The organism is Mesorhizobium sp. M0848, assembly GCF_040319805.1.
In the GTDB taxonomy this organism is placed as follows: domain Bacteria; phylum Pseudomonadota; class Alphaproteobacteria; order Rhizobiales; family Rhizobiaceae; genus Mesorhizobium.
The window spans coordinates 54,088-109,042 of sequence record NZ_JAMYOM010000023.1 but is presented as its reverse complement, the minus strand read 5'-3'; the positions used below and the strand labels follow the sequence as shown (position 1 = coordinate 109,042).

General features: G+C 62.8%; 58 protein-coding genes (2 of these 58 running past the window's edge). 33 read left to right on the top strand and 25 right to left on the bottom strand.

The window, feature by feature from the left end; translation table 11 throughout:
* A protein-coding gene (locus NKH95_RS24635) for a LysR family transcriptional regulator (RefSeq protein ID WP_023809750.1) crosses the window boundary here: on the bottom strand, positions 1-19 show its 5' portion. 896 nt of this gene lie to the left of the window's left edge; 19 of the gene's 915 nt are visible here — the first part of the coding sequence; its start codon is at positions 17-19; its stop codon lies beyond the left edge, outside the window.
* Positions 20-145: 126 nt separating this feature from the next.
* Between NKH95_RS24635 and NKH95_RS24630 the strand changes: the two genes are divergently transcribed.
* The gene (locus tag NKH95_RS24630) at positions 146-1,168 is read left to right on the top strand and encodes a zinc-dependent alcohol dehydrogenase family protein (RefSeq protein ID WP_352440404.1); all 1,023 of its coding nucleotides are present in this window, start codon (positions 146-148) and stop codon (positions 1,166-1,168) included.
* Between the two features lie 13 nt (positions 1,169-1,181).
* On the opposite strand, the gene NKH95_RS24625 is transcribed toward NKH95_RS24630, so the two are convergent.
* Positions 1,182-1,889 (bottom strand): LssY C-terminal domain-containing protein, encoded by a 708-nt coding sequence (locus tag NKH95_RS24625; RefSeq protein ID WP_352796008.1) that lies wholly within the window; start codon positions 1,887-1,889, stop codon positions 1,182-1,184.
* A gap of 110 nt (positions 1,890-1,999) precedes the next feature.
* Between NKH95_RS24625 and NKH95_RS24620 the strand changes: the two genes are divergently transcribed.
* A complete protein-coding gene (locus NKH95_RS24620) occupies positions 2,000-2,713 on the top strand; it encodes a gamma-glutamylcyclotransferase (RefSeq protein WP_352893485.1) in 714 nt (237 codons plus the stop codon).
* 12 nt (positions 2,714-2,725) lie between these two features.
* Here the strand turns inward: NKH95_RS24620 and NKH95_RS24615 are convergent, their stop codons facing one another.
* From NKH95_RS24615 to NKH95_RS24605, 3 genes are all read right to left on the bottom strand, one after another.
* Positions 2,726-3,532: an extensin-like domain-containing protein gene (locus NKH95_RS24615; RefSeq protein ID WP_352440407.1), complete on the bottom strand. Its 807-nt coding sequence runs from the start codon at positions 3,530-3,532 to the stop codon at positions 2,726-2,728.
* A gap of 477 nt (positions 3,533-4,009) precedes the next feature.
* Positions 4,010-5,047: an extensin-like domain-containing protein gene (locus tag NKH95_RS24610; RefSeq protein ID WP_031212699.1), complete on the bottom strand. Its 1,038-nt coding sequence runs from the start codon at positions 5,045-5,047 to the stop codon at positions 4,010-4,012.
* A gap of 187 nt (positions 5,048-5,234) precedes the next feature.
* Positions 5,235-5,660 (bottom strand): DUF3775 domain-containing protein, encoded by a 426-nt coding sequence (locus tag NKH95_RS24605; protein WP_013530064.1) that lies wholly within the window; start codon positions 5,658-5,660, stop codon positions 5,235-5,237.
* 143 nt (positions 5,661-5,803) lie between these two features.
* On the opposite strand from NKH95_RS24605, the gene NKH95_RS24600 reads away from it, so the two are divergent.
* Positions 5,804-6,343 carry a tetratricopeptide repeat protein gene (locus NKH95_RS24600; RefSeq protein ID WP_023809744.1) on the top strand — a complete coding sequence of 180 codons (540 nt, stop codon included), beginning with the start codon at positions 5,804-5,806 and terminating at the stop codon, positions 6,341-6,343.
* A 270-nt stretch (positions 6,344-6,613) separates the two neighbouring features.
* Entirely contained in the window at positions 6,614-7,087 is a 474-nt protein-coding gene (greA, locus tag NKH95_RS24595; protein WP_013530066.1) for a transcription elongation factor GreA, read from the top strand.
* A gap of 241 nt (positions 7,088-7,328) precedes the next feature.
* Here greA and waaC read toward each other — a convergent pair whose 3' ends face one another.
* The 3 genes from waaC to rfaD are packed head-to-tail and all read right to left on the bottom strand — an operon-like array spanning position 7,329 to position 10,263.
* Positions 7,329-8,318, bottom strand: coding sequence for a lipopolysaccharide heptosyltransferase I (gene waaC, locus NKH95_RS24590; protein WP_352893483.1), 990 nt, complete (start codon positions 8,316-8,318; stop codon positions 7,329-7,331).
* Positions 8,315-9,322: a lipopolysaccharide heptosyltransferase II gene (gene waaF, locus NKH95_RS24585; protein ID WP_352893481.1), complete on the bottom strand. Its 1,008-nt coding sequence runs from the start codon at positions 9,320-9,322 to the stop codon at positions 8,315-8,317. Before waaF ends, waaC begins: the two co-directional genes overlap by 4 nt.
* The gene (rfaD, locus tag NKH95_RS24580) at positions 9,295-10,263 is read right to left on the bottom strand and encodes an ADP-glyceromanno-heptose 6-epimerase (protein ID WP_352893479.1); all 969 of its coding nucleotides are present in this window, start codon (positions 10,261-10,263) and stop codon (positions 9,295-9,297) included. Before rfaD ends, waaF begins: the two co-directional genes overlap by 28 nt.
* Before the next feature lie 147 nt (positions 10,264-10,410).
* Between rfaD and NKH95_RS24575 the strand changes: the two genes are divergently transcribed.
* The 5 genes from NKH95_RS24575 to NKH95_RS24550 all read left to right on the top strand — a co-directional run bounded on the left by NKH95_RS24575 (position 10,411) and on the right by NKH95_RS24550 (position 14,588).
* The gene (locus NKH95_RS24575) at positions 10,411-10,647 is read left to right on the top strand and encodes a type II toxin-antitoxin system Phd/YefM family antitoxin (protein WP_023809741.1); all 237 of its coding nucleotides are present in this window, start codon (positions 10,411-10,413) and stop codon (positions 10,645-10,647) included.
* A 440-nt stretch (positions 10,648-11,087) separates the two neighbouring features.
* The gene (locus NKH95_RS24565; RefSeq protein ID WP_352555052.1) at positions 11,088-11,720 is read left to right on the top strand and encodes a LysE family translocator; all 633 of its coding nucleotides are present in this window, start codon (positions 11,088-11,090) and stop codon (positions 11,718-11,720) included.
* A 142-nt stretch (positions 11,721-11,862) separates the two neighbouring features.
* Positions 11,863-13,356: a D-glycero-beta-D-manno-heptose-7-phosphate kinase gene (gene rfaE1, locus NKH95_RS24560; protein ID WP_352893477.1), complete on the top strand. Its 1,494-nt coding sequence runs from the start codon at positions 11,863-11,865 to the stop codon at positions 13,354-13,356.
* Between the two features lie 7 nt (positions 13,357-13,363).
* A complete protein-coding gene (locus NKH95_RS24555) occupies positions 13,364-13,936 on the top strand; it encodes a D-sedoheptulose-7-phosphate isomerase (RefSeq protein WP_023809738.1) in 573 nt (190 codons plus the stop codon).
* On the top strand, positions 13,929-14,588 hold the full coding sequence (locus NKH95_RS24550) for an HAD family hydrolase (RefSeq protein ID WP_352893474.1): 660 nt from the start codon (positions 13,929-13,931) through the stop codon (positions 14,586-14,588). The genes NKH95_RS24555 and NKH95_RS24550 overlap by 8 nt, the downstream gene beginning before the upstream one ends.
* Positions 14,589-14,592: 4 nt before the next feature.
* Here the strand turns inward: NKH95_RS24550 and NKH95_RS24545 are convergent, their stop codons facing one another.
* Both NKH95_RS24545 and NKH95_RS24540 read right to left on the bottom strand, forming a co-directional pair.
* Positions 14,593-15,387 (bottom strand): glycosyltransferase family 2 protein, encoded by a 795-nt coding sequence (locus NKH95_RS24545; protein ID WP_127318541.1) that lies wholly within the window; start codon positions 15,385-15,387, stop codon positions 14,593-14,595.
* 250 nt (positions 15,388-15,637) lie between these two features.
* A complete protein-coding gene (locus NKH95_RS24540; RefSeq protein ID WP_023809735.1) occupies positions 15,638-16,117 on the bottom strand; it encodes an Lrp/AsnC family transcriptional regulator in 480 nt (159 codons plus the stop codon).
* 248 nt (positions 16,118-16,365) lie between these two features.
* Here NKH95_RS24540 and trxB point away from each other — a divergent pair, with 248 nt between their 5' ends.
* Both trxB and NKH95_RS24530 read left to right on the top strand, forming a co-directional pair.
* Positions 16,366-17,340 carry a thioredoxin-disulfide reductase gene (gene trxB / locus NKH95_RS24535; protein WP_023809734.1) on the top strand — a complete coding sequence of 325 codons (975 nt, stop codon included), beginning with the start codon at positions 16,366-16,368 and terminating at the stop codon, positions 17,338-17,340.
* Between the two features lie 79 nt (positions 17,341-17,419).
* Positions 17,420-18,316 (top strand): LysR family transcriptional regulator, encoded by an 897-nt coding sequence (locus NKH95_RS24530; protein WP_023809733.1) that lies wholly within the window; start codon positions 17,420-17,422, stop codon positions 18,314-18,316.
* Between the two features lie 175 nt (positions 18,317-18,491).
* Here the strand turns inward: NKH95_RS24530 and NKH95_RS24525 are convergent, their stop codons facing one another.
* The gene (locus NKH95_RS24525) at positions 18,492-18,989 is read right to left on the bottom strand and encodes a methyltransferase family protein (RefSeq protein ID WP_023809732.1); all 498 of its coding nucleotides are present in this window, start codon (positions 18,987-18,989) and stop codon (positions 18,492-18,494) included.
* Positions 18,990-19,708: 719 nt separating this feature from the next.
* On the bottom strand, positions 19,709-21,760 hold the full coding sequence (locus NKH95_RS24520; RefSeq protein WP_352893470.1) for an elongation factor G: 2,052 nt from the start codon (positions 21,758-21,760) through the stop codon (positions 19,709-19,711).
* A 290-nt stretch (positions 21,761-22,050) separates the two neighbouring features.
* Here NKH95_RS24520 and NKH95_RS24515 point away from each other — a divergent pair, with 290 nt between their 5' ends.
* Both NKH95_RS24515 and NKH95_RS24510 read left to right on the top strand, forming a co-directional pair.
* Positions 22,051-22,446: a (R)-mandelonitrile lyase gene (locus NKH95_RS24515; RefSeq protein WP_023809730.1), complete on the top strand. Its 396-nt coding sequence runs from the start codon at positions 22,051-22,053 to the stop codon at positions 22,444-22,446.
* 182 nt (positions 22,447-22,628) lie between these two features.
* Positions 22,629-24,146 carry an MFS transporter gene (locus NKH95_RS24510; RefSeq protein WP_023809729.1) on the top strand — a complete coding sequence of 506 codons (1,518 nt, stop codon included), beginning with the start codon at positions 22,629-22,631 and terminating at the stop codon, positions 24,144-24,146.
* 92 nt (positions 24,147-24,238) lie between these two features.
* On the opposite strand, the gene NKH95_RS24505 is transcribed toward NKH95_RS24510, so the two are convergent.
* The gene (locus NKH95_RS24505; RefSeq protein WP_023809728.1) at positions 24,239-25,441 is read right to left on the bottom strand and encodes a pyridoxal phosphate-dependent aminotransferase; all 1,203 of its coding nucleotides are present in this window, start codon (positions 25,439-25,441) and stop codon (positions 24,239-24,241) included.
* 207 nt (positions 25,442-25,648) lie between these two features.
* Here NKH95_RS24505 and NKH95_RS24500 point away from each other — a divergent pair, with 207 nt between their 5' ends.
* The 3 genes from NKH95_RS24500 to NKH95_RS24490 all read left to right on the top strand — a co-directional run bounded on the left by NKH95_RS24500 (position 25,649) and on the right by NKH95_RS24490 (position 28,131).
* The gene (locus tag NKH95_RS24500; protein WP_352440418.1) at positions 25,649-26,539 is read left to right on the top strand and encodes an EAL domain-containing protein; all 891 of its coding nucleotides are present in this window, start codon (positions 25,649-25,651) and stop codon (positions 26,537-26,539) included.
* Positions 26,536-27,384, top strand: a complete 849-nt coding sequence (locus NKH95_RS24495; protein WP_128303817.1) for an EAL domain-containing protein — start codon at positions 26,536-26,538, stop codon at positions 27,382-27,384. Before NKH95_RS24500 ends, NKH95_RS24495 begins: the two co-directional genes overlap by 4 nt.
* Positions 27,385-27,522: 138 nt before the next feature.
* Positions 27,523-28,131 (top strand): glutathione S-transferase family protein, encoded by a 609-nt coding sequence (locus NKH95_RS24490; RefSeq protein ID WP_128303818.1) that lies wholly within the window; start codon positions 27,523-27,525, stop codon positions 28,129-28,131.
* A gap of 236 nt (positions 28,132-28,367) precedes the next feature.
* Here the strand turns inward: NKH95_RS24490 and NKH95_RS24485 are convergent, their stop codons facing one another.
* A complete protein-coding gene (locus NKH95_RS24485) occupies positions 28,368-28,580 on the bottom strand; it encodes a cold-shock protein (RefSeq protein ID WP_010910991.1) in 213 nt (70 codons plus the stop codon).
* Between the two features lie 276 nt (positions 28,581-28,856).
* On the opposite strand from NKH95_RS24485, the gene NKH95_RS24480 reads away from it, so the two are divergent.
* The gene (locus NKH95_RS24480; RefSeq protein WP_023809723.1) at positions 28,857-29,186 is read left to right on the top strand and encodes a hypothetical protein; all 330 of its coding nucleotides are present in this window, start codon (positions 28,857-28,859) and stop codon (positions 29,184-29,186) included.
* Positions 29,187-29,212: 26 nt separating this feature from the next.
* Here the strand turns inward: NKH95_RS24480 and NKH95_RS24475 are convergent, their stop codons facing one another.
* The gene (locus NKH95_RS24475) at positions 29,213-30,103 is read right to left on the bottom strand and encodes a LysR family transcriptional regulator (protein WP_164892914.1); all 891 of its coding nucleotides are present in this window, start codon (positions 30,101-30,103) and stop codon (positions 29,213-29,215) included.
* 156 nt (positions 30,104-30,259) lie between these two features.
* Here NKH95_RS24475 and NKH95_RS24470 point away from each other — a divergent pair, with 156 nt between their 5' ends.
* A complete protein-coding gene (locus tag NKH95_RS24470) occupies positions 30,260-31,162 on the top strand; it encodes an MBL fold metallo-hydrolase (protein WP_023809722.1) in 903 nt (300 codons plus the stop codon).
* Between the two features lies 1 nt (position 31,163).
* A complete protein-coding gene (locus NKH95_RS24465; protein WP_352629968.1) occupies positions 31,164-31,565 on the top strand; it encodes a nuclear transport factor 2 family protein in 402 nt (133 codons plus the stop codon).
* 304 nt (positions 31,566-31,869) lie between these two features.
* Here the strand turns inward: NKH95_RS24465 and NKH95_RS24460 are convergent, their stop codons facing one another.
* Positions 31,870-32,439, bottom strand: a complete 570-nt coding sequence (locus NKH95_RS24460) for a methylated-DNA--[protein]-cysteine S-methyltransferase (protein WP_023809720.1) — start codon at positions 32,437-32,439, stop codon at positions 31,870-31,872.
* Positions 32,440-32,620: 181 nt separating this feature from the next.
* Between NKH95_RS24460 and NKH95_RS24455 the strand changes: the two genes are divergently transcribed.
* The 5 genes from NKH95_RS24455 (at position 32,621) to NKH95_RS24435 (ending at position 37,375) form a co-directional block, all read left to right on the top strand.
* A complete protein-coding gene (locus NKH95_RS24455) occupies positions 32,621-33,526 on the top strand; it encodes a lytic transglycosylase domain-containing protein (RefSeq protein ID WP_023809719.1) in 906 nt (301 codons plus the stop codon).
* A 5-nt stretch (positions 33,527-33,531) separates the two neighbouring features.
* On the top strand, positions 33,532-34,020 hold the full coding sequence (locus tag NKH95_RS24450) for a GNAT family N-acetyltransferase (protein WP_023809718.1): 489 nt from the start codon (positions 33,532-33,534) through the stop codon (positions 34,018-34,020).
* Positions 34,021-34,271: 251 nt separating this feature from the next.
* Positions 34,272-35,540, top strand: coding sequence for an ABC transporter substrate-binding protein (locus tag NKH95_RS24445; RefSeq protein ID WP_352893464.1), 1,269 nt, complete (start codon positions 34,272-34,274; stop codon positions 35,538-35,540).
* A 46-nt stretch (positions 35,541-35,586) separates the two neighbouring features.
* Positions 35,587-36,549: a carbohydrate ABC transporter permease gene (locus tag NKH95_RS24440; protein WP_023809716.1), complete on the top strand. Its 963-nt coding sequence runs from the start codon at positions 35,587-35,589 to the stop codon at positions 36,547-36,549.
* 1 nt (position 36,550) lies between these two features.
* The gene (locus tag NKH95_RS24435; protein ID WP_352893462.1) at positions 36,551-37,375 is read left to right on the top strand and encodes a carbohydrate ABC transporter permease; all 825 of its coding nucleotides are present in this window, start codon (positions 36,551-36,553) and stop codon (positions 37,373-37,375) included.
* Positions 37,376-37,388: 13 nt separating this feature from the next.
* On the opposite strand, the gene NKH95_RS24430 is transcribed toward NKH95_RS24435, so the two are convergent.
* Entirely contained in the window at positions 37,389-37,724 is a 336-nt protein-coding gene (locus NKH95_RS24430; protein WP_023809714.1) for a hypothetical protein, read from the bottom strand.
* A 145-nt stretch (positions 37,725-37,869) separates the two neighbouring features.
* Between NKH95_RS24430 and NKH95_RS24425 the strand changes: the two genes are divergently transcribed.
* On the top strand, positions 37,870-38,613 hold the full coding sequence (locus NKH95_RS24425) for a DUF899 family protein (RefSeq protein ID WP_352893460.1): 744 nt from the start codon (positions 37,870-37,872) through the stop codon (positions 38,611-38,613).
* Positions 38,614-38,822: 209 nt separating this feature from the next.
* Complete coding sequence (locus NKH95_RS24420; protein WP_352440425.1) at positions 38,823-39,377, top strand: DUF4142 domain-containing protein; 555 nt, start codon at positions 38,823-38,825, stop codon at positions 39,375-39,377.
* A gap of 168 nt (positions 39,378-39,545) precedes the next feature.
* Here the strand turns inward: NKH95_RS24420 and NKH95_RS24415 are convergent, their stop codons facing one another.
* Positions 39,546-39,866: a DUF1476 domain-containing protein gene (locus NKH95_RS24415; RefSeq protein WP_127295081.1), complete on the bottom strand. Its 321-nt coding sequence runs from the start codon at positions 39,864-39,866 to the stop codon at positions 39,546-39,548.
* A gap of 204 nt (positions 39,867-40,070) precedes the next feature.
* Here NKH95_RS24415 and NKH95_RS24410 point away from each other — a divergent pair, with 204 nt between their 5' ends.
* The 4 genes from NKH95_RS24410 (at position 40,071) to NKH95_RS24395 (ending at position 43,679) form a co-directional block, all read left to right on the top strand.
* Positions 40,071-40,454 (top strand): DUF6152 family protein, encoded by a 384-nt coding sequence (locus NKH95_RS24410; RefSeq protein ID WP_352440426.1) that lies wholly within the window; start codon positions 40,071-40,073, stop codon positions 40,452-40,454.
* The gene (locus tag NKH95_RS24405) at positions 40,455-40,916 is read left to right on the top strand and encodes a DUF6644 family protein (RefSeq protein WP_352893458.1); all 462 of its coding nucleotides are present in this window, start codon (positions 40,455-40,457) and stop codon (positions 40,914-40,916) included.
* A gap of 350 nt (positions 40,917-41,266) precedes the next feature.
* The gene (locus NKH95_RS24400) at positions 41,267-41,659 is read left to right on the top strand and encodes a Rid family hydrolase (protein ID WP_352795980.1); all 393 of its coding nucleotides are present in this window, start codon (positions 41,267-41,269) and stop codon (positions 41,657-41,659) included.
* 178 nt (positions 41,660-41,837) lie between these two features.
* Complete coding sequence (locus tag NKH95_RS24395; RefSeq protein WP_352893456.1) at positions 41,838-43,679, top strand: ATP-dependent nuclease; 1,842 nt, start codon at positions 41,838-41,840, stop codon at positions 43,677-43,679.
* A 20-nt stretch (positions 43,680-43,699) separates the two neighbouring features.
* Here NKH95_RS24395 and carB read toward each other — a convergent pair whose 3' ends face one another.
* The 4 genes from carB to NKH95_RS24375 all read right to left on the bottom strand — a co-directional run bounded on the left by carB (position 43,700) and on the right by NKH95_RS24375 (position 49,940).
* A complete protein-coding gene (gene carB, locus NKH95_RS24390; RefSeq protein WP_352893454.1) occupies positions 43,700-47,197 on the bottom strand; it encodes a carbamoyl-phosphate synthase large subunit in 3,498 nt (1,165 codons plus the stop codon).
* Between the two features lie 272 nt (positions 47,198-47,469).
* Positions 47,470-48,369 (bottom strand): SH3 domain-containing protein, encoded by a 900-nt coding sequence (locus NKH95_RS24385; RefSeq protein WP_352792997.1) that lies wholly within the window; start codon positions 48,367-48,369, stop codon positions 47,470-47,472.
* A 178-nt stretch (positions 48,370-48,547) separates the two neighbouring features.
* Complete coding sequence (locus NKH95_RS24380; RefSeq protein ID WP_128305504.1) at positions 48,548-49,312, bottom strand: metallophosphoesterase family protein; 765 nt, start codon at positions 49,310-49,312, stop codon at positions 48,548-48,550.
* A gap of 271 nt (positions 49,313-49,583) precedes the next feature.
* Positions 49,584-49,940 (bottom strand): ArsR/SmtB family transcription factor, encoded by a 357-nt coding sequence (locus NKH95_RS24375; protein ID WP_128305503.1) that lies wholly within the window; start codon positions 49,938-49,940, stop codon positions 49,584-49,586.
* A 199-nt stretch (positions 49,941-50,139) separates the two neighbouring features.
* Between NKH95_RS24375 and NKH95_RS24370 the strand changes: the two genes are divergently transcribed.
* Complete coding sequence (locus NKH95_RS24370; protein WP_128305502.1) at positions 50,140-51,318, top strand: MFS transporter; 1,179 nt, start codon at positions 50,140-50,142, stop codon at positions 51,316-51,318.
* Between the two features lie 24 nt (positions 51,319-51,342).
* Here NKH95_RS24370 and NKH95_RS24365 read toward each other — a convergent pair whose 3' ends face one another.
* On the bottom strand, positions 51,343-51,798 hold the full coding sequence (locus NKH95_RS24365; protein WP_352440436.1) for a MarR family winged helix-turn-helix transcriptional regulator: 456 nt from the start codon (positions 51,796-51,798) through the stop codon (positions 51,343-51,345).
* Positions 51,799-52,006: 208 nt separating this feature from the next.
* On the opposite strand from NKH95_RS24365, the gene NKH95_RS24360 reads away from it, so the two are divergent.
* Positions 52,007-52,801, top strand: a complete 795-nt coding sequence (locus NKH95_RS24360) for an SDR family NAD(P)-dependent oxidoreductase (protein ID WP_128305500.1) — start codon at positions 52,007-52,009, stop codon at positions 52,799-52,801.
* Between the two features lie 214 nt (positions 52,802-53,015).
* Here the strand turns inward: NKH95_RS24360 and NKH95_RS24355 are convergent, their stop codons facing one another.
* Complete coding sequence (locus NKH95_RS24355; RefSeq protein WP_023809698.1) at positions 53,016-53,615, bottom strand: LysE family translocator; 600 nt, start codon at positions 53,613-53,615, stop codon at positions 53,016-53,018.
* Between the two features lie 96 nt (positions 53,616-53,711).
* On the opposite strand from NKH95_RS24355, the gene NKH95_RS24350 reads away from it, so the two are divergent.
* A complete protein-coding gene (locus NKH95_RS24350) occupies positions 53,712-54,581 on the top strand; it encodes a LysR family transcriptional regulator (protein WP_352775852.1) in 870 nt (289 codons plus the stop codon).
* A gap of 71 nt (positions 54,582-54,652) precedes the next feature.
* Here NKH95_RS24350 and NKH95_RS24345 read toward each other — a convergent pair whose 3' ends face one another.
* Positions 54,653-54,955: the 3' end of a dihydrofolate reductase family protein gene (locus tag NKH95_RS24345; protein WP_352775848.1), read on the bottom strand. It continues 348 nt past the right edge of the window; the window shows 303 of its 651 coding nt (coding positions 349-651); its start codon lies off the right edge, out of view; its stop codon occupies positions 54,653-54,655.

Sequence of the window (54,955 nt, the reverse complement as noted above, 5' to 3'; positions counted from 1 at the left end):
GCAGGTCGGCCGTTTCCATGGCGATTTCCTATTGTCGACTTTTAGTCCGCAATCAGTGTCAAATTATACCGCACGAAAGCACTATTTTCCATAGTCGAAAGGCATAAATGTCTCGCCTGCATCAACGCACGGAGCGCGACGCGACATGAGCACCCCAATCAACAGATCCTGGCAGATGAGCGGTTTTGGCCTGTCGAGGCTAAGCCAGGTGGAAGGCAAGGTACCCGAGCCAGGGCCGCACGATTTGCTGGTGCGGACCAAGGCCGTGTCACTCAACTACAAGGACAAGATGATCGTAGACGGCGTGCTGATCCCCGATCTTGCCTTTCCCTTCGTGCCGACATCCGACGCGGTGGGTGAAGTGGTGGCCGTCGGCAGTGCGGTCAGCCGCTTTCATGTCGGCCAGCGCGTGCTCGGCCAGGTGATCGCCGATTGGCCGGATGGCGACGCACCGCCAGTGCTGCATAAGCACACGCTGGGGTCGTCGCTGTCGGGCATGCTTTCCGATCATGTCATCTTCGGCGAGGACGCCGCGGTGCTGGCGCCGCCATCGCTCGGCGACATCGAGGCCGCGACATTGCCGATCGCGGCGCTGACGGCCTGGTTCGCCATGGCCGAAGCGACCAGACCGGTGCCGGGCCAGACCATTCTGATCCAGGGCACCGGCGGCGTGTCGCTGTTTGCGCTGCAGTTCGCCACCGCGTTCGGCCTGCGCGCCATCGTCACCTCAAGCAGCGACGAAAAGCTTGAGCGGGCAAGAAAGCTCGGCGCCTGGCAAGGGATCAACTACCGCACGCAACCGGCCTGGGACGAGGCCGCGCGTGAGCTGACGAATGGGCTGGGCGTCAACCACGTGCTGGAAATGGTCGGCGGCGACAATGCACGGCGATCGCTGAACGCGCTGGCCGCCGACGGCCGGCTGTCGATCATCGGCCTGCTGGGCGCGATGGAGCTCAGCTTCCCTATCGTGCCCTTCATGCGCAACCGCATCACCGTGCAGGGCCTGTCGGTCGGCCATCGCCGCGCCTTCGAACGTATGAATCAGGCGATCGAGGCGCTGGCGATCAAGCCGGTCATCGACAAGGTCTTTGGCTTCGACGAGGTGCCACAGGCCTTGCAGCATCTGGAGAAAGGGCCGTTCGGCAAGATCGTGATCACCACGAACTGACTTTTGCGATGGGTCATGGCAGCTGCTTCAACATGCCGACAATCGCCTCGCCGTCCGTGAAATAGGGATCGCCGCCGCCATTGCGGCCCGTACTGGTGGCGCCGACGCCCGATATGTCGCTGGTCGAGATCAGCGTGCCGGCGGTGGCCAGGTCGCGCATCAGGAAATCGCGCTCGGCGTCGATGTCGGGGCCGATATGGTGGGTGACGGCGCCGGTGTCGTGGCTGAGGCCGACGCCGCGATCGAAGCTGGCCGAGCCCAGCCACAGCGGCCGGCCATCGTCGCCGCTTGCCTCGGTCTGCCAGAAGCGCACATGATGCCGGCGGTCGGCGCTGAGGCCCTCCGGCTTTTCGAAGGCGAGATCCTGGGCGCGGCCATCGAACAGCAGCCTGCTGACCGGCGCATCGGGGTAGGGGTGGTCGAACAGCACACTTTCACCGATCTCGATCGCGGTCTTCAGGGTCACGGCGTCGGCGGTGTCCCAGCCGGCGACGGCGAAGGCGTGGATTACTTCCTTTCGCGTACCGACAAGACCGACATTGATGGGATCGCCCGGAATGCCTTGCGGCGTGTGCGTCACCATCTCGAAGCTGTGCTTGCGAAAGCCGCGATCGTGAAACGTCCAGAATTCCGGTGCGGCGAAATAGGCGAGCGCCAGATAGGCGGCCAGCAAGGTCGCCACCCAGATTGCAACGCGTCGCCGAAAACTTCGCTGGCTCATGAACGCCGCCCGATCCGTGCGGTATCTTTTGCCCGACGGACCCTGGAAATCAATGGCCAGCAGCGCGCCGCCGCTCTATCGTGGGCCATCGTTTCTTCGCGGGGGCAGCAATGGAGCGGAAGCTGGCAGGCCGCAAGCCAATGGCGTTGACCGCCGAGCTTGTCGCGCAAGTTGAGCGTGTCGAGCCTGATCCCGGGCCAGAGCCCGGAACCAGCGAGCACACCGATGCGGAGTTCGATGGCCTGGTCGAAAAGCTGCTTTCGCAGCATCGTCCCGACACGCTTTGGGTCTTTGCCTACGGGTCGTTGATCTGGAACCCCGAATTCGCCCATGTCGAGCAGCGCCCGGCCACGGCGCCGGGATGGCACCGCTCGTTTTGCCTGAAGCTGACCCGCTGGCGCGGAACCCGTGATTTGCCGGCCCTGATGCTGGCGCTCGATCGAGGCGGCAGTTGCAACGGCATCGTCTATCGGCTGCCCGCGGAAGACCATTTCGGGCAACTCGGCCAGTTGATGCGCCGCGAGATCGATGCCAACCCGCCAACCAACGTGCCATGCTGGATCAAGGTCAAGACCAAGGACGGGCCGCTGCATGCCTTGGCCTTCGTCGCGGCGCCGGATGGCAGGGCCTATGCCGGCCGGTTGCCATTGGAGCAGGTTGCCGACACTCTGGCACGGGCTGCCGGTCATTGGGGCTCTTCGGCGCAGTATTTGTTCAGGACCGTGAGCAAGCTTGAAGAGAGCGGCATCCGCGACCGGAATCTCTGGCGCATCCAGGACTTGGTCGCACGGCAAATCGCCGCTTCAACCGATGGCGCCGACTAGGCTGATCTCTTTCTAACGGCAGGCGCGATAACCGTTCTTGCGGTTCTTGATGTCGAAATGGAAATGGTTGCGGTGGTCGTAATTGTAGCCGGGGCCGAGCACGGTGGTGAAATACTGGCAGCCGTCGGCGCGTACATTGTTGAGGAAGCCCCGGGTGCGGAAGGCGAACAGGCCGGGCTTGCGCACGTCGATGTCGTCGCCATTGTTGAGTTCGATGCTCATGACGTCGAGCGCATTGCCCTTGCCGTGCTCGGACAGTACACCTTCGCCGGCAATCCTGCGGCAGGAATAGCTGGAGCCCTGGTGGATGGTCTTGACACCGGAGAAATAACGCCAGCGGGCGGAGGGGACGAGCTCGTTCTTCGTCCAGCCGGCAAAGGTGGCGGCCATGTCGCAGGTGAGGGTCGCGGCGGGTTTCATCTGGATGTTGCCGATGGCCGAAACCTTGACCGGATAATCGATGCCGCACTGGCCTTCATGGATCGGCGCCAGGTCGGTGTAGGCGACATCGAGGCGCTTCAATTGCTGCCGGCAGTCGGTTTCGCTGGCCGGCATCTGCTCGACGGGCGACATCGGCTCGTCCATGCGCGGATAAGCGGCCTGCGTCATGTATGGATTGGAAGGAACAAGCTTCTGCATGCCGGCATATTGCGGCACGGCAGCCGTCTGCGCGCCGACGTCGACGGCCGGCTGCAGCGACAGCACACTGCCGGTGTTGCAGGCGGAAAGCGCCGCCAGCGCCAGGCCGGCGGTCAGCCTTGCTGCATATTTTGACTGGCGCGCGGCGGCGAAAAACACGGCCCGAAATTTGCCGGCCATTGGCGGAATCCCGTTGATGGATATCCGGCATTTTAACGATCAAGGGTAAAGGAAAACTCAGCGTCCGCGTTCATGCCTGCGGCCGAATTGCGGCACGCGGATCATTGCGGAAGGCAATTTATCTTCGACAGGGTCGCTTGCCTAACCTATACCAATTGCTGTTGGAGGGGGAGAAATGCCAATGTGGCGTGCGATAAAACGGTTCTTCACCGCCCGTGATCTGCGTGAAGTATATGTAACTCTGCGTAGGAGCCCCTATTCGTTTGCCTTTCTTCTGAAGCTGGACAGGGACCAGCAGAAATATGTTGTGGTTCAATTCCGACATAGAAGTTTGGTCCAAGAGACTTGCAGCATGAGTATCGAAGATTTTGAAGATTTTACACGTGGTGTTTTGATCATGAAGGCCGAGATCGACAAGCCGCTTCCCCCGAGCGCTATGCAATAGATATTAGCCCAACTTCCTGAGTGCGCTTCCGGCTATTGGCAGAACGTTCCGCCATGCCGTCTCGGTTCGAGATCGAGATGGAAATGCAGGGAATGATCCGGATCGGCGCCCGGACCGAGCACCGTCTTGAAGGGTCCGCAGGCGGCCTTGCGCACGGCGTTGAGGAATTTGGCGTCCTTCTCGGGCGGCGCCGGGCCGACCTCGATCTTTTTGCCGTCCGACAGCGTGAAGCTGGCGATGTCGAGTGCGTTGCCGAACGCGTGTTCCGACAGTTTTCGTGTGCCGTTGCGTGGCCGGCAGACAAAAGCCGACGCCTGGCCGATCGATTTCAGGTCCGCACCGAATTCGGCTTTCGCAGCCGGCTGGATGACATCGGCGGCAAAACGCGCCATTGCCTCGGCCATCTTGCAGTTGAGCTCGGTGGCGGGGCCGATGGCGACGGACTTTCCAAGGGTCTTCAGCACGATGGGATAGGGGATCGAACAGCCGATTTCGGCCTGGCTTTCCGCCTTGTGTTCTTCGAATTCGACGCCGAGCATCTTCAGCCGTTCGCGGCATGCGACTTCCTCGGCCGGCATTTTTTCATCGGGCATGTCGGCCGAGCGCGGGTCTGGCAGCATCTTCTCGTCGTCTGCATCGGCCGGCTTTTGCGACGGCTGCGGGCCAATGTTGGGCGGCTGAGCCTCGGGCTCCGCGATGTCGGGTTTTGGTGTCGGCGTTGGCGCGACCGCGGGCGGCTCCGGTTCGCTTTCCGTATCGGCTGAGGGTTCGGGAGCCGGCGGCTCGGGAAGTGCCTGCTTTTCCTGGCGGGATTTTTCTTCATTGGAACGGTCGGGCGCGCCGGCGGTGTTCGCAGCGTCCGCCGGGCGTGGTTCCGGCACTGGAATGGCGGGTCCGGATCCCGAAATGCCGGGTCTGGGCATCGGCACATCGGCAGGCAAGGGTAGCGGCGGCAGCGTTTTCTGCTGTGCCTGCTTCGGCGTCACCGACCGGTGTCTTCGTGGTTTCAGGCGCTTTCCGCCTCGCGGTTTAAGGGACTGTTCGGCTCTTGGTGTCAACGGCTGCTCTATCCTCGGTGTCAACGGCTCGTGATGCCGATGGCGATGTCTCGCCTCGGCCGGCATCACCAGCAAGACCGTGACGGCCATGACGAACGCGATCCTGCATATTCGGGAAAAGACAATCGACCCCATCGCCGTCAACGGCGCCGACGCGAGGAAAGTTGCCTTGGCCCCATCACGAACGGTAACCGCGTCGTTACGCACCGATCGCTTCCAGCCCTTCCTCCAGCCAGTCGGCGAGCAGCGGCATGCCGAGCAGGTATTTCGCGGTGCGCTTGTTGGCGCGTTCGCGCGCTGCCGCCAGCGCGTCCGCCCATTCTGTGGCGTCGTAGTCGCCGCGACCGACCCAGGCCAGCGCGATCAGCTCGGCTGCTTCATCGACATTGAGGTCGTTTATCAGCTCGCGCAGCTCTTCCTCGGTCAGATTCTCCGAGCTTTCCTCGGCAAGGCCGTCATGGTGATGGTTGACATGGGACTCGCCGTCGAGTTCGACCTCGTGCTCGGCGCCATCGGCATAGTCTTCATTGACGGCCGCACTCAGCGCCTTGGCCTTGAGGATGAACAGGCGCACCGTGTCGGGGCCGATCGAAAGCTCCCAGTCCTTTTCAAGCCGCCGCTGCAAGGGCCGTCTCCCTCAGGTCGTTTGCCGGATGATAGCGGATTCGCAGCATCCGTCACCTGATGTTCTCCCGCACGTAATTTTCCGGGATGAAACGCAAGCCGACCGGCGTTAGTGTTGCATTCTCACCCCTCCAGGAGGTTTCGATGCATAAAAGAGTGCTGATCCAGGCGGCGACTGCCCTTGTCGCGCTGCAGTTCCTTGCCGTTCCGGTGTTCGCCGCCGGCGGTGACAGTGGCGGCAGCGATCAGACCGTCACCCAATGCAAGAAGGGCGAAGTCTGGGACAAGAAGAAGAAAAAGTGCGTCGCACCCCAGGAGGGCATGCTCGACGACGACAGCATCTATGATGCTGGCCATGCGTTGGCGATGGCCGGGCGCTATGACGAGGCGATCGCCGTGCTCAGCCTTGCCGCCAACAAGCAGGATCCGCGCATCCTCAACTATCTCGGCTATTCGCACCGCCATTCCGGCCGCGTCACAGTCGGCCTCGGCTATTACGAGGAAGCGCTGCGCATCGATCCGGACTACACGCTGGTGCGTGAATATCTCGGCGAAGCGCATCTGCAGATCGGCGATCTGGCCGGCGCCCAGCAACAGCTGATGGAAATCGAGAAGCGGACCGGCAAGGGTTCGCGCGAATACGGCATGCTGGCCGAGCAGATCGACCATTTTATGCGAAGCTGAAAAGATTCCAGGGCTCTTTTAAGCGGCCGCGAGCGATCGCGGCCGCTTTTGTTGCCCCCAGTCTCATTCACCGCCCCCGGCTGATGAATGCGGGGATGATTTTTACAAAACCGATTTTTGGGCGTGAAAAACCCGCGAAGATTGCTATGTTCAGGGAAATTGCGGTGAAACGGTTCCGTTAGCCCGAGGCTGCCGGACCCGTTTTCTTTTTGTACCATCGACAAGGCTTTCCCCGGAACGCGGGGGCGGCAGCAGGAAAGGTCAGGCATCATGAACAAGGTCCCGATGACAGGCGAGGGGTTCGCGTCATTGAAGGAAGAACTGCGCTGGCGCCAGCAGGAAGAGCGGCCGCGCATCATCGAGGCGATCTCCGAAGCGCGCTCGCATGGCGACCTGTCCGAAAATGCCGAATATCATGCCGCCAAAGAGGCGCAGAGCCTCAACGAGGGCCGCGTCAACGAGCTTGAAGATTATATCGCGCGGGCCGAGGTGATCGACGTCAGCAAGCTCAGCGGTGACAAGATCAAGTTCGGCGCCACCGTGGTGCTGGTCGACGAGGACACCGAGGAAAAGAAGACCTACCGGATCGTCGGCGACCAGGAGGCGGACGTGAAGTCCGGCCGCATCTCGATCTCCTCGCCGATCGCGCGTGCGCTCATCGGCAAGGAAGTCGGCGACGCCATCGAAGTCAATGCGCCCGGCGGTGCCAGGGGGTATGAGATCGTCCAGGTGCAGTTCATCTAGGGAATTCGAGGGGGGAGCGGCTGCGACTTTTAAGCTGAGGTTTGCGCCGCCCCTCATTGCCCTGCCGGGCATTTCTCCCCGTATAGTGACGGGGAGAAAGATGCTCTCATCGACGATTTCGCCAATTTTCAACGTAGCAGAATAGACGCTGGCCTTGCGTTCAGATCCCTTCTCCCCGTCGTTATACGGGGAGAAGGTGCCGGCAGGCGGATGAGGGCAGCGCCAGCCTTTCCGATTGACTTCAGTTCTTGCCAGCGTTGGCCTTGCCAAGGACCTGGAGTCCCGCCAGCCTTTCAGCCTCCGCCACCACCTCCGCCGGCATCACACGCTTCCCGGGCTGAGCCAAAAGCGTCGACGCATATTGCCCGCGAGGCCCCGTCAACCCGGGCTCGGTTGCCAGGAACACCGCAACCGTTGGCAGGCCGAAGGCGCTGGCGAGATGGGTCAGCCCGGTGTCGGCGCCGATGACCAGTTCCGAGCGGCCGATGAACGCAGCGATGTCGGCCAGCGGTGACTTTGGCACCACAACTGTCGATGGCACTGCCTTGGCAATGGCTTCGGCCACGGCCTTCTCGCGCTCGTTCGACCATGTGGTGACCGGCGTCATCCCACGTTCAGCCAGCAGGCGGGCGGTTTCAATCCAGTCTTCGGCCGGCCATTTCTTGTCTTCGCGGCTGGTGCCGTGCAGCAGGAAGGCGGTTTTTCGAGAAGGGCCCACCAGAGTGCCGGCGGGCGGCACGATGCCGGAGTCCAGGGTCGAAAGATCGGGCTGATAGCCGAGCGCCAGCCCGAACAGCCGCCGTGTCCGCTCGATGGCGTGCAGGTCGCGCGGCACGGGATAAGTGGCATCGTAGAACAGCGTCGCAGAAGGTTCGCGCGCGCTCGAACGGTCGAAGCCGGCAATGGGGGAGCCCACCTGTCTTGCCACCAGAGCCGATTTCAGGAGGCCTTGCGCATCGATGACGAGGTCGTACCGGCAATCGCGCAAGGTCCGCCGCAGGGCGGCCGCCTCGCGCCAGGTGGCGCCGTCGAGCAGCGCCTTGCGCCAGCGCCGGATCGCCACTGTATGAATCCGGTCGATCGCCGGGTGAAGCGCGACGATGCCGGCAAATGCCTCTTCGACGCACCAGTCGAAGGTCAGGTCCGGGCGGTTGCGACGGGCATCCTCGACGGCCGGAAAGGTGTGAATGACGTCGCCCATCGATGACGTCTTGACGATCAGCACCTTCATGCCGCTGCCGGGATGTCCAGCAGCCGCTCCGCCGCTGCCGCGACCTGGCCGACTTGCAGCGTCTTCAGGCAGTTGAGGTGGCCGAGCGGGCAGACCTTCTGGTGGCAGGGCGAGCACGACAGGCTAAGCCAGACCAGTTCCCGGTGCTCGGCCAGCGGTGGCGTGTTCTCGGGCGAGGTCGAGCCGTAGACGGCGACGATCGGCGTGCCGACGGCGGCCGCGACATGCATCAGCCCGCTGTCGTTGGACACGGCCAGCCTTGCGGCGGATATCAGGTCGATGGCGTCCTCCAGCCGCGTCTGTCCGGCGAGATCGACGACGCCGGGCGCCAGGGCCGCGATCTCCGCCGTCGCGTCGCGGTCGTTCTTCGAGCCGAACAGAGCGACCTTCAAGCCTTTGCCCATGAAATCGCGGGCAAGCCCGGCATAGCTTTCGCTGGGCCAGCGCTTGGCCGGGCCGAATTCGGCGCCGGGCATCAGGGCCACGAATTTCTGCGGCGCTAGGCCGAACCGGCCGAGCAGGTCGACCTGGTTTTTCGTGTCCACGCTAAGCCGTGGCGCCCGGAAACCACCGCCCTGGGCAAGGCCGAAATAGGCCTGCGCGGTGCGTCGTTTGATGCTGTCGGGCAATGGCACGATGTCGGTCAACAGGCCATAGCGCATCTCGCGCAGGTTGCCGACCCGGCGCGGAATGCGGGCAAAGAACGGGATCAGCGCCGACTTCCAGCTGCCCGGCAGGACATAGGCGATGTCGTAGCGGCCGCGCAGCAGGCGGCCGAAGCGGCGCCGATGGGTGAATTCGAGCGCACCGGGTTTGAGCGGAAAGTCGATCTGCTGGCGGATTTCGGGCATGCGCTTGACCAGGGGTGCTGCCCAGCCTGGCGCCAGCACATCGATGGCGGCGTTGGGATGCAACTCCTTCAGCGCCGAAAACAGGCACTGCGCCATCACCATGTCGCCCACCCAGCGTGGGCCGATCACGAGGATCGTTGGGCTTTCAGCCATTCGACATAGTCTCTGACACCGGTTTCCACTGTCCGGAATTGGCCATTGTAACCGGCCGCGCGCAAACGGGACATATCAGCTTGCGTAAAGCTCTGGTAGCTGCCCTTGAGATGGTCGGGGAAGGTGATGAACTCGATCTGCCCTTGGCCCAGCGTGTCGATCACCGTTTCGGCTATGGCGCGGAAGGGCTGGGCACGGCCGGTGCCGCAATTGAAGATGCCGCTTGAGCCCTGTTTCCACAGCCACAGATTGACGTCGGCGACGTCGCCGACATGGATGAAGTCGCGGCTTTGTTCGCCGGGTCCGAACCCGTCATAGGCGCCGAACAGTTTCGGGTTCTCGCCTCGCTCGACCTGGTTGAACAGATGGAAAGCGACCGAGGCCATGGCGCCCTTGTGCGCTTCGCGCGGGCCATAGACGTTGAAGTAACGCAAACCCACGACCTGCGAATGGTCGGTATCGAAACCAGTGCGCCCGGCGAACACCGTTCGCCTGACGTAGTCGTCGAACAGCTTCTTGGAATAGGCGTATACGTTGAGCGGCCGCTCGAGCGCGGGATCCTCGCGGAACTCCGAGCCGCCGCCATAGACGGAAGCCGAGGAAGCGTAGAGGAAGGGCACGCGCAGCGCCTGGCTTGCATGCAGCAGCCGTTTCGAGAAGGCGTAATTCACCTCCATCATGAATTTGCCGTTCCACTCGGTGGTGGTCGAGCATGCGCCCTGGTGGAACACGGCCTCGATGCGGCCGAGCGAGCCTGCCTCCATGCGGGGCAGAAAGTCGTCCTTGTCGAGATAGTCGGCGATCTTGAGATCGGCAAGATTGGCGATCTTGTGACCGTCGGTAAGGTCGTCGACGACGAGGATGTCGTCATGCCCTTCGGCATTCAGCGCGGCGACGATGTTGGAGCCGATCATGCCGGCGCCGCCCGTGACGATGATCATGAAGGGCCTCTGGTTGCTTGCGATTCCGGCCCTTATAGGGGAGGCTAGGCGGGCTGTCGATAAAGCCAGGCATGTGCCTGTCCTGCCATTTTTATGCGCTTGTCTGTTTTGTCTGTTTTGTCTATTATGGACAAAACGGGACATCCCATGAAAAACTATCCATCGACCGATCTGAAACAGAATCTTGGAGATGTGCTTGCAGCTGCGAGCCAGCAGCCGGTCTCCATCACTCGCCACAACAAGCCGAGATACGTCCTGATGAGCATCGAGGCCTACGAAGCGCGCTTCGGCAACGACAGCCGCCGCGTCTACGCTGCGGAGGATGCCCCGACCGAACATGTCGAGATGCTTGAGGAGTACGCCGCGGAATTGGACCGTGATTAAACCCGCCGCTGCGGACGTCTGGCGATATCCATATCTTTGGCATCGCCAACACGGAGACGGCGAGACCGAAGGCCGGAAGTCACGGCCTGTAGCCTTTGTGGCTGTCCTTCCTGGGAAAGCCGGCGGTACGGCCTCTTCATCCTTGCAATCACTTCCACGCAGCCGGGCCGTGATCGCGTTGCCGTCAGCATCCCGGAAATTGAACGCCACCGTGCGGGCCTCGACCTATGCCCCTTTGGGTCATGGTCGACGAGTACAATCATGATATCCTGGAAGCGTCAGCCTATTTCGAGCCGGGTGCGCGAATCGGCGCGTTCAGCCCGTCATTTCACAAGAAAATTATGTTCGCTTTTACTGCGGTTGTCCGCACGGGTCAGTCCAAAGCCATCCCGCGCGCGGACTGAATCGACAGAACAGAGCACGATCGTGAGGGACCAAAAATGCCATCGACCGAACTGCTCATCGCGTTTTTCGCCACCACGGCGATCTTCGCCTACATTCCAGGCCCGGCCATGCTCTATGCCGCCGCGCAGACGATGGCGCGCGGCCGCTGGTCCGGCCTGACGGCGGCACTTGGCATCCATCTGGGCGGCTACGTGCATGTTTTCGCCGCGGCTGCCGGGCTGTCGGTGCTGTTTCATGCCGTGCCGACCCTCTACCTGGCGGTCAAGCTGGTCGGCGCGCTCTATCTGATCTGGCTTGGCGTCTCGCTGTTTCGCAAGCGCGCAGACGGCGATGCGTCGCTGCCTGCCATCGAGCGCAAATCAGCGCGGCGCGCCTTTTTCGAGAGCATCACCGTCGAGGTGCTCAATCCGAAGACAGCGATCTTCTTCATGGCGTTCCTGCCGCAATTCATCGACGCCTCGGCGGCGTTTCCGGTCTGGCTGCAGTTCGTCGTGCTCGGCACGATCGTTAATCTGATGTTCTCCTCGGCCGATATCGTCTGTGTGTTCCTGGCGGGCGCCGTGATCGGCCGTTTGCGGCGTTCGAGCCGGGCACAGCGGCTGATGCAACGGGCGGGAGGGGCCGTGCTGGTCGGGCTGGGCGTCCATGTCGCCCTGCAGAAGAGCTGACCGCCCGAGCCTGCCGGGATCATGCCTGCCGTTGCGCTGCGTGAATTTGCGGTATATCGGCTTTCGCCATGAGCGATCCGACCAGTCGATTGATGAGCACTTATGAGATTGAAATCGGCCTTTTCCCTGTGTTGCCAGTGACATGATCAAGCACAATCCGCCTTCTCCCGAACCGTTGCACCGCGCCATTGCGCGGTTCGGCCAGGCCACTGTGCTGGTGGTCGGCGACTTCATCCTCGATCGTTTCGTCAACGGCGTCATCGAGCGGATCTCGCCGGAGGCGCCGATCCCGGTGCTGCACGGGCGCGGTGAGACCTCGACCATGGGTGGTGCCGGCAATGTCGTGGCCAACATCGTTTCGCTTGGTGCTGCCGCTGTTCCCGTCTCGGTCATCGGCACCGATGTGGCAGGCGATAGCCTGGTGCGGATGCTCGGCGAGCTTGGCGCCGATACGGCGGGCCTCGCGCAGGAGTGTGGTCGCATGACCTCGTCCAAAAGCCGCTTCAGCGCGCTCAACCAGCAGGTGCTGCGCTTCGACGAGGAGGAAATCAAGCCGTTGGGTGCTGCGGAGCGAGCCGGCCTGATCCGGCATTTCCGCGCCGCGCTGACGCGCGCTGACATCGTCATCCTGTCCGACTACGGCAAGGGCATCCTGCTCGACGGCGTCGCCGGCGACTTGATCGCCATCTGCCGCGAGGCTGGAAAGCCGGTGCTGGTCGACCCGAAGGGCCGCGATTATGCGCGCTATGCCGGGGCGACCGCCATCACCCCCAACCGCAAGGAACTCGGCGAGGCCGTCGGCCATGCGGTGTTCGCCGATGACGAGATCGTGGCTGCCGCACGCGAGCTGATTTCGGCACATGGTTTCGATTTCGTCGTCGCGACGCGCAGCGAAAAGGGCATGAGCGTGGTCGGTCCCGACGAGGCGCGCCACATCGCCACCCAGGCGCGCGAAGTGTTCGACGTTTCGGGCGCCGGCGACACGGTGATCGCGAGCTTCGCGCTGGCGCTGGCCGTGGGCGCCGATACGGTCATGGCCGCTTCGATCGCCAATGCCGCTGGTGGCGTCGTGGTGGGCAAGCGTGGCACCGCGCGGCTGACGGTCGAGGAACTCACCGGCGCGCTGTTCCGTTCACATGGGCCGACCGCCCACAAGGACGCCATCCTCGATGCCACATCGGCCGCCCGCATGGTGGCGGCGTGGAAGGAAGAGGGCCTGAGCGTCGGCTTCACCAATGGCTGCTTCGACATCCTGCATGCCGGCCATGTCAGCTTGCTGCACGCGGCGCGCAGCCAGTGCGACCGGCTGGTGCTTGGCCTCAACAGCGATGCTTCGGTGCGGCGACTGAAGGGCGCCGGGCGCCCGGTCAACGACCAGCACGACCGCGCCTGCGTGCTGGCAGCACTTGCCTCGGTCGATGCGGTCGTGGTGTTCGAGGAAGATACGCCGCTGGCGCTGATCGGAGCGCTGCTGCCCGACATACTGGTCAAGGGGGCCGATTACACGGTCGACACCGTGGTCGGCGCCGATGTGGTGCAGAAGGCCGGCGGACGCGTCGTGCTGGTCGATCTGGTCGCCGGAAAAAGCACCACCAACACCATTGGCAAATTGCGCGCCGGTGGCACCACAAACTGAGGGTTTCATGTCCGAGTTGAACGATTATCTTGTCCGCTCTGCGGCTGCCATATCAGCCATGGTCGAACGGGACCTGACCGGTGAGATGGGGCGGGCAGCGAGCGCCGTGGTGACGGCGCTTTCGTCGGGGAAAGCCTTGCTCATCGCCGGCAATGGCGGCTCGGCCAGCGACGCCATCCACATTGCCGGCGAACTGGTCGGCCGCTTTCTCAAGGAGCGCAAGGCCTACAATGTCATCGCGCTGCCGGCCAATGCAGCGGTGCTGACCGCCTGGGGCAACGACTACGGATTCGACACAGTTTTTTCGCGCCAGGTCGAGGCGCATGGCGCCGCCGGCGGGGTGCTCCTGGCGATCTCGACCAGCGGCAACTCGCCGAGCATCCTTGCCGCCGCCGAACAGGCGCGGAGGATGGACATGACGGTGATCGGCATGACCGGCGACACCGGCGGCAAGCTGAAGCCTCTGTCCGATATCCTGCTCAACGTGCCGTCGACCTCGACGCCGATCATCCAGCAGGGGCATCTGTGCCTTTACCATCATTTGTGCGAGGTGGTCGAAGCGCGCCTCAGCAATGGCTGATCCCCCGACCTCTGGCCGCTATCCGCTGGCGGAGCCTGGCCTATGGGTCGAGCAGGTCGGCTCAAGGGTGTTCGCCGCCGGCTCGCCGGCGCTGTTCCTCGATCGCGACGGCACCATCAATGTCGATACGGGCTATCCGGATGATCCTGCCGAAATGGTGCTGCGCGGGGACATAGCCGCGGTGATAGCCGCCGCCAACCGGGCCGGCATTCCGGTCATCATCGTCACCAACCAGTCGGGCATCGCGCGTGGCTATTTCGGCTGGGGCGATTTCGCTGCCGTCAACGGCCGCGTGCTCGAGCTGCTGCGCGCCGACAATGCGTTCGTCGATATGGTCGTCGCCTGCGCCTATCACGAAGCTGGCACCGGTGTGCTTGCGGTCGCCGATCATCCGATGCGCAAGCCCAATCCGGGCATGTTGCTGGAGGCGGCCGGGCGCCTCGGGCTCGATCTGCGGCGTTCGCTGATCGTCGGCGACAAGGAGGCCGACATGGAGGCGGGACAACGCGCCGGCCTCGCGCAGGGCTGGCTGGTAGACGGGCAAGCAGCTGTCCGATCGGGCTTCACAATTCAGCCTTGGTGCGCCCGCGCGGATTTCGACGGCCTGCTCGCCGCAATAGCTGCGCTTGGCACCGCCTCGGGCGCGCCGTGACGGCTTACATCCGATCTTTGTCTCGCCAGGCTTCATAAAGCTTGGCCTCTGTCGCGAACGAATACAGCATCACCAGCATCGAATAGACGAATCCGTGCCGGCCGCACAGGAAGTAGCGCTTGGCCAGGTAGAACTTCAGGAAGTTGCCGAGAGGCGACAGCACCAGTCTTATCAGGCCGGGCTTCTTGGCTCGTTCGACCAGCGTGGCAACCTTGAGGCTGGAGTAGGTGTTGGCTCTTGCCAGATCCTCGGCAATGGTCATTTCGCGGCGATGCAGCAGCACGCCATTTTCTATCGTGCCGGTTTCGCCTGGCACCTCGAACGACTCATGGACCCGCAGATTAAGGTCCATCGTGGCCTTGTCGCGGCGGAAAAGACGCAGCAGCCTGTTGTGAAGCACCCAGCGGTGCGCATAGCCATAGCCCTTCAGCTTGTCGCGGCGTCTGATGTACCATCCGTCGAAGGCGTCATTCCCAAGCTGGGTCACATTCATGATTGACTGCCTGAGCACGTCGTCGATGGCCTCGTCGGCTTCAATCGAAAGGCACCATGGTTGCGTGGCCTGATCGAGCGCGAATTGCCGCTGACGAGGAAAGCCCGGCCAATCGTTGTGAAACAGCCTTATCGGGTAGCCTTTGGCGATGTACCCATTGACGACGTCCAGAGTGCTGTCCGTCGAGCCCGAATCGACGACGATGATCTCGGCGCAGAAATCGACGCTTTCCAGGCACTCGCCGATCATATCGGCCTCGTTCATGCAGATGACCAGCGCCGAAACCGGGCTAGAAAATCGAGTCATCGTCCCACCCCACGGCACACTGTTCTCGGAATTGGGCTGCCCTGCGCCACCTGTTTACGCAATCCCGAAAGCGCTATGCGCTTTTCCCGGGAAAACCGTTACATACTTTTTCTGGAATTGCTCTAGGAAACCAACAAGACGGCTACGGCAGAAATTCCGGCTTCACAGGAGAGCTATCGAACGCCAAAGCGGCGCTGATATGGCGAGGCGTTCAAGCCGCATCGGCGAAGCCCGCTGCGGTTCAACCGGGTCAAGGCTGTGCGAACGAGACCAGCCCTTCGTCCTTGACCCGGCGGATGGTGAGCGCTGTTCGCACCGTGTCGACATTCGGGGTCGAGGTCAGTTCCTCGATGACGAAGGTCTGGAAGGCGCCAAGGTCGCTCGCCACGCAATGGAGCAGGAAATCGGATTCGCCCGACACCATCCAGGCGTCGCGTACGATCGGCCAGCCGCGGGTGCGCTCGGCAAAGATGCGCAGCTCGGCATCGGCCTGATGATGCAGGCCGACCAGGCAGAAGGCAACGACATCGAGGCCGAGCGCTGGCGCATTGAGCAAGGCGCGGTAGCCACGGATGATGCCCGCTTCCTCCAGGCGCTTGACGCGGCGCAGGCATGGCGGAGCCGAAATGCCGACGCGGTTCGACAGTTCGACATTGGTCATGCGGCCGTCGCCCTGCAATTCGCGCAGGATCTTCCAGTCGATGGCGTCGAGGTCGGCCTTGAGCGGCATGGGGGCTCTCGATCACAAGGGGCAATACGCAAGAATCTTGCGTGATTTTGTAATTAAACGACTTCGCTGTCCATTCCATCCTTCGCCCGGAATATTTCGCGGGATCAGCGGGCGACAGGTGTGACAAAGCTTTCCGGGGACGAACTCCAACTTGCCTTGCTGGCGTCGTGGGCAACACTTACATTACGCGCGACAATGATCGAGTTTTCCATGCCGCAATTGCCGGCAGCCCTCCGCAGAGGCTTTACATGACCACCAAGCACGCGCCCGTTCTCATCATCGGTTCCGGTCCGGCCGGCTATACGGCAGCGGTCTATGCCGCCCGCGCCATGCTGAAGCCGATGCTGGTCGCCGGCCTGCAGCAGGGCGGGCAATTGATGATCACCACCGATGTCGAGAACTATCCCGGCTTCGCCGACCCGATCCAGGGTCCGTGGCTGATGGAGCAGATGCTAAAACAGGCCGAGCATGTCGGCACCGACATCATCAACGACATCATCACCGAGGTCGACCTCAACGTGCGACCGTTCCGTGCCAAGGGCGATTCCGGCACCACCTATACCGCCGACGCGCTGATCATCGCCACCGGCGCGCAAGCGAAATGGCTGGGCATCCCGACCGAGCAGGACTTCATGGGTTTTGGAGTCTCGGCCTGCGCCACCTGCGACGGTTTCTTCTACAGGGGCAAGGATGTCGCGGTGATCGGTGGCGGCAATTCCGCGGTGGAAGAGGCGCTCTATCTGTCCAATCTCGCCAAGAGCGTGACGGTCATCCACAGGCGAAGCGATTTTCGCGCCGAACGTATCCTGCGCGAGCGGCTTCTGAAGAAGGACAATGTCCGCGTCATCTGGGACACGATCGTCGACGAGATCACCGGCCGGCCCGGCAAGACGCCGCTGCCGCCCTCGGTCGAGGGGCTGAAGCTCAAGCATGCGGTGACCGGCGAGGTGTCGCACCTCAAGGTCGACGGCGTGTTCGTGGCCATCGGCCATGCGCCGGCGGTTGAACTGTTCGCCGGCAAGCTCAAGCAGAAGCCGAACGGCTATCTGTGGACGGCGCCGGATTCGACCCGCACCGATGTGCCGGGCGTGTTCGCGGCCGGCGATGTGACCGACGATATCTACCGCCAGGCGGTGACGGCGGCGGGGCTTGGCTGCATGGCCGCACTCGAGGCGGAGAAGTATCTGGCCGGCATCGAAGTGCATCGCGAAGCGGCCGAGTAGAGAGTTCAGAGAGCGGCTTAGAAACGCCGTGTAAAAGCCTGATTTTTCATTCAGACGCCAAAACAGAACGAGGGGAATCATGGCGTTGGACTGGGACAAGCTACGCGTGTTTCACGCTGCGGCGGAGGCGGGGTCGTTTACCCATGCGGCCGAGACATTGCATCTGTCGCAATCGGCGATCTCGCGGCAGGTCAGCGCGCTCGAGCATGATGTCGGCGTGCCGCTGTTCAACCGCCACGCCCGCGGGCTGGTGCTGACCGAGCAGGGTGAGATGCTGTTTCGCACGGCGCATGACGTGCTGATGAAGCTGGAGACCATCAAGTCCCGGCTGACCGAGACCAAGGATCGCCCGTCGGGCGTGCTGCGGGTGACGACGACGGTGGGGCTGGGCGCCGGCTGGCTGACCGAGCGGGTACAGGAATTCATCGAACTTTATCCCGAAATCAGCCTGCAGCTGATCCTCGCCAACGAGGAACTCGATCTCACCATGCGCCAGGCCGATTGCGCCATCCGGCTGCGCCAGCCGCAGCAGCCGGACCTGATCCAGCGCCGCCTGTTCACCGTGCATTTCCACCTCTACGCGGCCCCATCCTATGTCGCCAAGCATGGCAAGCCGTCTTCCGTCGCCGAGCTGAAGGCCCATCGCATCGTCACCTTCGGCGTGCCGGTGCCGTCGCATCTGTCGGAGCTGAACTGGCTGGAAACGGTCGGTGATTTCGAAGGCGGACAAAGGGTGCCGACGCTGCAGATCAACGACATATTGTCGATCAAGCGTGCGGTGCAGGGCGGTGCCGGCATCGCCATGCTGCCCGACTATGTGATCAGCAAGGACTCCGATCTGGTGCAGCTGCTGCCGGAGACCGAGGTGCCGTCTTTCGACACCTATTTCGCCTATCCCGACGCGATGAAGAACCAGGCCAAGCTGCACGTGTTCCGGGACTTCATCATCGCCAAGGCCCGAAGCTGGTCCTTCTGAGGGCATGCCGATATTCAAGTGAGGCCGCCGCGAATGGCCGCTTCCTGCGCTTCCCCGTCTACCGCATCGCGGTAGAACTGTGCTCACGTACTTAAGTACCCTCCGCTCCGGTTCTCGGCAGCCACCATTCTCGACTCGGCCTGACCTGAATCTCAACGCGCCCTGCGATGGTGGCTCAACCACGCCAGGGCGACAGTCGAGGCAGCCAGCCCGGGACGTTGCGGCGGTAGGTGTCGTATTCGGCGCCGTAGCGGTGAGCCAAGGTCGGCTCCTCGTAGAACCGCACGAAAGAGCCCATGACGATCGCGCCGATGACTGCATAGGCGACAAGCGCCCAGCTCGAGAACAGCAGCGCCTGGCCGAGGATGATCGACAGCACGGCGACATACATCGGGTTGCGGACATGGCGGTAGATGCCACCGATCACCAGCCTCTCGGTCGGGGCGACCGGTGCGGGTGTGCCCAGGCCCTCAAGCGCAAAACGGCCGAAGGCATGCAGGAGTGCCGCGACCGCGGCGACGATCAGAAGCCCGCCGACAGGGACAAAGCCCGGCAGACCAGACCACGGCAAGCCCCAGCGATCGGTCAACAGCCAAGGCACCAGCCCGGCAACCACGCAGGGCGCCGCGATGAAGAAGGCCGCACTGCCCGCGATCGCCGAAAACGTCCGCATTGGCTGCTTCCTCCCCGATTGCCTTACAAATGCACGCCTACTGCCCGCTTCCACATCATTGCCCAGTTTTGGCATTTCGAGCCGAAAGCCAGCCGAGATTAGCGATTCTGTAGTTGCAATTGCCCGATTCAGCGCTCCATTTCGACGATTTTGCTGGTCCTATTGGCTTCTGGAATGGGTTAGACCACAGCCTGCGTCTTTTTGCATGTGTGTGTTGCAAAATAGATGCTTGTTTCTTGGGCATGATGAGCACATATATAGATCATCTCCTGGGCGCGTTCTCCTCCCATTAGCGCCCTCGAGTGTTCCCCTCTGGAGGTTAGCCTTAACAGGCACTCCAATCAAACTCAGCCGGATCTTCATTGATCCGGCTTTTTTGTTGCCTGTGCCCTGCTGGGCCGGCCAAAAATTCCATCACAATTGCCACGTAACGGTGACATGTAACCTCTGGTAACATATCCCGGACGCCCGCGACCTGCTATGTAGATCATAGGACGCGGTGTGGTTCGGACGGGAGATGGGGGCATCACTCGTACGGCCCGGGCTCAGGCGGCTACCGCGTCCGAACCGTTTTTCCGCCGAACTCGGCGGTACCAAATGCGGCGGACCTGACGTTTTACCTCCCAAGGAAACGGTCCGCGAACAAAACGACGTCCGGCCCCGCCGGACGTCGTTTTCTCTTGTTCCCCCAAATCAGGTTCGAGAGGAACGCCACGCCATCAGGCAGCCTTGCCGTTGGTGTTCATCGCCTCGTCGGCCAGACGGCCGGTGAGTTCGGCCATGTGGTCGAAGACGGCACGGTAGCTGGCAACGCCCGCGGTCGCGGAGCGCAACTCGATGATCAGGTCGCCGATCTCGGCTTGCGGCATGGTTGCCTCGACGACATCCCATCCCGGCCAGTCGGGCCGCGCGTCGTAGCCGAGGATCTGGCCGCGCCGCTGCGGGATGAGCGCGATGATCTTCGAGGTGGCGTCGGACGGCGTGACGATCTCGACCTTCATCACCGGTTCCAGCAGCACCGGCGAGCAGGCGGCCATGCCTTCTTTCATCGCCAGCCTGGCCGCCATCTGGAAGGCCATGTCGGAGGAATCGACCGCGTGATACGAGCCGTCCGACAGGTTGACGGCGACATCGACCACGGGAAAGCCGAGCGGCCCGGACTTCAGATAGTCGCGCACGCCGGTTTCGACCGACTGGATGTAGGTCTTCGGCACGACGCCGCCGGTGATGGTATCGGTGAACTGGAAGCCGGAGCCGCGCGGCAGCGGCTTGATCTCGATCACCACATCGCCGAACTGGCCATGGCCGCCGGACTGTTTCTTGTGACGGCCGCGCTGCTGCGCCGGTTTGCGGATCGTCTCGCGATAGGGCACCGCCGGCGCATGGCCTTCGACCGGTATCTGGTTCTTGCCCTCCAGCCGTTCGCGCACGACGCGCAAATGCATCTCGCCATGGCCCGACAGCACGGTCTCGGCCGAGTCCTGATTGTGGCGCAGGCTAAGCGAAGGGTCTTCCTCGGCCAACCGCTGGATGGCGGCCGACATCTTCACTTCGTCCTTGCGCTCCTTGGGGCGCAACGCGAAGGCGAAGACCGGCTGCGGCGGCACGAACTCAAGCAGCGGCTTGATGCCGCCCCTGGCCGAACTCAGCGTCTGGCCGGTCTTGACCTCGTCCAGCTTGCCCAGCGCCACCGTGTCGCCGGCCTTGGCGATGGTGAGCTTAACCTGGTCCTTGCCGAGCATTCGGTAAATGCCGGAGACCTTGGCCGTGTCGCCGCCGGGCAGCCAAAGTTCGGAGCCGTCGACGACCTGGCCGGAGAGGATACGTGATACCGACAGTTTGCCGCCATGCGGCGTGTGGATGGTCTTGATTACCTGGACCAAGGTGGCCGCGCCGTCGGGTGCGCCGAGCCGCTTGCGGGTCGCCTCGATGTCGGGCGCGTCGTGGCGGATCGCCTTCAAGAGGCGCAGCACGCCGTTGCCTTTCTCGGCGGTGCCGATCAGCACCGGCGTCACCGCGCCGTCGCGCAGATCGGCGGCAAGGTCGTCGAAGACGGCGTCCTTGGGCGGCTCGATCTCTTCGAGCAGCTGTTCCATCAACTGGTCGTCATGGTCGGCCAGCGTCTCCAGCATGGAGAAGCGTGCCTCCAATTCGCGTGCCTTGTCGTCGCCGGGAATCTGCGCCACCTCGCTTTCGGCATATTCGCGATAGATGTAGGCGCGCTCCAGCGCCAGGTCGATCGAACCAATGACGACGCCGTCCTTGCGCAGCGGAATCTGGCGCAGCAGCAACGGCACGGCACTGGCCGGCTGCAGCAACTTCAGCGTGTCGCGCACACCGATGATTGCCTTGTCGACCTTGTTGAGGAACAGAATGCGCGGCACGCCGAGATCATCGAGCTTGCGCATGATCAGTTGCAGGGCAGGGATCTTCTTTTCGTCGGCCTCGGCTACGACCACCGCGAGGTCGCAGGCGGCCAGCACCGGCTCGGCCTCGAAGGAGAATTCGATGGAACCGGGACAGTCGACGAAGGTGATCTGCTCGCCCATGAATTCGGTTGTGGCGACCGTCGCCTCGACGCTCATGGCGTGGGCGCGCGCCTCGGGCGAATGATCTGAAACGGTGTTACCTGATGAAACGGGATTTTGTCGGGGAATTGAGCCCGTACGGGCCAATATGGCTTCGAGAAGTGTCGTCTTACCGCTTGCGAAGGGACCGACTATGGCAATGCATTTCGGTCCCGTGCGTCGTCCTCCGGCGCGAGTACCCATGACTGACCTCCACTCAGGCGTTTCCCGTAGGACCGACTGGCATGTATGGTTCTGAGCGGCGGCCGGCCTGTTCGACCGTCGCGGGCGGGTTCTTTTCAAGTGCCACCTGCCCAAAGCCATCGTCCCACTTGTTTGCCGGCAGGGCAAGAAAAATAGAAACCCTTTGCTCGGCCGTGGACCGTGCGGATCATATGCTGGGCTGGCAGCCGGAAGCTGTTGCACGTCGATCGATATCGGCCGAAACTGAAAACAGGCGATCCGTCGCCCGCTGTTTGAAGGACCATCGACCCATGAAGATCATTGCCTGCGGCAGCGTGCCGACCGTCATCGCACCGGAAAAATACTTTACCGGCCGGGTGCTGCAGACGCCGATCATCGAGAAAGAGGCGCCGGCGCGGCTGCGGGCCACGCTGGTCAGCTTCGAGCCGGGCGCGCGCACCCACTGGCATACGCATCCGCTTGGCCAGACGCTTTACGTGACGGTGGGCGCCGGGCTTGCCCAGACGTGGGGCGGCCCGGTCCAGGAGATCAGGGCCGGCGACGTCATCTCGTTCGCGCCTGGCGAAAAACACTGGCATGGCGCGGCGCCGAAATCGGCGATGACGCATATCGCGATGCAGGAGGCGCTCGACGATGTCCATGCCGATTGGCTGGAGGGGGTGACATCGGAACAATATGGCGGCTGAATGCTCAGTCCGCAGGAAGCCGGCTTCTCTTCCAGCCGCTACATTTTTAGAAGAGGGCGACTCGCGGCGAGTCCCGTATCGTGGCGCAGGCCATGCTCAATCGCCGGATCGACAGCGCCATGCCGCCCCTTCAACTGACCGTCGGTCAGTGATGATTGCGAAACTCACGTCCGGACGTAGCCATGTCAAAGCACCGTTTGCCCCTGGTCGCCGCTGTCTATCTTGGTTCGTTCGTGGCTCTGCTCGACGTCAGCATCGTCAATGTCGCGCTGCCGACCATCCAGCAGGCGTTGCAAACCGATTTCGGCGGCCTGCAATGGGTGGTCGACGCCTACACGCTGTGCCTGTCCGCCTTCATGCTGTCGTCGGGCCTGATCGGCGACCGCTACGGCCGCAAGCGCTCGTGGCTGGCCGGCGTCGGCATCTTCGTGGCCGGCTCGCTGATCTGCGCCGTCGCGCCCAATCTGCCGGTGCTACTGGCCGGCCGAGTGGTACAGGGCATCGCCGGCTCGCTGCTCATTCCAGGCGCGCTGTCGATCCTGACGCAGGCCTTTCCCGATGCGCGCCAGCGCGCCGGCGTCATTGGCGGCTGGGCGTCGTTCGCTGCCATCTCTCTGCTCGTTGGTCCCGTCCTCGGTGGCATCCTGGTCGAGACCGTCGGCTGGCAAAGCATCTTCCTGATCAACCTGCCGCTGGGCTTGATCACGATCGCGCTCGGTGCTGCTTCGATCAACGAGACGGCGCATCCCGAACATGCCCATCTCGATCTCGTCGGTCTGGCTCTCAGCATCCTGTGGCTGGGGGCGCTGACCTTTGGCCTGATCTCGGCCGGCGAGAATGGCTGGGGCGAGCCAAGGACGGTCGCGGCGCTCATCGCCGGCGTCGTCGGCCTGGCTGCTTTCCTCGGCTTCGAGGCGCGCACGGCACGGCCGATGCTGCCGCTTGGCCTGTTCCGTGACGTTCGCTTCGCCGTCGCCAATGTCGCTTCGTTCGCGCTCGGCTTCACCTCCTATTCCAGCGTCTTCTTCTTCTCGATGTTCCTGCAGCAGGTGCAGGGCTGGTCGCCGACGCAGACCGGCCTGCGCATGGCGCCGGCTTTCATCGTCCAGATCGTGGTGTCGCCATGGATCGGCAGGCTGAGCGCGCGCTATGGTCACTCCGCGCTGATGACCATCGGCTATGTTGCTATCGGTCTGTCCATGCTCGGCATGTGCTGGGCCGTCCCTTCGACATCCTACGCGATGCTGTGTCTTCTGTTCGCCATTGGCGGCCTCGGCAATGCGCTGGCGATTCCAACCGGCAGCGCCGCGGCCATGTCCTATGCGCCGCGCGAACGCTCGGGCATGGTGTCGGCGGTCATCAATGCCACCCGCCAGAGCGGTCTTGCCATCGGCATCGCCTTGCTCGGCGCCTTGATGAGCATGCGGGCGACCAACCTTTTGACCGGGTATCTCGGCGATGCCGGTGTCGCCAACGCGGAAGCGGTGGCCCGTGCTGCAATTTCGCGGCATGATTTCGCAACCGATGCGGCGATGGGCGAAAGCGGCGTGCATGAACTCTATACTGCCGCCTATGCCGGCGGCTTCCACGCCGCGATGCTGACAGCAGCGATCGGCGCGTTCCTCACCGCCGCACTGCTGGTTGCCGTGTTGGCGCCGGCCGAGGCGCGCTCTGCCAAAGAGACCAAGCACGAGGCGTGAGGCTGACGACCCATTAAAAACCCGGCGGTGATGAACTGACCCCCGAAAGTTGGACACAACCTTCGGGGTTTTTCGCGTTCATAGTGCGTCGGTCAGGTCAGCGAAGCCGTAAAACGCTGGATGCGTGTGCAGGCTTCTTCCAGAAGCGTCTCCGAGGTCGCGTAGGAGATGCGGAAGTTGGGCCCGAGGCCGAAGGCCGAGCCGAACACCACCGCGACGCCCTCGGCTTCGAGCAGTTCCGAGCAGAAGGTCTCGTCGGTGTCGATCAGCCTGCCAGCTTTGGTCTTCTTGCCGATCAGCTGGGCGCAGGAGGGATAGACATAGAAGGCGCCTTCCGGCGACGGACAGGTGATGCCGCGTGCCTGGTTGAGCATCGACACGACAAGGTCGCGCCTGCCTTGAAAGATCGCCTTGTTTTTGGCGATGAAATCCTGCGGGCCATTCAGCGCCTCGACGGATGCCCATTGCGCAATGGTGCAGGCGCCCGATGTTTGCTGACCCTGGATCATGTCCATCGCCTTGATCAGTTGAACCGGACCCGCTGCATAACCGATGCGCCAGCCGGTCATGGCATAGGCTTTCGACACGCCGTTCATGGTCAGCGTGCGCTCATAGAGTTTCGGCTCGACCTCGGCGATGGTCTTGAAGACGAAATCGCCATAGGTCAGGTGCTCGTACATGTCGTCGGTCAGCGTCCAGACATGCGGATGCCTCAACAGCACGTCGGCCAGCGCGCGCAGTTCGGCCTCGGTGTAGGCAGCGCCCGAGGGATTCGACGGCGAGTTCATCAGCAGCCACTTCGTGCGCGGCGTGATCGCCTTTTCCAGCACGGAAGCGGTCAGCTTGAAGCCGTTGTCGATCGAGGTGTCGGCAAACACGGAGGTGCCGCCGCAGATCGCCACCATCTCGGGGTAGCTGACCCAGTAGGGGCGAGGAATGATGACCTCGTCGCCGGGGTTCAGCGTCGCCATGAAGGCGTTGAACAGGATCTGCTTGCCGCCGGTGCCGACTATGGTCTGCTCGGGCTTGTAGTCGAGATTGTTCTCGCGCTTGAACTTTTTTGCGATCGCCTCGCGCAGCGGCACGATGCCCGAAACCGGCGGATACTTGGTTTCGCCACGGTGGATTGCCTCAATCGCCGCATTCTTGATGTTGTCTGGCGTGTCGAAATCCGGTTCGCCGGCGCCAAGCCCAATAATGTCACGGCCGGCATTTTTCAGCTCGCGCGCTTTCTGCGTGACCGCGATGGTGGCGGAAGGCTTCACGCGGGAAAGGGTGTCGGCAAGAAAGGCCATGAGCTTGACGTCTCCATGGAAGATCGGCGCGGCCAGGAGCGACCGCGGCGCTTCTCATGTCGCATGATTTCGCGCAACGCAAGCATTGTCGGCTGATCCAGGTCTCAAGGAGCTGTGATCGGAACCGGGGCCGGCAACAATAAATTCATTAACGAGCGGTAGAGGCTTGAGTGGCAGGATCGCAGACCAATTGCGGAGCGAGGAACCGTGTCGCGCAGCGTCGGGCTTGCCCACATCATCCGCCAGGACGACGGCACCTCCACCGGTGTCTGGGGCATCTACACGCTGCAAAGCGCCTTCCAGCCGATCTTCGCTTTCAAGGAAGGCAAGCTGTCGGTGGTCGCGTTCGAAGGGCTGATCCGACCGTTCCGCGACGGCGAGCCACAATCGCCGATGAATTTCTTCTCGACCTGTCCGGCCGCCGACCGGCTGCATATCGAGGCGCTGACCAGGACGCTGCATCTTCTCAACGCCGGTGCCTGCCTGCCGCGGGAAGCGTCGATCTTCGTCAATTTCGACCCGTCGGTGTTCACCGAACGCACTGTTGCCGACGCTGCCTTGCGCGACATGCGGCTCGTGCTGCACGAGGCCGGCATCGACCCGCGTCGCGTCGTCTGCGAGGTGACCGAGCAGCGGTCGGCGTCGCAGGAAGCCTTGCACGGCTTCGTCGCGGCACTGAGGGCCAACGGTTTTCGCATCGCCGTCGACGATTATGGCGCCGACGATTCCGACATCAATCGGGTCAAGGAGTTGAAGCCGGATATCGTCAAGTTCGATGCCTACTGGATCACGCAGCTGATGGAGTCCGGCGCCGGCTTTGCGTTGCTGACCGCCATGGTGAAGAACTTCGAGGAGCAAGGCATCCATACGGTGTTCGAAGGCATCGAGGAGGGCTGGCAACTGGAGCTCGCCGAGAAATCGGGTGCGTCGATGGTGCAGGGTTTCGTGCTGGCGCGGCCCGAATTGGCGCCGACCAGCTTTGGCGTCTTCGACAAGGCCAGGCAGGCGCCTGTCGCTGCTGCCGTCGACACGGTTCCTGCCGTGGCAACGCCTTCGGCGCGGCCGGTCAAGGCCTTCGGGCGCCGTGTGGCGACATGAGAGATGATCGGCGGCGCAATGTCGGCGATGCGATCCAGGTCGACGAAGTCGGCATCGAATACGGCATATATGGCGAGTTCCGGCTGCGCAGCGCCTACCAGCCGATTTTCGCGCCGCGCGGCCGGTTCCTTCACGCGGTCGCGGCCGAAGCCCTGATCGAGCCGCACCGTGCCGGCCGCCCCGGCGCGCCGAAGGTATTCTTTGAAAGCGTTGCCGTCTCGGACCGGCTGTTTGTGGAAACCATGTGCCGGGCGCTGCATCTCAGGAATTTCCGCAACATCGGCGTCGACGGCCTCGACCTGTTCTTCAACTACAACCCGTTGATCAACGACCATGCCGGGCGGGCACTGGCCGAAATTCGCCTGATGACCAGGCATCTCGGCGAGTTCGGCCTGGCGTCGGCCATGCTGGTCTGCGAAATCACCGAACAGGCGGCCGACGATGCGCTTCTCACGCGGCTGGTGCGCGAAATGCGGCGCGACGGCATGCGCATCGCCATCGACGATTTCGGCACCGGGCACTCGACCGAGGAGCGGGTGAGCCTGCTCAAGCCCGACATCGTCAAGATCGACGGCACCTGGTTCGCGGAGTTCTGCCGCCACGCTGCCGCCGAACGGTTCTTCCGCCCGCTGGTTTCCAGCCTGCATGACCGCGGCGCCAAGGTGCTGGTCGAAGGCATCGAGCAGCCCACCCATCTGCGCGTCGCGCTCGAAGGCGGCGTCGACCTGCTGCAGGGTTTTCTCCTCGCCCGTCCCGCGCTTGCCGGCACGGTATTCGAGGAAAAGCCGCTGGTCATCGATGCGCTGCTGGGCCGGGACAGCAAGGTCGTGCCCCTCTTTGGCTAGGGCATGCCGACAATTGGTGCCGTGAGCGTCCTTGGACGCTTTGCATCAGCGGCGCTGATCGTCGTACCAAAACAAATCATTGGTTGAGGCCGCCGCCGCTGCGATAATCGCGCGGAGACAGTGCTCCGGAGAACAGCCATGATACTCTACGGCATGATCGACAGCGGCAATTGCTACAAGCCGCGCCTGCTGATGGCCAAGCTTGGCCTTGCCTTTACCAATGTCGGAGTGAGTTCGCACACAGGCGACACACGCAAAGCCGATTTTGTCGCCAAGAACCCGAACGCCATGGTGCCGCTGCTCGAGTTCGACGATGGCCGGCGGCTGGCCGAATCCAACGCCATCCTGCTCTATCTCGCCGAAGGCACACGCTTCCTGCCGGCGGACAGGTATGAGCGTGGGCTCGCCTATCAATGGCTGTTCTTCGAACAATACAGCCACGAGCCCTACATTGCCGTGCGCAAGGCGCTGCTGACCTTCCCCGAACGTGCCGGGGATGCGACCCCGGAGCGGCTGGCGGTGACGCTGGAGCGCGGCAACAAGGCGCTCGGCGTGATGAACAGGCATCTGGAAAACAATGCTTTCTTTTCCGGCAGCACGCTCAGCGTCGCCGACATCGCGCTGTATGCCTATACGCATACGGCGGAGCAGGGTGGTTTCCAGCTCGACGCCTATCCGGCGGTGGCGGCCTGGCTTGGCCGGGTAGAGGCCGATCCGGGGCATGTGCCGATCGATTGGGTGGAGTAAGTAACGCCGGTGGTCGTATCGCCTGCGGCGCCGATCTCCAGACAGCAAAAAGGCGGGATAAATCCCGCCTTCCATGCTTGGTAGCCTGATCGGGAGCGTCGGGTCCGGGCTGGCAGCTATCTGCTGATCCAGCTTGTCGGGTCTTTCCGCTCCAGCGCGCTTCTCGCGCGACTGTCAGTACATCCGTGACTTGCCGCGCGCCCCGAGCTCTCGCCCGGCGCGCGCACTTCGCAAAATCAGGCTGCCTTGCTCAGAGATCCCGCGGACGACTTGCCAGTGCGGCGGTCCTGCTCGATCTCGAAGTTGATCTTCTGGCCTTCGACCAGGGTCGACAGTCCAGCACGCTCGACAGCGGAGATATGGACGAAAACGTCCGCGCCGCCCGCGTCAGGCTGAATGAAGCCGAAGCCCTTGGTGGCGTTGAACCACTTGACCGTTCCTGTTGCCATTTTAGATAGTCCTTCAACATTTGCTTTAGATTGACCGGACCGAAGTCCAGCCGGTGTGCATCGAGATTTTGGAGATAGACGTCAGCAAACGCGAAGATCGCGAGGCCCGGATCGATCGGCCGAAATATCAATGGAAGGCATATAGGCTGGTTTCGCATAAAATACAAGACTGCGTGAGAAAGCCGTGATCGAGCGCTGCCCAACGGCTGCCCCAATCTGCTGAAAACGTTGCGGCAGATCACGCTGTTCTCGAGCGGCGGATCAGGGGAGACGACCATGAAAATCATTCTGCTTGCCGCCTGCCTCACGCTTGTCGCCGCTCAGGCGCAGGCGATCTCGCGCTACGACCCGACGCGTATGAGCTGCGGCAAGGTTCAGGGGACGATCGCCCGGCAAGGGGCCGTCATCCTGCGCTATCAGTCGAAGCGGGTGCCTGGGCTGCCGCTCTACGACCGCTATGTACAGAGCCAGCGATTCTGCAGCATGGGCGAGGTGAGGACACGGGCCTACGTGCCGAGCGCCGACACAAAGTCCTGCCCGGTCTACAACTGTAAGCGGCCGGACAATGACCGGCATTTCCGCCGGCGGTTCTTCCACAACAACTAGCGCTTATCGACCGGCAGCCATTGCTCTCAATCCCGGATGTGTTCTGTGAGCATGGACACAAATTGCGTCACCTTTTGCGGGCGAAAGCGCGCTGCCGGATAGACCACGTGAATGCCGCCGGAGGGCAGCACCCAGTCGGGGAGCACGTGGACGAGGCGGCCTTGCGATAGGTGGTCGACGACCAGATAGTCCGGCAGAACTGCCAGTCCGCCCCCGGCGAGCGTCGCTTCCAGCACAGCCGGCGTCGAGTTGATGGAGAATGCCTCGCGCAGGGTGATGGTGCGCGGCTCGAAACCGCCTCGGGTGAAGTTCCAGGTGAACGGCTTGCGAAGCACGGCATTGGCAACGAGCGGTAAGGAAGAAAGGTCTTCTGGCTTGTCTACTCTGATCCCGGCGGCGAAATCCCGCGACGCGACCAGGATTTGCCGGAAGGTGCCGATGCGGCGCGCCTGCTGGCTGGAGTCCTCCAGCCAGCCGACCCGGATGGACAGGTCTATCTTGTTGTCGATCAAGTCAATTATGGCATCGGAAATGAGCAGTTCGACGCCGCAGGCAGGAAATTTCTGGCGAAAGCGGGCGGCGATCGGGGCCAGCACGATCGCGCCATAATCATTGGACGCGGAAACACGCAGCACACCGGCCACCTCGGCGTTGGCCTCGCCAACCTCGGCGATCGCTTCTTCGACATCCCGCAGGATCAGAACGCAGCGTGCATGCAGAAGACGGCCTGCTTCCGTCGGCTCGACCCTTCGCGTCGTGCGCACGAGAAGCGTGGTTCGCAGCTCAGCCTCAAGGCGCGCGACCTGTTGGCTGACAACTGTTTTCGTGATGCCGAGCCGCTCGGCCGCGCGGGTGAAGGAACCCGCGTCGACCACCGTGGCAAAATAGGCGAGGCGATTGAGGTTTATCGATTCCACCACGAAGGCTCATTGTAAGCTTTCAACATACAGTTTGTATTATTATAGCCAATTTATTGATTAATCCAAAGAGCCTACCGTGCCGTTCCACCGTCCGTCCTGCGGCCGGCGGGTGCGCAGCCGCATCCGATCCCTTTCATTCAACGGAGATATTCCATGTTCACGAGGAGACAGATCATGAAGACCTCATTGGCCCTCGGCGCAACCGCCGCTTTCGCTCCCATCGACAGCGGCCGAGCCGCCGGCGCCAAGCTTGGCTGGAAACACTTCCCGGCGGGTCCAAACGGCTTCTTCCGTGCGCCGGTGCTGCTGTCGGGGCCGAGCGAAGCCCTGTTGATCGATGGCGGCTTCACCTATCCGGACGGCAAAGCGCTCGCCGATGCCATCAAGGCCAGCGGCAAGAAGCTGACCACCATCTACGTCACTCAGTCCGATCCCGATTACTACTTCGGCCTGAAGCCGGTGCGGGACGCCTTCCCGGAGGCGAAAGTGATCGCCGCCTCCGCCACGCTGGAAGCCATCAAGGGCAATGTGGAGAAGAAGCTCGCCGTCTGGGGTCCGCAATTGAAGGAAAATGGCCCGCAGGCGCTGTCCGACATCGTCTTCCCCGAGGCATTCGACGGCGCAACGCTGACCGTCGATGGCGAGACTGTCGAGATCGTCAATGCGGAAGAAGGATTGGCCAACCGCCGCTATCTGTTCGTGCCGTCGCTCAATGCCGTTTTCGGCGGAGTGATGATCTTCTCGGGCGTTCATGTCTGGACCGCCGACACGCAGACCAGGGAGAGCCGCGCCGCTTGGATCAAGACGCTGGACGCGATTGCCGCCCGCAAGCCCGCTGTCGTGGTGCCTGGCCACATGGCCCCCGATGCCGCGATCGGTCCTTCGGCGGTGGAGTTCACCAAGTCCTATCTCATCACCTTCGAGGAAGAACTGGGCAAGGCGGCAGACAGCGCCGCGTTGAAGGCGGCCATGGAGGCCCGCTTCCCCGGCCTCGGTATGGGCGTCGCCCTCGATGTCGGATCCAAGGTCGCCAAGGGCGAGATGAAGTGGGGCTGAGATGGCGACGAACCTCGATTTGATCCGTAGAACCTACGAGGGAACCTACGAGGGAACGTCCGAGGAGAACGGCCGCAATCTGCTGGCCGTTCTTTCCGCCGACATCGAATGGACCGAGGCGGAAGGGTTTCCCTATGCCGGCACCTATATCGGCGTCGAGGCCCTGATGCAGGGTGTTTTCAAGCGGCTCGGCTCGGAGTGGACCGGATACCACGCCGCCGTGCACAGTTTCATTGCCGATGGCGACCGGGTGGCGGCCTTCGGCGTGTATTCCGGTACATACAAGGCGACGGGAAAATCCATGACGGCCCCCTTCGCTCATCTCTACGAACTGCGGGACGGCAAGATCATCCGCATGCGGCAGTATGTCGATACGGTCCTCGTCGCGCGCGCACTGACCTGACACCGACGCAACCAGGGAGACATCCATGCTGCAACTTAAACCCGACGATGACGGACGGTCGCGACTCGGTCAGGCAGCTTCTGGAAAAGATGGGAGTTGCCCATTGGCCGAAACAGGCGGTCGACTTCAAGCGGGTGATCGCCCAAGGCGATCTTGTCATGCCCCAGGTCGTTCAGCCGAAAACGGCTGACACGCCAGAGACGGTCATCGTGGATATTTTCCGCGTTGGAAGCCGGTGCCCGCCAACCCGGTCAACAGGCGATCGATGTACTGATCCCGGCTTACTGCCAGCACCGGCCGCCGTTCAAAACCCGAACGACACCTGCGCCGGTGGCAGCGGGCCGACGCGCACGCCTTCCATGGCCAGCATCTTCTCCTTGGTGATCGATCCGCCGGGCGCCGAGAAGCCGCCGATCTTGCCGCCGGCGGCAAGGATGCGATGGCAAGGGATGACCAGCGGCACCGGATTGGCGCCAAGGGCGGCCCCGGTTTCGCGGGCGAGCCCGGCATGGCCGGCGGTTTTGGCCAGCTCACCATAGGTGGTGGTTTCGCCGAAGGAGAGTTTTCGCGCCGCGTCGTAAATGGCGAGGCGGAAATCGTCGACGCCGTCGAGATCGACCGGCACGGCGGAGAAATCGATGTCCTCGCCCGCCGCATAGGCCTTGATCGCTGCGATCAGCTCGACCACCCATGGCGGCTGCGCCGTGGAGGTGGAAACGCCGCCATGGCGCAGCAGGCGCCGCTCCACCGCTTCGCGGCTGCGTTCGGGCAGGCAGAGCCGGATCAGGCCCTTTTCGCTCCAGGCAATGCCCATGAAACCGATCACTGTTTCTAACACTGCGTGGCCGGCCGTGATCGAAGCTGTCGTGACCATGATGCGCTCCTTCCCGCAAAGTGGCGAAATCCGGGATTCGTCCCAGTACATATCCGGAACAATATGGCACCACCGCCTGCGTCTCGCCACCCGAAAACCACCTGATCGCCCCGATTGCCCGGCCTGAATCGCTGGTGTAAGGGATTTCTTAACAACCCGACAAACCGGACCCGAGCGCGGCTTGCCAGCAAAACTCAACCTTATCGCGATCGGCGTGATCCTGGCCGCCGCCGGCATCAGCGGCTGCACGTCGACCTCGCAGATGAAGTCCGCGCCTGCTCTCACCGAAACAGCGACCGTCGCCGGCACTGACGCCGGCTTCACCGTGCCTCTGCCGGAGACGGTTTCGGTGCTGCCGGAATCATCGGGAATCGCCCCCGCTCAGACGGCCGAACTGCCGCTCGATCCCGCCGCACAGCCGGCTGCCGCGACCGCCGCTTTTGCCGGATCGACACCGGCGGCACCAGCCGTGCCCGCGGTGATGACCGCCAATGCCTGGCAGGCGCCGCCGCCGGCAAAGGCGAGCGAGCCGGTCAAGGCGGCCGAGACCTATACGACCGCGGGGCTCGTCATACCGGCAACCGCCAAGGGCGATCGCATGCCGGGCGTCCAGCAGGTCGCCTATGTCGTGCCGCAGAACCCGGCGGCCCTGGTCCAGTTCCCGGCAGGGCCCGTGCAAGAAGAACACGCGACGGGCGTGCGTGGCGATGTCGAGCGGCTGATCGAGAAATATGCGGCGATCTATCAGGTGCCGGTGGATCTGGTGCGCCATGTCGTCAACCGCGAGAGCACCTTCAACCCAAAAGCCTACAACAACGGCCATTGGGGACTGATGCAGATCAAACACGCGACGGCGCGCGGCATGGGCTATGACGGGCCGGCCAAGGGCCTGTTCGACGCCGATACCAATCTGAAATACGCGGTGAAATATCTGCGCGGCGCCTGGCTGGTGGCCGGCGGCAACGCCAAGAAGGCCGACTGGCTCTATCAAACCGGCTATTATTACGACGCCAAGCGCAAGGGCCTGCTCGAGGCGACCGGCCTTGGCCGCGACCGCCAGCGCCGCCGCCTGCAGCCCGACGCCTGAGCGCAATGCCTGAACCGCGCCCGCCGGCTCTGAATGACATCCGGCTGTGCAAAATCCTCGACGAGACGCTGGTTCCGCCGCACTGGCCGGAGGGTTTTGTCATGCGCAGCTTCGAGCCCGGTGACGCGCCCGCCCTGCATGCGCTTTTGACCGAAGTGTTCGATGACGACGCCGATGGTCCGTTCGACGAGTGGTGGCCGCGTATCGCGGACGATCCCGAATTCGACCCGGCGCTGTGCTTCCTCGTCATCGACGCCAAGGGCCGGCTGGCGGCGGCGGCGTTGTGCTGGACCCGCGGCTTCGTCAAGGACCTCGCCGTTCATCCCGAGGCGCGCGGCAGGGGTGTTGCCGAAGCGCTGATGTGGCACGCCTTCGCCGTTTTTCGCGAACGCGGCGCCGATCATGTCGACCTCAAGACCAACACGGTCGAGAATCCCGCCGCGGTCCGGCTCTATGAGCGGCTGGGGATGATGCCTGTCGCCTGGGAAGGCTAGGGTGTGCGGATATTCAGGTGATGCCGGCCTGCAAGCGACGGTTCCCTGCGCTTCCGGCCTTCGCCGGCCGAAGCACCCATAGTTGCCTGACCTGAATCTCAACACACCCTGATGCATGTCGCCCACGCAGGAACGGCATGATTTGGGAACCCAAAAGCGCCGCTTCGCATTTAATGGGAGGTGAGGGCCTGACAAGCTGCCGGCGCGTGGGAGGATTTTCCGTCACCGGCTGCGGAGGGACATCCACCACCATGACGTTTTCTCACGCATTCCTTGCGGTCGGCGTCGCTGCCATGCTCGCTGGCACGCCAGCATGGGCCGTCGATCTGTCGATCGTGTCGGGCGATACCGGCGATGGCATCAAGGTGCTGCGCGAGATCCTCGACCGTTACGAGAAAGACAGCGGCAACAAGGTCGGCATCGTCGTCATGCCGGCGTCCGGGACCGACCAGTTCGGCCAGTACCGGCTTTGGCTTGCCGCCGGAAACAGCGACATCGACGTCTACCAGACGGATGTGATCTGGGCGCCGCAACTCGCCAGCCAGCTCGTGGATTTGACCGCAGCGACCAAGGATATCGTGGCTGAGCATTTCCCGTCGATCATCCAGTCGCAGACCGTCGACGGCAAGCTCGTCGCCTTGCCGATCTTTACCGATGCGCCGGCGCTCTACTACCGCAAGGATCTCCTCGACAAATATGGCGCCAAGGTGCCGGCCACCTGGAAGGAACTGGCCGACACCGCCAAGCTGGTCATGGACAAGGAGCGTGCGGCTGGCAATCGGGATATCTGGGGCTTCGTCTTTCAGGGCAATGCCTATGAGGGGCTGACCTGCGACGCGCTCGAATGGGTGATGTCGAATGGCGGCGGCCAGATCATCGAGCCGGACGGCACCATCTCCGTCAACAACAGCCAAGCGGCGGTGGTGCTCGACATGGTCAAGGGCTGGGTCGGGACCATCGCGCCACCCGGCGTGCTCGCCTACCAGGAAGAGGAATCGCGCGGTGTCTGGCAGACAGGCAATGCGGTGTTCATGCGCAACTGGCCCTATGCCTACGCGCTCGGCAACGGCGAGGGCTCGCCGATCAAGGGCAAATTCGACGTGGCGCCGCTGCCGGCCGGCACGGGCGAGGGCGCCCGACCGGTCGGGGCCCTGGGCGGCTGGAATCTCGCCGTCTCCAAATATTCGAAGCATCCGGATGCCGCGATCGAGCTGATCAAGTTCATCGCCTCGCCCGCGATGCAGAAATACCGCACGCTGAAGACGTCCAACCTGCCGACCATCCAGGCGCTGTATGACGATGCCGACATCGCCAGGCAACAGCCGATCGTTCCGCGCTGGAAGCAGATCTTTCTCGATGCGGTGCCGCGCCCCTCGGCCGCGACCAGGATCAAATACAACGAGGCGTCGAGCCAGTTCTGGAACGCCGTGCACAACACGCTCTCGGGCGACGGCACTGCCGCCGACAATCTGGCCGATCTCGAAGCGATGCTGACCAAGTTGAAGGGCCGAGGCTGGTGACGATACTGGGACAGCCACCCGGCGGGACCGCAACGAGCGGAGCGAGATGACAGGGACGGAACCGGAAACAGCCAGGGCCGCGCACTCGCAGTTGACGGCGCAGCGCGTTCGCTCGGCGTGGCTTTTCCTGGCGCCAATGCTGCTGGTGCTCGCCGCGGCGGCCGGCTGGCCGCTTGCCCGCACGGTCTATTTCAGCTTCACCGATGCCTCGCTGGCCGATCTCGATGCGCGCCAATGGGTCGGCTTCGCCAATTATTTCTCGGTGTTCAGCATGCCGAGCGGCAGGACCCTCTATGACGGGTTGCTCGTCGATCCGGTCTGGTGGCGTGCCGTCTGGAACACGGTTCGTTTCACAGTGATTTCGGTGACCTGCGAGACCATCCTCGGCACCATCGTTGCCCTGGTTCTCAACGCGGAATTCGCCGGCCGCGGCATCGTCAGGGCAGCGATCCTGATCCCCTGGGCGATCCCGACGATCGTCTCGGCGAAGATGTGGCAATGGATGCTCAACGACCAGTTCGGCATCATCAATGTCGTGTTGCTCAACCTCGGCCTGATCAGCGCCAAGATCGCCTGGACGGCCAACGCCGACACGGCGATGGCGGCGGTCCTCATCGTCGATATCTGGAAGGCGACACCATTCATGACGCTGCTCATCCTGGCCGCGCTGCAGATGCTGCCGAGGGAGATCATCGAGGTCGCCAGGCTCGACGGCGCCAACCCCTGGCAGATCTTCTGGCGGGTGACCTTGCCGCTCATCCGCCCCGCGCTGATGGTGGCCGTGATCTTCCGCGCGCTCGATGCACTGCGCATCTTCGACCTGATCTATGTGCTGACGCCCAACAATGTGCATACCAAGTCGATGTCGGTGTTCGCCCGCGAGAACCTGTTCGAGTTCGACAAGTTCGCCTATGGCTCCGCCGCCTCGACCTTGCTCTTCCTGATCCTCGCTTTGCTCACCATCGTCACCATCCGGATCGGCCGGATAAGCCTGGACGGAGGCCGCTGACATGTGGATCCTGAAGCGCACGGCCTTTTACCTGCTGGTCGCGGTCATCGTCTTCGTCGCCGTGTTCCCGTTCTACTACGCCATCGTCACCAGCCTGAAATCGGGGACCGACCTGTTCCGAGCCGATCTGTGGCCGACGACGATCCGTCTTGCCAATTACCGGAATGTGCTGACCGAGGGCAGCTTCGTGCGCAACTTGCTGAACTCGCTGTTCGTCTCCGGCGCGGTGGTTGCGCTTTCGCTGTTGCTCGGCGTCACATCAGCCTATGCGCTGGCACGTATCCGCTTTCGCGGCCGCTCGGCCCTGCTGTTCATCATCCTGTCGGTGTCGATGTTCCCGCAGGTGGCGCTGCTGGCCGGGCTGTTCGAACTGGTCCGCCTGTTCGGCCTCTACAATTCGCTGTTCGCGCTGATCTTCTCCTACATGATCTTCACCTTGCCGTTCACCGTCTGGGTGCTCACCACCTTCGTCCGCGACCTGCCGGTCGAGGTCGAGGAGGCGGCGATCCTAGACGGCGCGACGCCGTGCATCATCATCACGCGGGTCTTCCTGCCGCTGATGTGGCCGGCGCTGGCGACCACCGGCCTGCTGGCTTTCATCGGCGCGTGGAACGAGTTCCTGTTTGCCCTGACCTTCACCTCCAACAACGCACAGCGGACCGTGCCGGTAGCGATCGCGCTGCTCTCCGGCAACTCGCAGTTCGAGATCCCTTGGGGCAACATCATGGCGGCCTCGGTGATCGTCACGGTGCCGCTGGTGGTGCTGGTGCTGATCTTCCAGCGCGAGATCGTTTCCGGCCTCACCGCCGGCGGGGTCAAGGGGTGAGGGGGCGAAACGCTCAGATGTCCGGTGCGTTGCCGATCTTCTTCTTGAGCTCCAGCGCCCAGGCGCGGCCTTCGTCGCCGCCCCACAGCAGCCAGGCAATGTAGCCGGCCGAAGGGTTTTGCTCATTGCCGTAGTTCCTGCCGCGCTTGTCGATCTCGTGGCGGGCGAAATAGCTGACCATGCGGCGAATGGTGGAGGGCGCGAGCTTTTCCCGGTTCTTCAGCTCGGTGGCGCGGGCCACGCCGATCTCGGTGCCGCCGCGGCCGAATTCGCCGCGTAGCCTGAGGCCCTTGGCGGCATTGTCGGCCACCACTTGCGGGCAGCGCAGATCGATCTCGTCGTCGTGCATCTTGTCCCCCGGATCACGCTGCCCGAACAGGTATTACGACATCTCGCCAGGCGCAATGAATGTCGGGACCGATCGCCGCCAAACGTCCTTGGGTCGCAGAGCAACCGCGCCGGGACGCCGGCGCCGCGACTTGAAGGAGCCGATCATGATCACCTTTCCTAACGAATCCGCGAAATACCGCACCGCGCGCGAAAAACTGCTGCGCAAGGAAATCGAGCTGCGCCGCGTCATGGAAGAGGTCGCCGAGGCCCGGCGCGCGCTGCCGCCGGGCGGGCTGATCCGTCAGGACTATGAGTTCGACGGGCTGGATACCGATCGAAGGCCGGCCAAGATTAAGCTTTCGGAGCTGTTCGCGCCGGGCAAGGATACGCTGATCCTCTACAACATGATGTTCCCGCGTCACCCGCAGGAGAAGCGCGATGTGGCGACCAGCGGCGGCACGGCGAAGCTTGCCCGACCGGACCAGCCATGTCCGTCCTGCACGGCATTGCTCGATCAGTTCGACGGCGCCGTCGGGCATCTCCAGGCCGCCGGCTTCAATTTCGCGGTGGTGGGCAAGACCGCGCTCGAAAACCTGGTCACGCTCGGCCGCGACCGGGGCTGGCGCAACATGCGGCTGGTGTCTTCGGCTTCCAACAGCTTCAAGCGCGACTACAATGCGGAGGCGGCCGACGGCTCACAGATCCCGCTGCTGTCGGTGTTCCACCGCGACGGCGACGGCATACGCCATTTCTGGAGCTCGGAACTGGATTTCGCACCGACGGAGCCGGGCAAGGACCCACGCGGCCTTGGTACCTGCGAAACGCTGTGGAACCTGATGGATTTCACGCCTGAAGGCCGCCCGAACTGGAACGAGCAGTTGCAATATGGCGAGGCGTGTTGCCACTGAAAGGCAGCTCTGGTCAGCCGCCGCGTTTTAGTTTTCGGAACATGAGTCCATGGCTGGCTCGAACGAGGGCATCGGCGAGCGTTCGAGTCAGGCACGGATACGGTGGGGCGATTGAGGCGACATGCGCAGGCTTCTTCCTCATGAGCTGCAACCGGAGTGCCCAAGCGACGTTGGATTGTCCGAGGGACAATTCCAACCGGAGACATGCCATGAAAACGCTTACCATCCTGACCGCAGCAGCGTTGCTTGCCGGCGCGCCGGCCTTTGCCCAGTCGAACACGACCGCCACGACCACGCCGCTCGCCACGACGACGAAGGTCGACACTTCGACCTTCATCAAGACGGTGCCGAGCGCCAATGAGTTCGAGATCGAGTCCAGCAAGCTCGCCGAGCAGAAGGCGACCGATGCCGACGTCAAGGCGTTCGCCAAACAGATGATCGCCGATCACACCAAAGCCGGCGAGGAATTCAAGGCGGCGCTTGCCCAGGGCCAGACAACCTCGGCCACAGCGCCGTCCGGTCCGGCCCTGCAGCCCAAGGAGCAGAAGATGCTCGATGAGCTGAAGAGCGCCAGCGGCGATCAGTTCCAGGCGAAATACATCGAAATGCAGACCAACGCGCACAAGGAAGCCGTCGCGCTGTTCAGCGGCTATGCGCAATCCGGCGACGACCCTGCGATGAAGGAATTCGCCAAGAAGACGCTGCCGACGCTGCAGATGCACGAAAAACACGTGAAGGAACTGGCGGCCGCGCATCAGGGGTGAGGGCGGTTCAAGGTCGACGCTCTATGGCGCCCCCCACAGTCCGGCAGGACAGAGGGGGGCGCCGTAGAGCGCTACCATGGAAGCCAGCCCGCTTGGCAAACCAACACCACAATGTGGCCCTGTGCCTCAAGGACGGCACGCCCTATACCGATCAAGGCTGAGCGCTGCTCAGGTCGACCTGATCTGCTCGACCGCGGTCACCAGCAGTTCTTCCATGGCGGTGCGTATCTGGGCATCCGACTGGGCGATGCCTGCCGCGTCGAAATCGGCGCGGACCTTGCGGAACACATCGTTGTCGCCGGCCTCTTCGAAGTCGGCGTGCACCACATCCTTCGCATAGGCGTCGGCGTCCGCACCGGATTTGCCGAGCTGTTCGGCGGCCCACAGGCCGAGCAGCTTGTTGCGGCGCGCCATGGCCCGGAACTTCGTTTCCTCGTCCATCGCGAACTTCTTTTCGAAGCCTTCCTGACGGTCTCTCATGCTGCTCATGGTTTGCCTCGTTTGGATGTGAGTCCGATCTTCAGCCCAGGGGAAGAACGGCCAGGAAGGAGAGAGTGGCGCGCATGGATGTCATTAGCAAGGCAAGGTCGCCGGTGATCGAGCGGCGCCTGGCGGCTTCGCCCGATGTGATTTGACGTTGCCGTGCCGCGTCCTACTCTTCAATCCCTGCGGAACGAACCGAGGAGACGAGCGATGCAGTTCAACGGAATTCGCGGCGTCGCGCTGACGGCGGCCGTGATCCTTGCCGCCGGCACCGCGGCCTATGCCCATCATGGCTGGTCGTGGACGCAGGACGGGTTTTTCGAACTCAGGGGCAAGATCACGGCCATCTATATCGGCAATCCGCACGCCACGCTGGATGTCGATGCCGAGGGCGAGGCCTGGCGGGTGGAGATGGCGCCGCCATCCCGCACGATCGCCGCCGGCTTCACCGAGGAGGTGGCCAAGGTCGGCGACGAGGTGACTGCGATCGGCAACCGCTCGCTCGAGGCGACCGAAAAGCGCATGAAGGCGGTGCGCCTCATCGTCAATGGGAAGACGTATGATGTCTATCCCGACCGTGTGCCGCCCGCCTAGATGACGGAGTTTTTCACCGGCATCGAGCACCTTGCGTTGGCGCGGTGGCTGAAGGGCTCCTTCATTGCCTACCCCATCGTCAATGCGCTCCACATCATATCGATCGGCGCGTTGCTGACCAGCGTCGTTCTCATGGACCTCAGGATCTGCGGCGCTTTCCGCTCGCTGCCGCAAGCGGCGTTCGTGGGGCTGCTGCGCCACATTGCGTTGGCGGCGTTCGCGGGCGCGCTTGTCACAGGCTCGCTGTTGTTTTCGGTCAAAGCGAGCACCTATGCGGCGATGCCGATCTTCCTCGCCAAGATGGCACTCATCCTTGTCGCCGGCGTGAACTTCCTCGTCTTCACCCGCGTTCGCCGCGCCACAGGCCGCGGCGAGCCGGCGGGTGGGACCGCTTTGGCCGTGCTCTCGATTCTGCTGTGGACTTCCGTGCTTTTCGCCGGACGGTTCATCGGTTTTCTCTGATTAGAGCGAGCGCCGGCACTGGCGTTCCGCCAGTGCAGGGATAAGCTCCCTGAAGCACCTGGGTTGTCACCTACAGTTTTTTTGCGAAGAGGACCCCCACCCCTAACCCCTCCCCACAAGGGGGAGGGAGACTTCCGTTGGCGCTGACCTAGGCAAATCGTCTGTCTTTCGGCGCCAAAGAAGAATTTAAAGGCACGCGGCAGCGTTCCCTCCCCCTTGTGGGGAGGGTTAGGGTGGGGGTCCTTCTTCGCAAGAATCCACATGCGATAGCCCTGCCCTTGGGGGGAAGGTTAGGGGGCTCTTCATTAGCGCTAACGCGGCAGCCTGCTGCATACTCAGGGAGAACCACCATGAAGAAAGAAATCATCGAAGTGCCGGTCATGTCGGACAAGGTGCGGGCGCTCGGCCTTCCCTGCTCGACAGCGGTGAGGGCCAACGGCTTCGTGTTCATCTCGGCGACGCCGCCGGTGGACATGGTGACCGGCGAGATGGTGCGCGGCGACATCCAGGTGCAGACCGAGGCGTCGCTGAAGGCGCTGAAACATTGCCTGGAAGCGGCGGGCACCTCGCTGGACAATGTGGTGATGGTGCGCATCTACGCCGTCAATTCCGGCTTCTACAACGCCATCAACGGGGTTTATGCGCGGTATTTCAGCGTGAACCCGCCGGCGCGGAGCTTTGTGCCGGTGGCGTCATGGCCGATGGAGTTTGATATCGAGATCGAGTGCGTGGCGGTGGCGTGAGGGGCAACCCTTAAGCTGATAGCTCTAGAAGCCAAAGTCGATGCCTGGGATCGCAGCCATACGAGTATTCTTGAATAAACCTGGGCAAATGATGTGGTGCCGCCCAATACCTCGCCCCTACGCACTGTTTGACGGCTAAAATGTGTAGTAGCTTCCTCCGTCTACCTGGGGGATGGCTGTGAACCTTATTCAAGAAATTGAAATCGCGTATTTTCGTAGCTTTTATAAAGTTACGTTGTATAGATGCAATCATTTGAATATAATATTTGGGAAGAACGACGTTGGCAAGTCGAATATAGTTCGCGCTTTGAACCTCTTTTTTAACAACAAAACAGATCATATTAATGACTACGATTTTGGCATTGATTTCTCGGATAAGCGCTTAACTGAATCTCAGAATTCGGACGATGTTAGGAAGTTTATACATGTTAAAATTACGTTTGCAACTCCGAAGAATTATCAAAGGTCTCTCGGCGAGCGATTTTATGTGAAGAGGCAGTGGACAGTATCTCGTGGGGATGATTACCACGAAGAGGTTTCGTCGCATATTCGGGAGAATCAAAGACATATCGTTACGAGGTTTATAAACTTATTTAGATTTATTTATATCCCAGCGATAAAAGATCCCACGATATTCCGAAGTCTTCTTTTTAATATATATGAGACATTGTCTGAGTCGGACGAGTTTTTATCGACAGTTGGTGATTTTGCAAGTAGAGTTCAGGGCCTAACGAGCAGTCTTTTTTCGGATCTTCCAAAAGAGATAGCTCATGAAACCAAAATATCTTCCCCCAGTAAAATGGATGAGCTTTTCCAAACCTTAGATTTCGAGACAATCAGTAATGCGGGGGGCATTTCAAAATCGCTCACGACGCAAAGGGGCGATGGCATCAAGGCTCGACATATTCCCGAACTGCTCAACTTTATATCAAAGAGAGATCGATTCCAGTTTCATATATGGGGGTTCGAGGAGCCCGAAAATTCGTTGGATTTCGTAGCTGCTGAGGCAGAAGCTGTTCGGCTCTTGAAGATTTCAGCCGGCGATGGAGTCCAGATATTTACCACCACACATAGCCCATCTTTCTATAACCTAACCTCTGACAAGATAACTAGATTCTACGTCACCAGAGACGGAGAGGGTGGCGATGCAACTATCGTTCAGGGCAAGAATCTCGAACGATTTGATGCTGTGACTGCAATTGGAGAAGGTTTTTATCTGCCGGCTGTGGCTAAAGCTCTCGAATCTTATTCCATACAGCAGCTAGAAATAAATAAGTTCAAGGAGGAAATAGGAAGTATTAGAGATGAATTATTTGAGATAAAGTCTCCTATACTTTTAACAGAAGGCAAAACCGACGAGTTAATTCTTTGTGAGGCTTGGAAGCGCCTAAGAAAATCGAAACAAATATTTCGTATTAAGAGCTGTGATACAAGCGATGGTAGTGGCGGAGGTGCTGCTGGTTCATCTAAGCTGTCGTTGTGTCTGAAGGCAGTCGCCGCTGACAATCCGCATGTTGTCATCGGCTTATTTGATCGCGATGAGAGCGGGGTGAAAGAGTGGAGATTAGATAATAATTTTGTCGCAAACGATCTTTTTTCGGATGTAAAATCTTCGAAGAACGGACGCTCATTCGGAATTCTTATGCCTGTTCCAGATTTTAGAGCTTTATGCGCGACGAATGAAAATCTCCCGATTGAATTCTTGTTTCCCGATCAATACTTATCAGTTGTGGTCGATGGTCGTCGATTAGTACTTACTCCTTTAACAGCCAACAGAAAGTTGGGAAATGAAGTGTTCCGGGTGCCGCTGGCGGGAGGAACAGAAGTGCAGGCAATTGATGAGAGTTCCAAAATGGCCTTTGCGAAGGCCGTTGTACCTCAGCTGCCGGATGAAGCTTTTTCTGCGTTCGATGCGGTGTTCAAAGCCGTCGAGGCCGTTATTTCAGCTACCGAAAGTTCATCGTCAGCGGCACAGCCGCAGATGCGGATGCGCAGAAGTATCAGGGATGTGGCTGGTTGAGCGGATAGCCCTACAGGACCTCACGCAAAATACTCCTGCAGCGGCCTCACCTCGAGGCTCCCCGCCTTCAGCGCCGCGATCGCCTCGGCCACTGCCGCCGCGCCCGACAGCGTCGTGTAATACGGCACCTTCTGCATCAGCGTCGCGCGGCGCAGCGATTTTGAGTCCGACACCGCCTTCTGGCCGTCAGTCGTGTTGAAGACGATCTGGACCTGGCGGTTGCGGATGGCGTCTTCGATGTGGGGGCGGCCTTCCAGGACCTTGTTGATCTTCTCGGCGACGACGCCGTTTTCGGCGAGGAAGCGGGCGGTGCCTGAGGTGGCCAGCACCTTGAAGCCGAGGCCGGCCAGGCGCTTGACCGCCGGCAGGATGCCTTTCTTGTCCTCGTCCCGCACCGAGACGAACAGGGTGCCGGAGCGGGGGAGATCAACACCTGCGCCGAGCTGGCTCTTGGCGAAGGCGAGCGCGAAGTCGCGGTCGAGGCCCATGACCTCGCCGGTCGAGCGCATTTCCGGGCCGAGCAGGATGTCGACACCGGGGAAGCGAGCGAAGGGGAAGACGGCTTCCTTGACCGCGATGTGGCCGGGGTTCCTGGGGTCGGGCATGGCGCCGTAATGGGCGAAGGCGTCTTCCAGCGTCTCGCCGGCCATGATGCGGGCAGCAATTTTCGCAATAGGCCGCCCGATGGTCTTGGCGACGAAGGGCACGGTGCGCGACGCGCGCGGGTTGACCTCCAGCACATAGACGGTGCCGTCCTTGATCGCATACTGCACGTTCATCAGGCCGCCGACATTGAGCGCGCGGGCAAGGGCTGCCGTCTGGCGCTCCAGCTCGTCGACCAGCTCCGAAGGCAGCGAGTGCACCGGCAGCGAGCAGGCACTGTCGCCCGAATGGATGCCGGCCTCCTCGATGTGCTCCAATATGCCGGAGACGAAGGTCGACTTGCCGTCGCAGAGGCAGTCGACATCGACCTCGATGGCGCCAGAGAGATAGGTGTCGAACAGCAGCGGGTTCTTGCCCAGCAGCGTGTTGATCTGGCCGGTCTTGTCGTTGGGGTACTTCTGCTTGATGTCCTCCGGCACCAGGCCGGGCACGGTGTCGAGCAGATAGGTCTGCAGCATGCCCTCGTCATGGATGATCTGCATGGCGCGGCCACCCAGCACATAGGACGGGCGCACCACCAGCGGGAAGCCGAGCTCGCCGGCGACGAGGCGGGCCTGCTCGACCGAATAGGCGATGCCGTTCTTCGGCTGGGTGAGGCCGAGCTTGTGCAGCAGCTTCTGGAAACGGTCGCGGTCTTCGGCGAGATCGATCATGTCGGGCGAGGTGCCGAGGATGGGGATGCCGGCCTTTTCCAGCGCATCGGCCAGCTTCAGCGGCGTCTGGCCGCCGAACTGGACGATGACGCCGACCAGTTCGCCAGAGGCCTGCTCGGCGCGCAGGATCTCCAGCACGTCTTCCGCCGTCAGCGGCTCGAAATAGAGCCGGTCCGACGTGTCGTAGTCGGTCGACACGGTCTCCGGGTTGCAGTTGATCATGATCGCTTCATAGCCGGCGTCGCGTAGCGCGAAGGCCGCATGGCAGCAGCAATAGTCGAACTCGATGCCCTGGCCGATGCGGTTCGGCCCGCCACCAAGGATGACGACTTTCTTGCGCGACGAGACCTGCGCCTCGTTGGCCAGCGCGCCGGCAAACGGCACTTCATAGGTCGAGTACATGTAGGCGGTCGGCGAGGCGAACTCGGCCGCACAGGTGTCGATGCGCTTATAAACTGGATGAACGTCGAGCTTTTCGCGAATCTTCGCAATCACTTCGACGTCTGTTCTCGTCAATGACGCGAGGCGGGCGTCCGAGAAACCCATCGCTTTCAGCATGCGCAGATTGACGGCGTCCTCGGGGATGCCGTGCTCGCGGATGCGGGCTTCCATGGCGACGATGCCGGCGATCTGTTCGAGGAACCACGGGTCGATCTTGCACATGGCGTGCACGTCTTCCAGCGAGGTGCCCATACGGATCGCCTGCGCCACCATGCGCAGCCGGTCGGGCGTCGGCGTGCCGAGGGCTGCACGGATGGCGTTGCGATCGTCGGCATGGCTGGCGGCGCCGTAGCCGAGGCCGGGGATCTCGATTTCGTCGAGGCCGGTGAGGCCGGTCTCCAGTCCGCGCAGCGCCTTCTGCAGCGATTCCTGGAAGGTGCGGCCGATGGCCATGACTTCGCCGACCGACTTCATGGCGGTGGTCAGCACCGGCTCGGCGCCGGGGAATTTCTCGAAGGCAAAGCGCGGGATCTTGGTGACGACGTAATCGATCGACGGCTCGAAGGAGGCGGGCGTGGCGCCGCCGGTGATGTCGTTCTCCAACTCGTCCAGCGTGTAGCCGACAGCGAGTTTTGCGGCGATCTTGGCGATCGGGAAACCGGTCGCCTTGGAGGCAAGGGCGGACGAGCGCGAGACGCGCGGGTTCATCTCGATGACCACCAGGCGGCCGTCGGCCGGGTTGACGGCGAACTGCACGTTGGAGCCGCCGGTCTCGACGCCGATCTCGCGCAGCACCGCGATCGAGGCGTTGCGCATCATCTGGTATTCCTTGTCGGTCAAGGTCAGGGCCGGAGCGACGGTGATCGAGTCGCCCGTGTGCACCCCCATCGGGTCGATGTTCTCGATCGAGCAGACGATGATGCAATTGTCCGCCTTGTCGCGGACGACCTCCATCTCATACTCCTTCCAGCCGAGCACACTCTCCTCGATCAGCACTTCGGTGGTCGGCGAGGCGTCGAGGCCGGACTGGACGATCTCGTAGAATTCGGCGCGGTTGTAGGCGATGCCGCCGCCGGTGCCGCCCATGGTGAAGGACGGGCGGATGATGGCGGGCAGGCCGACATGGTCGAGCGCCTGCGCGGCGATCGCCATGCCATGGCTGATGTAGCGCTGCTTGCGGTCGCCTTCGCCGAGGTTCCAGCGGGTTTCCAGCGCGTCGAGCGCGGCGTCGAGATCGGCCGGGGCCTCGGCCTTGACGGCGGCGCGCTCGGCTTCATGCGTCTTGCGGTCGGTGTTCTTGACGTCGGTGGCGTTGGCCAGCATCGACTTCGGCGTTTCCAGCCCGATCTTCTTCATCGCCTCGCGAAACAGAGCGCGGTCCTCGGCCTTGTCGATGGCCGTGGCGTCGGCGCCGATCATCTCGACATTGTAGCGCTCGAGCACACCCATGCGGCGCAGCGACAAAGCGGTGTTGAGCGCGGTCTGGCCACCCATGGTCGGCAGCAGCGCGTCGGGCCGCTCCTTGGCGATGATCTTGGCGACCACTTCAGGCGTGATCGGCTCGATATAGGTGGCGTCGGCCAGTTCCGGATCGGTCATGATGGTGGCCGGGTTGGAATTGACCAGGATGACGCGGAAGCCTTCCTCCTTCAGCGCCTTGCACGCCTGGGTGCCGGAATAGTCGAACTCGCAGGCCTGGCCGATGACGATGGGGCCGGCCCCGATGATCAGGATCGACTTGATGTCAGTGCGTCTTGGCATGTCAAAGGTCCGTTCGGCGGGCGGCTTGCACAAAAAACCGGGACGGGAAGACCCGGCCGGTTGTGCTCGCGATTCTGGTATCAGGCTAGGAGGGCCTTATAGGGAAGAGTTTTGACTGATGTAACCCCGAAAATGCGAGGTAGGGGAGTAGGGGAATAGGGGAATAGGGGAATAGGGGAATAGGGGAATAGGGGAATAGGGGAATAGGGGAATAGGGTGTGGGTTCGAGGGAATTCCAAACATACTCCCTTATTCCCCTACTCCCCTAAATTCTAATTCCCCAGCGCCAGCTGATCCGTAATCTCAAACCGCTCGGCCTCGCCGATGCGTATCATGTTGAGGCTGCCCTCCCGAGTGAAGCGGAAATTGCCGTCCGCGTCGGAACCGGCCGGCTGGCCGGCACGGAAGGAGATGATGCGCGTGCCGCCATCGGGCCAGGTCACAGTGATGTTCGCCTTGTCGGCGGTGTGCACCACGCTGACCTTGCAGCGCTCCATTGGTTGGCCGACATAGCGGGCGCAGGGAATCTCGGGGCCAGAAGCCGGCGTCGGAACGGAATCAAGCGGGACGTCAGGCGCCGCCAGCGCCAGTACATACGCATCCTGCATCGCGGCGCGGCCGATTTCCGCGGCCGATTTCGGCGTGCTTTCGGCAGCCGGACCGGCGCCGCCAAGCCGCGCTGTCAGGTCGGGCGGTGCGACCGGCGCGCTATTGGTGGCCTGCGATTGATCCGGCGCCGAGGCCTGCCCGGCCTCATTGGCGCTGCCGGTGGAGGCAACCACCGGCGCATCGGCCGGTCTTGTCTCGCCTTCGACATAAGGGGCCGGATTGAGGGGAATGAGATAGCGCGCCGGCGCCCAGCCGCTCAGCTTCTCCTTGCCCGTGCTCTCGATCTTGCACCATTTGTAGCCGTTGATGTCGTTGCAGCCGAGATTGGTGACCATGTCGCCGCTGCTCAGCCGCGCCTCGACCGTGGCGACCGGCGATGCGGTGGTGCGGACCTTGAGAAGGTCGTCCGGCGCCAGGCCGGTGACGACGGAGATGACGAGGTCCGGCGCCTCTTGGGCCATCTCTTCAGCCATAGCGGGGGCAATCACCGGCCACGCCGTCATCAACAGCGGAGCAGCAATCAGCGCATGCAGGGTTGTTCGGAGCGTGACTGTGCGCCTCATCGTTTGGCCGTGCGCTGACATCATGCCGCGGCGGATCGAGCCCGCCGCAAGCCCGGCCGGTTTTATAAGGGACGCCGCGGCGCCATGTAAGCCCGAAAATTCGGCTCGCCGTTCCGCCGGTCCCAACCCGGCCCGCCAGGCCGTGAGCCTACTCAGCCGGGCATGAACGCAAGAGCGTTCAGCCGGGCAGGGGCATGAACCCTGTTCTGAGCGCGTGAGCCCATTCCGGCCGGCCCGCCTGTTCGGCTTGCCTGGCGGCCGCCTCGTGGTCGTAGTCGACGGCGATGGCCTCGAAGCGGTCGGACTGGCCGTTGCTGCCCAAGGTGACGATGCCGTAGCGCGCATGCGGCGAGCCCTGCTCGGAGACATGCGCCGGCGGTGTGGAATCGTCATAGGCGGGGCAGCCGATGCTGCCCGGGTTGAAAATGACGGGACCATCGGGGACGCGGATCAGTTCCGCGCGGTGGCTGTGGCCGCACAGCGCGATGCGGCAAGCCGGGTCGAGCGCCTTCAGCCGCCGCCGGATCGCCGTCAGCGGCGCACGCACCAGCTGGCCATTGACGATGGTATCGGCGAGATATTTCTCGTCATGGTCGGGACGGGCGTGGAAAGCGATGATTCCGGGTGCGATCTCCAGCGTCAGCGGCTGGGCGAAAAGCATCTGGCGCTGCGTCTCGGTCAGCCGCTCCTGCGCATAGGCGTCGGAGGGCCACATGGTGTCATCAGCGGGGTCGGCGGCGACACGGCGGTCGTGGTTGCCGCGCACTGTCGGCAGGTTCAGCGCCTCCAACCGCGCAAACGTCTCGCGCGGCCAGAGCGGGCCGGAAACGCTGTCACCCAGGTTGACGGTCAGGTCGGCGCCGCCGCGCCGGCGCAGATCATCGAGCACAGCGTCGAGTGCCAGGACGTTGCCGTGGATATCGGCCAGTACGGCAATGCGCATAGGGGGAGGCTCCGTGGGTTGGCGGCCCCGTTTTACGGCAGGGCTATCGCATATGGGAAGCCGAGGCTTCTGCTCTACGATGTACCCCACCTGACTCGCGCCTTTCCTCTCCCCCGTCGCTCTCCCCCCTCCGGAGGGAGAGGAAGGGAGCCAAGGTTGGCGAAGTCGCGCCTTCCCTCTCCTCCGTCGACGATAGAAGCTCGACGGAGTGGGGGCCATCTTCGTAAGAATTCATATGCGAGCTCTGCGTTTCATCGTGCGAGGAAACAGCCTACGCGTGCACTTCGATGTCGTGGCCGCCGACCGCCGGCACTGCCGGATCGTCGCCGGCGGCGGCGATGACGCTGTCGAGCAGGCCGGGGAAGCGGGCGTCGAGATCGGCGCGGCGCAGTGTGATCATGCGGTTGGTGCCGACCACCTCGGCACGGGTGACGCCGGCCTCGCGCAGTTTGGCGAGGTGGTAGCTCAGATTGGTCTTCGAGCCGAAATCCAGGAACTGGCTGCAGTTCAGCGGCACGCCTTGCTTGCTGGCGAGATAGCGCACGATGGCGAGCCGGGTCGGATCGCCGAGCACGCCAAGCACGATCGGCAGGCTGATCTGGTCCGTATTGGGGTGTGGCAAGGTCATGGCTCGAAACTAAGCACAGTCGGGTCCGATTTCAACGCATCCATCATTGTTGGCCCGCACGCGGCCTTTCTCCGTCTCGCGCCGACCTGTGCTGACACAGGGCTGTCAGGAAGGTTCAGCTATTTTTCCCTGGCTTCATTGACATGATGCCCTATTATGTCCAATTGTTCAATAACTTTTGAACTAAGGACATCCCGCCATGGACAAGCGCCTTTTCTGGCTAGCGCTCGGATCGTTTACGATCTCGACCGAAGGCTTCGTCATCTCCAGCCTTCTGCCCGACATCGCGGCGGATGCCGGCATCTCCATTCCGCTGGCCGGCACGCTGATCACCGCCTTTGCGCTCGCCTATGCGATCGGCACGCCGATCCTGGCGACGCTGACAGGCGAATGGGACCGGCGCCGCGTCATCCTGTGGACGCTGGTGTTCTTCGTGCTCGGCAACATCGCCGCTGCCTTGAGTTCCTCCTTCGAACTGCTGCTGATCGCGCGCATCGTCATGGCGCTGTCGTCGGGCCTGTTCGCCGCAACCGCGCAAGGCACCGCGGTGGCGCTGGTCGATGACCATCACCGGGCGCGTGCCATCGCCGTCGTCGTCGGCGGAACCACGGTGGCCGTTGCACTGGGTGCGCCACTGGGCGCGCTCGTTGCCACCGTTGCCGGCTGGCGCGGCACCTTTTTTGCCATCGCCGGCCTTGGCGCGCTTGCAGGCGCGATCCTGTGGTACCGGCTGCCGCGGGGCATCGTTGGCACCAGGCTGCCCTTGAAGCGCAGGCTGGCGGCAGCGCTGCGTCCCGGCGTGATGCCGATCCTGTTGACGACGGTGCTGGCGCTGATCGGCGCCTTCACCGTCTTTGCCTATGTCGCGCCGCTTGCCATCGAGGGCGGCGGTCTCAGCCAGATCGCGCTGCCCGGCATGCTGCTCGCCTTCGGCGTCGGCGCCGTCATCGGCAACATTGGCGGCGGCCAGGCCGCCGACCGGTTCGGCGCGACCCGCACCGTCGGCTGGTCGTTGGCGCTGAGCGCCGGCATGCTGGTCCTGCTGTCGGTCATCCCGACCTTTCTGCCGCCGCATATTGCCGGACCGGCGCTGATGGCGATGATGGTGCCGTGGGGCATCGTCGGCTGGGCCTTCCCGCCGGCGCAGGCCAGCCGCATCATCAAGCTGGCGCCCGATGCCGCCCCGATCGTGCTGTCGCTCAATGCCTCGGCGCTCTATCTGGGCGTCGCACTCGGCGCGGTGGTGGGCGGTGCCGTGCTGCGCTACGGCGCGCCGGCCGATCTCGGCCTGATCGCCGCGATCTTCCCGATCGTCGGGCTTGGCATCGTGGTGGCCGGCCGCCGGGCGGCTCGGCCTGTAGAGATGCCTGCCGAGTAATCTCTTTGAAAGCCGTCGGCCGGCTCAGCTGGCCGGGGGCAGATCAAAATCCAGCGCGGCGATGTCATCCAGCGCCGCGCGCAGCTTTTCAGCCTTGTCCCTGCCGACGACATCCTCGAAACGCTGCTGGGCGATTTGCCACAGCTTCATCGCTGCCTCGAGCTTGGCCAACCCTTGCGGCGTCAGCCGCACACGCTTGACGCGGCGGTCCTCCGGATCGGCGAAAGTCTCGACATAGCCGTCGCGGATCAGTGGTTTCAGCGTATGGCCGAGCGCCGACAGGTCCATGATCAGCGACGTGGCGATAGCCCCCATCGCCGGCTCGGCGCCGATATGGATCTGGTAGAGCAGGCCCTGCTGCGTCGCCTTGAGGCCTGACGGCTCCACCACATCATCATAAAACTTGCCGAGCTTGCGCGCCGCACGGCGCAGCGCGGCGTTGTTGCAGAGCGTGAGGCCGGGCAAGCTGTCCTTTGACATGATGGTCCTTGGCGCCGGCGAATGAGGCCCGGCTGCTACCCTCAAATAATCCTCGTCCGTATCATTGACAAGATAGTGGCATATGCCTACTTCACGATTAGTGGCATATGCCACTAATTCAAATCAAGCGGCTTTCCGGCAGCGCGGCAGATGCCACGGCGCCGGATCAGTCGAAGCGAACCAGATCAGTCGAAGAAGGAACAGGACAATGAGTGGACAGGGCAACAAGGGCACGGCGGTCGTCACCGGTGCTTCGTCGGGCATCGGCGCGGTCTATGCCGACCGGCTGGCGGGGCAGGGCTACGATCTGGTGCTGGTGGCGCGGCGCGCCGACCGGCTGGAGGAACTGGCCGGGAAGCTGCGCCAGACCTATAGCCGCAAGGTCAGCGTGATCAGCGCCGACCTCTCCAACGACGACGACGTCCGCCGCGTCGAGCAGGCGATCGCCAGCGACGACAGCGTGACGCTGCTGGTCAACAATGCCGGCCTTGGCGGCCAGTCCGTGGTGGCAACCGCCGATGCGGACGCTGCCGAACGCATGATCAAGGTCAATGTCATCGCCCTGACGCGGCTGACCCGTGCCGTGCTGCCGGGGTTTTTGGCGCGCAACCGAGGTGCGGTCGTCAACATCGCCTCGGTGCTCGCCTATGAGACCTCGTTCGGCGGCATCTACAGCGGCACCAAGGCCTATGTCGTCAACTTCACCGAGGCTCTGCACCGCGAGGTCGCGGGTACGGAGGTGAAGGTGCAGGTGGTGCTGCCGGGCGCGACACGGACCGATTTCTGGGAGCTTGCCGGCAGCGATATCGACCAGCTTCCGAAGGAAATCATCATGACGGCCGACGATATGGTCGATGCGGCCCTTGTCGGCCTTGCCAGGGGTGAAGCCGTCACCGTGCCGGCGCTCGCCGAGCCGGCCAAGCTGGACATTTTCCTCGGTGCCCGGCAGGCCTTCTACGGCAGCCTGCACGCCGACAAGCCGGCGGCCCGCTACGCGGCTTGAGGGTTTCGAGGCCGATAGCAGAAACTGGGTTCCTCGCCCCCACGAATGTGGGGGAGAGGTGGCTCGGCGAAGCCGAGACGGAGAGGGGGACTGGCTCGACGGAGATCAAGTTTCAAGAAGTATCCGCCCTACGAAGCCCCCTCTCCGACCGCTTCGCGGCCACCTCTCCCCCGCGTTGCGGGGGCGAGGAACCCAGGTTCTGCAAGGCCGCGCTTTACGCCGTCCGCCACATCGGAATGATCGAGGCGGCCAGCACCAGCGCCAGCACGATGTTGAGCGCGCGCCATTGCCATTCGGTCTTGAGCAGCCGCGCCAGCACCATTCCGGCCACGCACCACAGCGACAGCGAGGCGGCCGCCGCGAGGCCGAAAGTGGCGCCGAGCAGCAGCGCGAGCTGCATCGGCCCGCTGGCCAGCGCCGCGAACGAGGCCGCGGCGCCCAGCCCCATCGCCCAGCCCTTCGGGTTCATCCATTGAATGCCGGCGCCGCCGAGAAAGCTGTTCGGCCTGGCCATGCTCACATCCAGATTGGGCGGTCCGCTGCGGCCGATCTTGATCGCCAGCCAGAGGAGATAGAGCGAGCCGATGACCTTCATGGCCAGTTGCAGCGAAGGCATGGCAAGCAGCAGACCGGCGAGCCCGGCGGCGGCGGCACCCGTCACCGTGGCGAGGCCGGCGGCGCTGCCGACCAGCAGAGGCACGGAACGGCGAAACCCGAACTGGGCGCCGGACGCCGTAGACAGGGTTGTGGCGATGCCGGGCGTGGTGGTGGCGACGATGGCAAACAGGATGAGCGGGAGAATGGGCTCGAGCATGCGGCGTCCTCTGTCAGGGCTGCGATCGTAGCTGCGCGCGAACTTCAGTAAATGCAATGTTTGCCATGGTCGGCATTAGGATGGATAATGCCAGCCATGATCCGAAATCTCGACATGGCGCTGATCCGCACCTTCATCACCGTCGCCGACAAGGCCAGCATGACGGCGGCGGCCAATGCGCTGCACCTGACGCAAGGTGCTGTCAGCCAGCAGGTCAAGCGGCTGGAGGAGGCGCTCGGCTCCTGCCTCTTCGAGCGCGACCGGCGCGGCTTGCGGCTGACGCGCGCCGGTGAACAGCTGTTCGGCAGGGGCAAGCGGTTGCTGGCCTTGAATGACGAGATCTGGGCGGAGATGGCTGGGACACCGGTGGCCGGCCAGGTGCGGCTCGGCGTGCCCTACGACCTTGTCGGCACCTTGCTGGCGCCGGTGCTGAAGACCTATGCCGAGACCTATCCGCAGGTCGAGATATCGCTGGTCTGCGCCTCGTCGCCGGAATTGGCTGCTGCCCTTGCGGCCGGGACCATCGAACTTGCGGTGATCGAGGAACGCGTCGGCCCGTCGGCGGGCGAGTGCCTTGCCATCGACCGGCTGGTCTGGGTCGGCGCCAAGGGCGGCGTTGCCCGCGCCAAGCGGCCGCTGCCGGTGTCGATCGTCGCCGACACCTGCGCCTTCCGCCCGGCGGTGCTGGCGGCGCTCGGTGAGCATGGGCTGGAGTGGCGCACCGTGTTCGAAAACGGCAACATCGACGCGACGACGGCGACGGTGCGCTCCGACCTCGCCGTCACCGCCTGGCTAGCCTCCACGGTTCCGGCGGATCTCGACATATTGCCACCGGAGTCCGGCCTGCCGCCACTGCCGAATTTTGCCATCAACCTGCATCTGCCGAGGCATGGGGTAGGGCCGGCGGCGCAGGAATTCGCACGCCATATCCGCGATGGGCTGGCACGACGGCCGGTGGCGGCTTGAGAGACTTCTCAGAACTTGGGTTCCTCTACCCCGTCGATCGGGGGAGAGGAAAGGGTGCAAAGGCCGTCCTGCTACTTCCAGTTCTTGCGCCGTTCGAGCTCGGCGTCGGACGGCTCCCCTGTGACAAACGACCCAACCTTGATCTCGCCTGATCGTTCGTAGGTCGCCATGATGACGCCGGTGCTGGTTGCCTGCGACTTGATGAGCTTGAAGGCGGCCGGCATCGCGCTGTCGCCGAACAGCCGCTTGCCCTTGCCCAGCAATAGCGGGAAGATCATCAGCCGAATTTCGTCGATCAGCCCGTTGGCGAGCAAAGTCTGGATCAGATCGCCAGATCCCTGGATGAGCAGGTCCGGCCCATCCTCCTGCTTGAG

Coding starts and splice junctions, on each gene's coding strand:
- NKH95_RS24630 (WP_352440404.1), top strand. CDS start 146: ATGAGCACCCCAATCAACAGATCCTGGCAGATGAGCGGTTTTGGCCTG.
- NKH95_RS24625 (WP_352796008.1), bottom strand. CDS start 1,889: ATGAGCCAGCGAAGTTTTCGGCGACGCGTTGCAATCTGGGTGGCGACC.
- NKH95_RS24620 (WP_352893485.1), top strand. CDS start 2,000: ATGGAGCGGAAGCTGGCAGGCCGCAAGCCAATGGCGTTGACCGCCGAG.
- NKH95_RS24615 (WP_352440407.1), bottom strand. CDS start 3,532: ATGGCCGGCAAATTTCGGGCCGTGTTTTTCGCCGCCGCGCGCCAGTCA.
- NKH95_RS24600 (WP_023809744.1), top strand. CDS start 5,804: ATGCATAAAAGAGTGCTGATCCAGGCGGCGACTGCCCTTGTCGCGCTG.
- greA (WP_013530066.1), top strand. CDS start 6,614: ATGAACAAGGTCCCGATGACAGGCGAGGGGTTCGCGTCATTGAAGGAA.
- waaC (WP_352893483.1), bottom strand. CDS start 8,318: ATGAAGGTGCTGATCGTCAAGACGTCATCGATGGGCGACGTCATTCAC.
- waaF (WP_352893481.1), bottom strand. CDS start 9,322: ATGGCTGAAAGCCCAACGATCCTCGTGATCGGCCCACGCTGGGTGGGC.
- rfaD (WP_352893479.1), bottom strand. CDS start 10,263: ATGATCATCGTCACGGGCGGCGCCGGCATGATCGGCTCCAACATCGTC.
- NKH95_RS24575 (WP_023809741.1), top strand. CDS start 10,411: ATGAAAAACTATCCATCGACCGATCTGAAACAGAATCTTGGAGATGTG.
- NKH95_RS24565 (WP_352555052.1), top strand. CDS start 11,088: ATGCCATCGACCGAACTGCTCATCGCGTTTTTCGCCACCACGGCGATC.
- rfaE1 (WP_352893477.1), top strand. CDS start 11,863: ATGATCAAGCACAATCCGCCTTCTCCCGAACCGTTGCACCGCGCCATT.
- NKH95_RS24555 (WP_023809738.1), top strand. CDS start 13,364: ATGTCCGAGTTGAACGATTATCTTGTCCGCTCTGCGGCTGCCATATCA.
- NKH95_RS24550 (WP_352893474.1), top strand. CDS start 13,929: ATGGCTGATCCCCCGACCTCTGGCCGCTATCCGCTGGCGGAGCCTGGC.
- NKH95_RS24545 (WP_127318541.1), bottom strand. CDS start 15,387: ATGACTCGATTTTCTAGCCCGGTTTCGGCGCTGGTCATCTGCATGAAC.
- NKH95_RS24540 (WP_023809735.1), bottom strand. CDS start 16,117: ATGCCGCTCAAGGCCGACCTCGACGCCATCGACTGGAAGATCCTGCGC.
- trxB (WP_023809734.1), top strand. CDS start 16,366: ATGACCACCAAGCACGCGCCCGTTCTCATCATCGGTTCCGGTCCGGCC.
- NKH95_RS24530 (WP_023809733.1), top strand. CDS start 17,420: ATGGCGTTGGACTGGGACAAGCTACGCGTGTTTCACGCTGCGGCGGAG.
- NKH95_RS24525 (WP_023809732.1), bottom strand. CDS start 18,989: ATGCGGACGTTTTCGGCGATCGCGGGCAGTGCGGCCTTCTTCATCGCG.
- NKH95_RS24520 (WP_352893470.1), bottom strand. CDS start 21,760: ATGGGTACTCGCGCCGGAGGACGACGCACGGGACCGAAATGCATTGCC.
- NKH95_RS24515 (WP_023809730.1), top strand. CDS start 22,051: ATGAAGATCATTGCCTGCGGCAGCGTGCCGACCGTCATCGCACCGGAA.
- NKH95_RS24510 (WP_023809729.1), top strand. CDS start 22,629: ATGTCAAAGCACCGTTTGCCCCTGGTCGCCGCTGTCTATCTTGGTTCG.
- NKH95_RS24505 (WP_023809728.1), bottom strand. CDS start 25,441: ATGGCCTTTCTTGCCGACACCCTTTCCCGCGTGAAGCCTTCCGCCACC.
- NKH95_RS24495 (WP_128303817.1), top strand. CDS start 26,536: ATGAGAGATGATCGGCGGCGCAATGTCGGCGATGCGATCCAGGTCGAC.
- NKH95_RS24490 (WP_128303818.1), top strand. CDS start 27,523: ATGATACTCTACGGCATGATCGACAGCGGCAATTGCTACAAGCCGCGC.
- NKH95_RS24485 (WP_010910991.1), bottom strand. CDS start 28,580: ATGGCAACAGGAACGGTCAAGTGGTTCAACGCCACCAAGGGCTTCGGC.
- NKH95_RS24480 (WP_023809723.1), top strand. CDS start 28,857: ATGAAAATCATTCTGCTTGCCGCCTGCCTCACGCTTGTCGCCGCTCAG.
- NKH95_RS24470 (WP_023809722.1), top strand. CDS start 30,260: ATGTTCACGAGGAGACAGATCATGAAGACCTCATTGGCCCTCGGCGCA.
- NKH95_RS24465 (WP_352629968.1), top strand. CDS start 31,164: ATGGCGACGAACCTCGATTTGATCCGTAGAACCTACGAGGGAACCTAC.
- NKH95_RS24460 (WP_023809720.1), bottom strand. CDS start 32,439: ATGGTCACGACAGCTTCGATCACGGCCGGCCACGCAGTGTTAGAAACA.
- NKH95_RS24450 (WP_023809718.1), top strand. CDS start 33,532: ATGCCTGAACCGCGCCCGCCGGCTCTGAATGACATCCGGCTGTGCAAA.
- NKH95_RS24445 (WP_352893464.1), top strand. CDS start 34,272: ATGACGTTTTCTCACGCATTCCTTGCGGTCGGCGTCGCTGCCATGCTC.
- NKH95_RS24440 (WP_023809716.1), top strand. CDS start 35,587: ATGACAGGGACGGAACCGGAAACAGCCAGGGCCGCGCACTCGCAGTTG.
- NKH95_RS24435 (WP_352893462.1), top strand. CDS start 36,551: ATGTGGATCCTGAAGCGCACGGCCTTTTACCTGCTGGTCGCGGTCATC.
- NKH95_RS24430 (WP_023809714.1), bottom strand. CDS start 37,724: ATGCACGACGACGAGATCGATCTGCGCTGCCCGCAAGTGGTGGCCGAC.
- NKH95_RS24425 (WP_352893460.1), top strand. CDS start 37,870: ATGATCACCTTTCCTAACGAATCCGCGAAATACCGCACCGCGCGCGAA.
- NKH95_RS24420 (WP_352440425.1), top strand. CDS start 38,823: ATGAAAACGCTTACCATCCTGACCGCAGCAGCGTTGCTTGCCGGCGCG.
- NKH95_RS24415 (WP_127295081.1), bottom strand. CDS start 39,866: ATGAGCAGCATGAGAGACCGTCAGGAAGGCTTCGAAAAGAAGTTCGCG.
- NKH95_RS24410 (WP_352440426.1), top strand. CDS start 40,071: ATGCAGTTCAACGGAATTCGCGGCGTCGCGCTGACGGCGGCCGTGATC.
- NKH95_RS24405 (WP_352893458.1), top strand. CDS start 40,455: ATGACGGAGTTTTTCACCGGCATCGAGCACCTTGCGTTGGCGCGGTGG.
- NKH95_RS24400 (WP_352795980.1), top strand. CDS start 41,267: ATGAAGAAAGAAATCATCGAAGTGCCGGTCATGTCGGACAAGGTGCGG.
- carB (WP_352893454.1), bottom strand. CDS start 47,197: ATGCCAAGACGCACTGACATCAAGTCGATCCTGATCATCGGGGCCGGC.
- NKH95_RS24385 (WP_352792997.1), bottom strand. CDS start 48,369: ATGAGGCGCACAGTCACGCTCCGAACAACCCTGCATGCGCTGATTGCT.
- NKH95_RS24380 (WP_128305504.1), bottom strand. CDS start 49,312: ATGCGCATTGCCGTACTGGCCGATATCCACGGCAACGTCCTGGCACTC.
- NKH95_RS24375 (WP_128305503.1), bottom strand. CDS start 49,940: ATGACCTTGCCACACCCCAATACGGACCAGATCAGCCTGCCGATCGTG.
- NKH95_RS24370 (WP_128305502.1), top strand. CDS start 50,140: ATGGACAAGCGCCTTTTCTGGCTAGCGCTCGGATCGTTTACGATCTCG.
- NKH95_RS24365 (WP_352440436.1), bottom strand. CDS start 51,798: ATGTCAAAGGACAGCTTGCCCGGCCTCACGCTCTGCAACAACGCCGCG.
- NKH95_RS24360 (WP_128305500.1), top strand. CDS start 52,007: ATGAGTGGACAGGGCAACAAGGGCACGGCGGTCGTCACCGGTGCTTCG.
- NKH95_RS24355 (WP_023809698.1), bottom strand. CDS start 53,615: ATGCTCGAGCCCATTCTCCCGCTCATCCTGTTTGCCATCGTCGCCACC.
- NKH95_RS24350 (WP_352775852.1), top strand. CDS start 53,712: ATGATCCGAAATCTCGACATGGCGCTGATCCGCACCTTCATCACCGTC.